Annotated in this window: 55 protein-coding genes and 2 tRNA genes (1 of these 57 only partly in view); 33 read left to right on the forward strand and 24 right to left on the reverse strand. The window is 66.5% G+C overall.

All coding sequences use genetic code 11. The features are described from left to right. Together VF651_11155 and VF651_11160 are read right to left on the reverse strand one after the other, a co-directional pair. Positions 1–2,865, reverse strand: a 2,865-nt coding sequence (locus tag VF651_11155; GenBank protein ID HEX7966258.1) for a hypothetical protein, incomplete at its 3' end; no start/stop codon positions are given. 300 nt (positions 2,866–3,165) lie between these two features. Next, positions 3,166–3,384, reverse strand: a complete 219-nt coding sequence (locus VF651_11160) for a hypothetical protein (protein ID HEX7966259.1) — start codon at positions 3,382–3,384, stop codon at positions 3,166–3,168. 178 nt (positions 3,385–3,562) lie between these two features. Here VF651_11160 and VF651_11165 point away from each other — a divergent pair, with 178 nt between their 5' ends. The 3 genes from VF651_11165 to VF651_11175 all read left to right on the forward strand — a co-directional run bounded on the left by VF651_11165 (position 3,563) and on the right by VF651_11175 (position 5,489). Further along, positions 3,563–3,832 (forward strand): hypothetical protein, encoded by a 270-nt coding sequence (locus VF651_11165; protein ID HEX7966260.1) that lies wholly within the window; start codon positions 3,563–3,565, stop codon positions 3,830–3,832. A 108-nt stretch (positions 3,833–3,940) separates the two neighbouring features. Then, positions 3,941–4,831: an acyl-ACP desaturase gene (locus tag VF651_11170; protein HEX7966261.1), complete on the forward strand. Its 891-nt coding sequence runs from the start codon at positions 3,941–3,943 to the stop codon at positions 4,829–4,831. Between the two features lie 67 nt (positions 4,832–4,898). After that, complete coding sequence (locus VF651_11175; GenBank protein HEX7966262.1) at positions 4,899–5,489, forward strand: hypothetical protein; 591 nt, start codon at positions 4,899–4,901, stop codon at positions 5,487–5,489. 338 nt (positions 5,490–5,827) lie between these two features. Here VF651_11175 and VF651_11180 read toward each other — a convergent pair. The 9 genes from VF651_11180 to VF651_11220 all read right to left on the reverse strand — a co-directional run bounded on the left by VF651_11180 (position 5,828) and on the right by VF651_11220 (position 12,982). After that, positions 5,828–5,904, reverse strand: a tRNA-Met gene (locus tag VF651_11180). A 75-nt stretch (positions 5,905–5,979) separates the two neighbouring features. Beyond that, a complete protein-coding gene (gene ychF, locus VF651_11185) occupies positions 5,980–7,071 on the reverse strand; it encodes a redox-regulated ATPase YchF (protein ID HEX7966263.1) in 1,092 nt (363 codons plus the stop codon). Positions 7,072–7,097: 26 nt separating this feature from the next. Further along, complete coding sequence (gene pth, locus VF651_11190; protein ID HEX7966264.1) at positions 7,098–7,730, reverse strand: aminoacyl-tRNA hydrolase; 633 nt, start codon at positions 7,728–7,730, stop codon at positions 7,098–7,100. Positions 7,731–7,787: 57 nt separating this feature from the next. Beyond that, the gene (locus VF651_11195) at positions 7,788–8,537 is read right to left on the reverse strand and encodes a 50S ribosomal protein L25/general stress protein Ctc (protein ID HEX7966265.1); all 750 of its coding nucleotides are present in this window, start codon (positions 8,535–8,537) and stop codon (positions 7,788–7,790) included. Positions 8,538–8,752: 215 nt separating this feature from the next. Further along, positions 8,753–9,691: a ribose-phosphate diphosphokinase gene (locus tag VF651_11200; GenBank protein HEX7966266.1), complete on the reverse strand. Its 939-nt coding sequence runs from the start codon at positions 9,689–9,691 to the stop codon at positions 8,753–8,755. A gap of 75 nt (positions 9,692–9,766) precedes the next feature. Further along, positions 9,767–9,841, reverse strand: a tRNA-Gln gene (locus VF651_11205). A 5-nt stretch (positions 9,842–9,846) separates the two neighbouring features. Next, positions 9,847–10,692 carry a 4-(cytidine 5'-diphospho)-2-C-methyl-D-erythritol kinase gene (ispE, locus tag VF651_11210; GenBank protein ID HEX7966267.1) on the reverse strand — a complete coding sequence of 282 codons (846 nt, stop codon included), beginning with the start codon at positions 10,690–10,692 and terminating at the stop codon, positions 9,847–9,849. Then, entirely contained in the window at positions 10,689–11,306 is a 618-nt protein-coding gene (gene lolB / locus VF651_11215) for a lipoprotein insertase outer membrane protein LolB (GenBank protein HEX7966268.1), read from the reverse strand. Before lolB ends, ispE begins: the two co-directional genes overlap by 4 nt. Continuing rightward, entirely contained in the window at positions 11,303–12,982 is a 1,680-nt protein-coding gene (locus tag VF651_11220) for a tetratricopeptide repeat protein (GenBank protein ID HEX7966269.1), read from the reverse strand. The genes lolB and VF651_11220 overlap by 4 nt, the downstream gene beginning before the upstream one ends. 116 nt (positions 12,983–13,098) lie before the next feature. Here VF651_11220 and hemA point away from each other — a divergent pair, with 116 nt between their 5' ends. Beyond that, positions 13,099–14,376, forward strand: a complete 1,278-nt coding sequence (gene hemA / locus VF651_11225) for a glutamyl-tRNA reductase (protein HEX7966270.1) — start codon at positions 13,099–13,101, stop codon at positions 14,374–14,376. A 30-nt stretch (positions 14,377–14,406) separates the two neighbouring features. Beyond that, positions 14,407–15,492 carry a peptide chain release factor 1 gene (prfA, locus tag VF651_11230; GenBank protein ID HEX7966271.1) on the forward strand — a complete coding sequence of 362 codons (1,086 nt, stop codon included), beginning with the start codon at positions 14,407–14,409 and terminating at the stop codon, positions 15,490–15,492. Between the two features lie 2 nt (positions 15,493–15,494). Here the strand turns inward: prfA and VF651_11235 are convergent, their stop codons facing one another. The 5 genes from VF651_11235 to VF651_11255 all read right to left on the reverse strand — a co-directional run bounded on the left by VF651_11235 (position 15,495) and on the right by VF651_11255 (position 21,040). Next, positions 15,495–16,346 (reverse strand): hypothetical protein, encoded by an 852-nt coding sequence (locus VF651_11235; protein HEX7966272.1) that lies wholly within the window; start codon positions 16,344–16,346, stop codon positions 15,495–15,497. A gap of 8 nt (positions 16,347–16,354) precedes the next feature. After that, a complete protein-coding gene (locus VF651_11240) occupies positions 16,355–17,119 on the reverse strand; it encodes a hypothetical protein (protein ID HEX7966273.1) in 765 nt (254 codons plus the stop codon). Between the two features lie 50 nt (positions 17,120–17,169). Next, positions 17,170–17,817, reverse strand: a complete 648-nt coding sequence (locus VF651_11245; GenBank protein ID HEX7966274.1) for a 2OG-Fe(II) oxygenase — start codon at positions 17,815–17,817, stop codon at positions 17,170–17,172. Between the two features lie 664 nt (positions 17,818–18,481). Next, on the reverse strand, positions 18,482–19,651 hold the full coding sequence (locus VF651_11250; protein ID HEX7966275.1) for a cystathionine gamma-synthase: 1,170 nt from the start codon (positions 19,649–19,651) through the stop codon (positions 18,482–18,484). Positions 19,652–19,681: 30 nt separating this feature from the next. After that, on the reverse strand, positions 19,682–21,040 hold the full coding sequence (locus tag VF651_11255; protein HEX7966276.1) for a pyridoxal-phosphate dependent enzyme: 1,359 nt from the start codon (positions 21,038–21,040) through the stop codon (positions 19,682–19,684). 64 nt (positions 21,041–21,104) lie between these two features. On the opposite strand from VF651_11255, the gene prmC reads away from it, so the two are divergent. After that, positions 21,105–21,962 carry a peptide chain release factor N(5)-glutamine methyltransferase gene (gene prmC, locus VF651_11260; protein ID HEX7966277.1) on the forward strand — a complete coding sequence of 286 codons (858 nt, stop codon included), beginning with the start codon at positions 21,105–21,107 and terminating at the stop codon, positions 21,960–21,962. Beyond that, a complete protein-coding gene (locus tag VF651_11265) occupies positions 21,935–22,474 on the forward strand; it encodes a peptidylprolyl isomerase (protein ID HEX7966278.1) in 540 nt (179 codons plus the stop codon). The genes prmC and VF651_11265 overlap by 28 nt, the downstream gene beginning before the upstream one ends. A gap of 51 nt (positions 22,475–22,525) precedes the next feature. Here the strand turns inward: VF651_11265 and VF651_11270 are convergent, their stop codons facing one another. Beyond that, the gene (locus VF651_11270) at positions 22,526–23,164 is read right to left on the reverse strand and encodes a YchE family NAAT transporter (GenBank protein ID HEX7966279.1); all 639 of its coding nucleotides are present in this window, start codon (positions 23,162–23,164) and stop codon (positions 22,526–22,528) included. 88 nt (positions 23,165–23,252) lie between these two features. On the opposite strand from VF651_11270, the gene moeB reads away from it, so the two are divergent. Both moeB and VF651_11280 read left to right on the forward strand, forming a co-directional pair. Continuing rightward, a complete protein-coding gene (moeB, locus tag VF651_11275) occupies positions 23,253–24,002 on the forward strand; it encodes a molybdopterin-synthase adenylyltransferase MoeB (GenBank protein ID HEX7966280.1) in 750 nt (249 codons plus the stop codon). Then, positions 23,999–24,448: a YiiD C-terminal domain-containing protein gene (locus tag VF651_11280; protein ID HEX7966281.1), complete on the forward strand. Its 450-nt coding sequence runs from the start codon at positions 23,999–24,001 to the stop codon at positions 24,446–24,448. Before moeB ends, VF651_11280 begins: the two co-directional genes overlap by 4 nt. Here the strand turns inward: VF651_11280 and VF651_11285 are convergent. The 5 genes from VF651_11285 to gatC form a co-directional block, all read right to left on the reverse strand. Beyond that, a complete protein-coding gene (locus VF651_11285) occupies positions 24,445–27,267 on the reverse strand; it encodes a hypothetical protein (protein HEX7966282.1) in 2,823 nt (940 codons plus the stop codon). The genes VF651_11280 and VF651_11285 overlap by 4 nt on opposite strands. Positions 27,268–27,291: 24 nt before the next feature. Next, complete coding sequence (gene hslO, locus VF651_11290) at positions 27,292–28,164, reverse strand: Hsp33 family molecular chaperone HslO (protein HEX7966283.1); 873 nt, start codon at positions 28,162–28,164, stop codon at positions 27,292–27,294. Positions 28,165–28,249: 85 nt separating this feature from the next. Continuing rightward, complete coding sequence (gene gatB / locus VF651_11295; protein HEX7966284.1) at positions 28,250–29,683, reverse strand: Asp-tRNA(Asn)/Glu-tRNA(Gln) amidotransferase subunit GatB; 1,434 nt, start codon at positions 29,681–29,683, stop codon at positions 28,250–28,252. Positions 29,684–29,685: 2 nt separating this feature from the next. After that, the gene (gatA, locus tag VF651_11300) at positions 29,686–31,143 is read right to left on the reverse strand and encodes an Asp-tRNA(Asn)/Glu-tRNA(Gln) amidotransferase subunit GatA (protein ID HEX7966285.1); all 1,458 of its coding nucleotides are present in this window, start codon (positions 31,141–31,143) and stop codon (positions 29,686–29,688) included. Between the two features lie 180 nt (positions 31,144–31,323). Next, positions 31,324–31,614 carry an Asp-tRNA(Asn)/Glu-tRNA(Gln) amidotransferase subunit GatC gene (gene gatC / locus VF651_11305; protein HEX7966286.1) on the reverse strand — a complete coding sequence of 97 codons (291 nt, stop codon included), beginning with the start codon at positions 31,612–31,614 and terminating at the stop codon, positions 31,324–31,326. A 121-nt stretch (positions 31,615–31,735) separates the two neighbouring features. Here gatC and VF651_11310 point away from each other — a divergent pair, with 121 nt between their 5' ends. The 12 genes from VF651_11310 to lipA all read left to right on the forward strand — a co-directional run bounded on the left by VF651_11310 (position 31,736) and on the right by lipA (position 43,296). Then, the gene (locus tag VF651_11310) at positions 31,736–32,779 is read left to right on the forward strand and encodes a rod shape-determining protein (protein ID HEX7966287.1); all 1,044 of its coding nucleotides are present in this window, start codon (positions 31,736–31,738) and stop codon (positions 32,777–32,779) included. 153 nt (positions 32,780–32,932) lie between these two features. Then, positions 32,933–33,856, forward strand: coding sequence for a rod shape-determining protein MreC (mreC, locus tag VF651_11315; GenBank protein HEX7966288.1), 924 nt, complete (start codon positions 32,933–32,935; stop codon positions 33,854–33,856). Then, the gene (mreD, locus tag VF651_11320; GenBank protein ID HEX7966289.1) at positions 33,853–34,344 is read left to right on the forward strand and encodes a rod shape-determining protein MreD; all 492 of its coding nucleotides are present in this window, start codon (positions 33,853–33,855) and stop codon (positions 34,342–34,344) included. Before mreC ends, mreD begins: the two co-directional genes overlap by 4 nt. Positions 34,345–34,354: 10 nt before the next feature. Further along, positions 34,355–36,220, forward strand: a complete 1,866-nt coding sequence (mrdA, locus tag VF651_11325; GenBank protein HEX7966290.1) for a penicillin-binding protein 2 — start codon at positions 34,355–34,357, stop codon at positions 36,218–36,220. Then, positions 36,217–37,359, forward strand: coding sequence for a rod shape-determining protein RodA (gene rodA / locus VF651_11330; protein ID HEX7966291.1), 1,143 nt, complete (start codon positions 36,217–36,219; stop codon positions 37,357–37,359). The genes mrdA and rodA overlap by 4 nt, the downstream gene beginning before the upstream one ends. Then, positions 37,359–38,387, forward strand: coding sequence for a lytic murein transglycosylase B (gene mltB / locus VF651_11335; GenBank protein ID HEX7966292.1), 1,029 nt, complete (start codon positions 37,359–37,361; stop codon positions 38,385–38,387). The genes rodA and mltB overlap by 1 nt, the downstream gene beginning before the upstream one ends. Next, positions 38,374–39,282, forward strand: coding sequence for a septal ring lytic transglycosylase RlpA family protein (locus tag VF651_11340; protein ID HEX7966293.1), 909 nt, complete (start codon positions 38,374–38,376; stop codon positions 39,280–39,282). Before mltB ends, VF651_11340 begins: the two co-directional genes overlap by 14 nt. 108 nt (positions 39,283–39,390) lie before the next feature. Then, positions 39,391–40,533: a D-alanyl-D-alanine carboxypeptidase family protein gene (locus tag VF651_11345; GenBank protein HEX7966294.1), complete on the forward strand. Its 1,143-nt coding sequence runs from the start codon at positions 39,391–39,393 to the stop codon at positions 40,531–40,533. 1 nt (position 40,534) lies between these two features. Then, positions 40,535–41,398 carry a D-amino acid aminotransferase gene (locus VF651_11350; protein HEX7966295.1) on the forward strand — a complete coding sequence of 288 codons (864 nt, stop codon included), beginning with the start codon at positions 40,535–40,537 and terminating at the stop codon, positions 41,396–41,398. Next, positions 41,398–41,661, forward strand: coding sequence for a DUF493 domain-containing protein (locus VF651_11355; protein ID HEX7966296.1), 264 nt, complete (start codon positions 41,398–41,400; stop codon positions 41,659–41,661). The genes VF651_11350 and VF651_11355 overlap by 1 nt, the downstream gene beginning before the upstream one ends. Continuing rightward, complete coding sequence (gene lipB / locus VF651_11360) at positions 41,658–42,302, forward strand: lipoyl(octanoyl) transferase LipB (GenBank protein HEX7966297.1); 645 nt, start codon at positions 41,658–41,660, stop codon at positions 42,300–42,302. The genes VF651_11355 and lipB overlap by 4 nt, the downstream gene beginning before the upstream one ends. A 13-nt stretch (positions 42,303–42,315) precedes the next feature. Next, positions 42,316–43,296 carry a lipoyl synthase gene (gene lipA / locus VF651_11365; GenBank protein HEX7966298.1) on the forward strand — a complete coding sequence of 327 codons (981 nt, stop codon included), beginning with the start codon at positions 42,316–42,318 and terminating at the stop codon, positions 43,294–43,296. Between the two features lie 44 nt (positions 43,297–43,340). On the opposite strand, the gene VF651_11370 is transcribed toward lipA, so the two are convergent. Both VF651_11370 and VF651_11375 read right to left on the reverse strand, forming a co-directional pair. Further along, positions 43,341–43,997: a nucleotidyltransferase family protein gene (locus VF651_11370; protein HEX7966299.1), complete on the reverse strand. Its 657-nt coding sequence runs from the start codon at positions 43,995–43,997 to the stop codon at positions 43,341–43,343. Positions 43,998–44,169: 172 nt separating this feature from the next. Continuing rightward, positions 44,170–45,120 carry a phosphotransferase gene (locus VF651_11375; GenBank protein HEX7966300.1) on the reverse strand — a complete coding sequence of 317 codons (951 nt, stop codon included), beginning with the start codon at positions 45,118–45,120 and terminating at the stop codon, positions 44,170–44,172. Positions 45,121–45,249: 129 nt separating this feature from the next. Here VF651_11375 and lptD point away from each other — a divergent pair, with 129 nt between their 5' ends. The 12 genes in view from lptD to VF651_11435 are tightly spaced (at most 41 nt apart) and all read left to right on the forward strand, a layout consistent with a single transcriptional unit that may run on beyond the window. Beyond that, positions 45,250–47,712, forward strand: coding sequence for an LPS assembly protein LptD (gene lptD / locus VF651_11380; GenBank protein HEX7966301.1), 2,463 nt, complete (start codon positions 45,250–45,252; stop codon positions 47,710–47,712). Beyond that, entirely contained in the window at positions 47,709–49,094 is a 1,386-nt protein-coding gene (locus VF651_11385; protein ID HEX7966302.1) for a peptidylprolyl isomerase, read from the forward strand. Before lptD ends, VF651_11385 begins: the two co-directional genes overlap by 4 nt. Before the next feature lie 6 nt (positions 49,095–49,100). Next, positions 49,101–50,087 (forward strand): 4-hydroxythreonine-4-phosphate dehydrogenase PdxA, encoded by a 987-nt coding sequence (gene pdxA, locus VF651_11390; GenBank protein ID HEX7966303.1) that lies wholly within the window; start codon positions 49,101–49,103, stop codon positions 50,085–50,087. Further along, entirely contained in the window at positions 50,087–50,857 is a 771-nt protein-coding gene (gene rsmA / locus VF651_11395) for a 16S rRNA (adenine(1518)-N(6)/adenine(1519)-N(6))-dimethyltransferase RsmA (GenBank protein HEX7966304.1), read from the forward strand. The genes pdxA and rsmA overlap by 1 nt, the downstream gene beginning before the upstream one ends. Positions 50,858–50,898: 41 nt before the next feature. Next, complete coding sequence (locus tag VF651_11400) at positions 50,899–51,333, forward strand: universal stress protein (GenBank protein ID HEX7966305.1); 435 nt, start codon at positions 50,899–50,901, stop codon at positions 51,331–51,333. Between the two features lie 31 nt (positions 51,334–51,364). Continuing rightward, entirely contained in the window at positions 51,365–51,751 is a 387-nt protein-coding gene (apaG, locus tag VF651_11405; GenBank protein HEX7966306.1) for a Co2+/Mg2+ efflux protein ApaG, read from the forward strand. Continuing rightward, complete coding sequence (locus VF651_11410) at positions 51,751–52,593, forward strand: symmetrical bis(5'-nucleosyl)-tetraphosphatase (GenBank protein ID HEX7966307.1); 843 nt, start codon at positions 51,751–51,753, stop codon at positions 52,591–52,593. Before apaG ends, VF651_11410 begins: the two co-directional genes overlap by 1 nt. 15 nt (positions 52,594–52,608) lie before the next feature. After that, positions 52,609–53,418 (forward strand): SDR family oxidoreductase, encoded by an 810-nt coding sequence (locus VF651_11415; GenBank protein HEX7966308.1) that lies wholly within the window; start codon positions 52,609–52,611, stop codon positions 53,416–53,418. Position 53,419: 1 nt separating this feature from the next. Further along, a complete protein-coding gene (locus VF651_11420) occupies positions 53,420–54,862 on the forward strand; it encodes an aldehyde dehydrogenase (GenBank protein HEX7966309.1) in 1,443 nt (480 codons plus the stop codon). 9 nt (positions 54,863–54,871) lie between these two features. Further along, a complete protein-coding gene (locus tag VF651_11425) occupies positions 54,872–55,291 on the forward strand; it encodes a Rid family hydrolase (GenBank protein HEX7966310.1) in 420 nt (139 codons plus the stop codon). Between the two features lie 10 nt (positions 55,292–55,301). Continuing rightward, entirely contained in the window at positions 55,302–56,495 is a 1,194-nt protein-coding gene (locus VF651_11430; GenBank protein HEX7966311.1) for an acyltransferase, read from the forward strand. Positions 56,496–56,514: 19 nt separating this feature from the next. Next, positions 56,515–56,838 carry the 5' portion of a 3-hydroxyanthranilate 3,4-dioxygenase gene (locus VF651_11435; GenBank protein ID HEX7966312.1) on the forward strand. It continues 201 nt past the right edge of the window, so only the first 324 of its 525 coding nucleotides appear in the window; the start codon lies at positions 56,515–56,517; its stop codon lies beyond the right edge, outside the window.

Raw genomic sequence — 56,838 nt, forward strand, 5'->3', positions numbered from 1 at the left:
GAAGCCCTTGACCGTTGGAGTCCAGAAGCCCTCCGCGACGGTGTCGCCGAGGACATAGCCGATGGTGTTGGTGGGTGAATTGCTGTAGTACTCGAAGGTCTTGGTGTCGGCGCCGGAGTCCGCCACCTGGACCATGTTCACGGCGGTGAGCTGTACCGTGCCGTTCGGGTCGGTGAGGGTGAGGGTGGGTGCGGTACCGCCCGTTGCAGGATCGATGTCATAGCTGCCGAAAGGGTCGCTGATCACGGCCCGGATGTAGACGGTGGTGTTCGGCTCGAAGATGTTGTTGGGTGGCGTGTTGGTGCTGCTGTAGGCGGCGCTATACACGGTCACGCTATCCACGTTGATCACCGTGGAAGTCGCGAAGGTGATGGTGCTGTTGTTGGCGGCGGTCTTTTGGGCGACAAGCATGGTGCGGGTGCCGCTACCCGCGGAGGTATTATGCACCCGCAGCACCAGCGTATCACCCGCGGCAAAGCTGGTGGCCGCCACGTTCACTGTCAATGTGCGCAAGGTCAGCGTGGTGCTGTTGAAGTTGGCGGTGGAACCGCTGGTACCAAGGCTGGTGGTCCCGTTCTTCAGCAGTTCGACGAAGAAGGCGCGATTCGTGTTGCCGCCGCTGCGCGCCGTCATCAAAGCCACGGTCACGGTCCCGGCGCTCAAGGTGAATGCCCTCTGGAATGCCGGGGACAGGGTCCAGTCCAGCGTGCTGTTTTCGTTTACCGTGATGCCAGTGGTGTTGGCGGTCTGTGGCGTGCGGGTCAGCGTCTGGTTGTCGTACACATAAAGTATCTTGTTGCCCGAGGCCGGTACCGACGACTGTTGCACCACGATAGTGGTGGCCGTAGGCGTAGACGCTGCGGTGCCGCCGATCACGGTAGCGCTGTTGTCGATGTTGTCGCCCGGGGCCGCGCTGCCGCTGACCACCACGTCGAACACGATGTTAACCGTGCCGCTCGCGGGCACGCTGATGCCGGTGATATCGAGGTAGCCGGTGCCGTTGGAGCCGGTTCCGGTGCCGGTTGAGCCGTTGGTCGAGCCGCCCGGGATGCTGATGACGCTGTAGCTGGAGATGCCCGCCGGCATGTTGTCGGCGACTTCGATGTTGGTACCGGCGGCGGCGGCCGAGTCCTTCACCGAGATGGTGTATTCGATGGTGTCACCGGGCAACACGTCGCCGCCGTTCAGGTCCACCCAGGTCTTGGTGGAGGTGCTGTAGTTGGGCTTGCTGATGCTGGCATTGGTGACGGTGGAGGTGCTGCTGTCGTTGCCGGCGGTGCCGTCGGTGATGAAGGCGTTGGACACGGTGGCGGTGTTCACCACGTTGGCCGCCACGCTGCTGGAGAGCAGGGCACTCAGGGTGATCGTCGGGAAACTCGAACTGCTGGAGACCGAGGCGGTGGTGGTGCAGGTCACCACCTGGCCCACGGCGCCGCAGGTCCAGCCGGTACCGGTGGCGGAGATGTAGGTCAGGGTCGCCGGCAGCGTGTCGCTGACGGTGGTGGTCGTACCGCTCGGTACCGCCGAGGGACCGTTGTTGGTCACGGTGATCGTGTAGCTCACCGGCGCGCCGGCGGTGAAGGTGCCCACCGCAGTCTTGCTGATGGCCAGGTCAGCGGACGGATAGGTCACCGTGTCCGAGTCGGTGGCGCTGTTGTTGCCCGAGACGTTGTCGAAGTTGCCGCCACTCACACTCGCGGTATTGGCGATGGGGTTCGAGGCGAGGTTGCCCACCGTCACCGTCAGGCTGATGGTGGGATAGCTCGCGCCGCTGGCCAGGGAGTTGCTGCGGGTACAGGTGACGGTGCCGCTCACGTTGCCACAGGTCCAGCCGGTGCCGCTGGCGGAGGCGAAGGTCTCACCCGCCGGCAGCACGTCCGTGACGGTGGTGGTCCCGGCCGTGGCCGCCGGGCCATTGTTGGTCACGGTCAGTGTATAGGTGGTGTTGCTGCCGGCATTGATGCTGCTGACGCCATCGGTCTTGGTGATGGAGAGATCCGACACCGGCGTGTTGGCCACGCTCACGATCTGGGCCGAGAGGTACACCAGGTCGCCGCCCGCTTGGTAGTAGGTTGTGGCGCTGGTATTGCCGGCGGTCAGGTAGCTCCCGATGTTGAAGGTGTCCAGATCCACGCCATAGTAGATCTGGTCTGTCGCCGTGGTCCCTGTACAACTCAGGGTGTTGATAGTCGAGTTGTACTGGTTGTTGGCACCGTCGCAGGCATCGGTCAACACATTGCCGTTGAACTGCAGATCCTCGCCGGTGTTGAGGTCCGGGTCACCTTCCCAGGTGATCACTGAGAACTTGCCGTCGATGCCGGAGCTCGGGATCTGGAAGTTGTTCGGGTTGAGAGTGATGTTGCTGTTGCGGAAGGCCTGGAAGCCCTCGAACACGTTGATGACCCGGTTGTTCTCGCTGGGGTTGCTGTAGATCACCACCAGGCTCCATCCCGCCAGCACGGCGGCGTTGCCGCAGTAGGTGACCAAACCCTGGTCGGTGGTGGTGACGGTCAGGCCGCCGAAGGTATAGGTGCCATTGCCGGTGACGATGCCGGAGACGTCCGCCGCGCCGCTGAAGAAAGACAGGTTGTCGCCTCCACCCGCCGCGAAGGTATCCGTGTACTGGCGACCGGCGGCAGCATTCACGGTGTTGCCGTCCAGCGTCACGCTGTAGTCGGTGGTGCTGCCTGATCCTGCCCAATAGAGGTAGGCCGCCAGGACCGTGGATCCGGCTGGGATACCAGACACGGTTCCATTGCTGGTGGTACCCACCAGGCAGGGATTGCCCGTGTTGGACTGGGTGCGCAGGGTATTGCCCGTCACCACATAGTTGATGTTGCCGGCAAAGCTCGCGAAAAGATTCACGGTTGTACCGGCAGATGCCTGTTCAGAAGGCAGGCAACAGGCCAACAGTGCCGCGAGTGCTACTGCCGCATAGGCATGGATTCGATCAGTCCGAAAATATATCCGGCTACGAACGTAATGTTCTGTACATTTATGAACTGAGGGAATCTCGGGAAGGAGGGAGACTAATGCTCTGAGAAAGTGACGGAGCCTCATCGCTTATGGAAAATACCACAAACGGAACATGCGGCTTTACGTCAAATGAATTATCTTACCGACAGATATATCGGTATCCGGATGTATCGATGGGCGCAACAGATGTCAGCGCTTCTTCCGCGGCACCACCAGTAACAGAACCCCGGCCACGATGGCACCCACACCGGCCCATACCGGGACGCTCACATGCTCCTGCGTCTTCACATCGAACGCCACGGGGCCGATTTTTGCTTCGTGGGACTTCGGATAACTGAACCCGCCGTATACCAGCGCGAACAGCCCGCCCGCCACCAGCAATATCGCGATCACTCTCGATGCTTTCATTGGCGCTCCTGGCTCACTGCGTGATCCCGTGAATCGCACGACTTATCCATCGTACATCAGATGCGTGAGCCGTTGCGGATTGAACTGTGGAATAGCGCACGGAACAGGCAGCCCACGGCGCCTAACTTTATAAACGCATGCTGAACAGTGACTTATTGGAAACAAATGGTGAATCGTCATGAAGAACCTTTCCGCCTCCCTGCTCCTCTGCCTGGCGTCCGCGGGCGCCGTGGCGGCCCCGATCCCCACCCCCACGCCACCCTCATCCACGCACATGGCGCCGCCGGGCTCGACTCGCTGCCCACCGGGTGCCGCTACTCATTCGCTCACGCCGCATTCCGCCACCGCTCCGGCGGTGCCGCGCAATCCGGATGAGCGCATGACGCCGGAACAGCCGATGCAGCCGCGCCCGCCTCAGCAGGACGTGCCGCCGCCGCCCTGCGGCTGATTCGTCTGGATGCCTGCGGCGGTGACCCGCCGTGGTCTTCAGGGAACCGAGGAGGTTCCTGCAAGGTCATCGTGCGTCAGGGCTGTTATGGAAGACCGGAGAACCCACGTGCTCCCCGACCTAGTGTCGGCCACACCGCTTTCAGGCATCCGCCAGCGCTGGACGCTGGAGGACATCCCTTGGCACGAGGTGGACCATGAAGCGATAGAAGACGACGAGCTCCTCTTCTACCTTGTGGTCACCGCCTCCTTCATCGAGACCGCCACCGACACTTACGCACGCAATCTGGCGAGGCATTTCGACGGCGACCCTCAGGTCACTGCATGGCTCGAGCAGCGCTGGCAGCCGGAGGAGTTGCAGCATGGCCGGGCCCTGCGCTGCTACGTGCAGGTGGTCTGGCCTGGCCTCGACTGGCACGAGGTGTACCGGGGGTTCTTCACCGAATTCTCCGCCAAGTGCAGCAGCGACGGACTGGAAGCCACGCACTGCCTGGAAGCCGTCTCCCGCTGCATGGTGGAGATGGGCACCGCCAGCTACTACGCCACCCTGAGCCGCCTGAGCCCTGAACCGGTGCTGGAATTGCTCACCGGCCTCATCCGCGAGGACGAGGTCCGGCACTACAAGTACTTCTACCGGTTCTTCCGCCACTACCGGGAACGCGAGGGCATGGGCCGGCTGCGTATCCTAACCGCCATCCTGCGCCGGCTGCGCATGATGGACGTGGGCGACAGCAGCATCGCGCTCAAGCATGCCTATCTCGCGCGATACCCGCGTGCCAGCTTCGACCGCAAGGTGTACCGGGGCATTCAGGCACGCATCCGCGGCCTCATGCAGCGGGACTTCCCGCTGCACATGAGCATGAAGATGACTCTCAAACCCCTCGACCTCGGCCCGCGCACGCAACAGGCCGTCTTGTCGTCCCTGACCTTCTTGTCCCGGCGCTTCCTGCACAACCCGGCCGGAGGCACGTTGAGACACCTGAACACGGGCCTCTCCTAGCGCACCTTCCCCGGCATCCATGGGCCGTCGTAAACTGGCCGCCGGTGACCGGTAACAAGGGGATGATATGTCGGTATTTGAACGCTTGATGATGGGCGCGCTGGTGGTGGCAAGCCTGACAGCACCGGGCTGGGCCAGGGCTGACGCGGGTACGGGAGAGACTCATCCCGTGCTGGATTTCGGCCTGACCCGCGGTGGCGACAAGCTGCTGGATGCCCATTTCTTCGTGGGCGGCCGCGAGAGCATCCATGCCGGTGACGCATTCTACGGCGACTTCGGCATGATCCATGACCTGCAGGACTCGGACTGGAGCGTCAAGCTCACCGGGGGCTACGCCTTCGCCAGCATCGGCTCCTTCTGGAGCAGCCGCACCTTCAAGCGCTTCCCCGTGGAGGCGCTGATGATCTACAACACCGGCCGGCAGCATATCGGTTTCGGCGCGACCTACCACTTCAATCCCCAGCTGGACATGAACGGCCACGGCGACGACGTGCGCTACCACGGCGCGCCGGGCGTGATCCTGCAGTACCAGTACTGGATGTTCGGCGCCCGCTACACCTACGTCCGCTACAAGCCTCGCAACCTGCCGGGCTACCCGACCCTGGACGGCAGCAGCCTCGGCCTCTTCGTCAGCATCGAGTTCGGCAAGGACGATTAATCCGGACAGTCCTGTTCGATCACAGACCCCAGCACTCATGGTGCTGGGGTCTTTCTTTATGGCTAACAAAATCTTAAATGTGGGATGGCTACGGGTGGGCGCGAGGCATCGCCTCGCGCGGGCAGCCAGGATGGCTGCCCTGGACAGCTGGCCGGAGAGGGGTGAGCGTCGCAGACACGAACGCTCGCCAGGGACGGCGGGCCGGGCTTTTCGCGGAGCAGGAGGCGGAGCGAAAAGGGAGGCCGGCGACGGACCACCGACCAAATCAAATTGGGAATAATGCTGGAGGTCGGTGCCAGCTACTGGACCAACCCATGCATTTCTACTTCGTTGAGATATGGTGGCTACGGGTGGGCTCGAACCACCGACCTCAGCATTATGAGTGCCGCGCTCTAACCAGCTGAGCTACGTAGCCGTGTGACCTTCCGACGGGGCCGCAGATTCTCGGTTCTTTTCCCTTCCCAGTCAAGGACTAAGCGGATTCCCCGTGTCAGACATTGAATCTGAAGTGCATCACATCGCCCTCATGGACGACGTAGTCCTTCCCTTCCAGCCGCCACTTGCCCGCTTCCTTGGCGCCGGCCTCGCCCTTGTGGGTGATGAAATCCCCGTAGGCCACCACCTCGGCGCGGATGAAACCCTTCTCGAAATCGGTGTGGATCACGCCCGCCGCCTGGGGAGCGGTGGCGCCCTTGCGCACGGTCCAGGCCCGCACCTCCTTCTCGCCGGCGGTGAAGTAGGTCTCGAGCCCCAGCAGCTTGTAGGCCGCGCGGATCACGCGGTTGAGGCCAGGCTCCGTGAGTCCCATGTCCTTCAGGAAGTCCGCCTTGTCGGCGTCCTCCAGCTGGGCTATCTCCGCCTCCATGGCGGCGCAGACCGCCACGATCTCGCTGTTCTCCGAAGCGGCCAGGGCCTTCACCTTGTCCAGCAGCGGATTGTTCTCGAAACCGTGCTCGTCCACGTTCGCCACATAGAGGGTGGGCTTCAGGGTGATGAGGTTGAACTCCCGCACCATGGCCTTCTCCTCCGGGGAGAGCTTGAGGCCGCGGGCGGGCTTGGCCTGGTCGAGCTGTGCCTTCAGGGCCTCCAGCACCTTCTGCCTCGCGATGGCATCCTTGTCGCCGGACTTGGCGACCTTGGCGTTGCGTTCCACCCCGCGGCTCACGGCCTCGAGGTCCGCGAGCGCGAGCTCGGTGTTGATGGTCTCGATGTCCGAAAGCGGGTCCACCTTGCCGGACACGTGCACTACGTCGGCGTTCTCGAAGCAGCGCACCACGTGGGCGATGGCGTCGGTCTCGCGGATGTGGGACAGGAACTGGTTGCCTAGCCCCTCGCCCTTGGAGGCGCCGGCCACCAGGCCCGCGATGTCCACGAACTCCACCGCCGCCGGCACCAGCTTCTGCGGTTTCACGATGCCCGCGAGTTCGTCCAGGCGCGCGTCCGGTACCGCCACCACGCCCACGTTGGGGTCGATGGTGCAGAAGGGATAGTTCTCGGCCGCGATACCGGCCTTGGTGAGTGCGTTGAACAGGGTCGACTTGCCGACGTTAGGCAGGCCGACGATACCGCATTTGATGCCCATGGTTTCCTGGTATCTCTGATAGGGGGTCAGGCGCCGGCGGCGCCTTCACCTTCGGGTTTATTGCGCTTGTTGCGCGGGATCACCCCGCGGCTGTGCAGGGCCTGCGTGACCTTGTCGAACTGGCCGTCCAGGAGCTGCGGCATGGCCTCCACCGTGGCGCCGATGGCCTCCATGATGGCAGCCTCCTCCTCGCGCCCGGCCCGCTCCAGCACGTAGTCGATCACGTCGCGGGAGCCGTTTGGATGCGCGATGCCGAAGCGCGCCCGCATGTAGTTCTCGCCCAAGTGGGCGGTGATGTCCTTAAGGCCGTTGTGGCCGCCGGAACCGCCCCCCTTCTTCAGACGTACCGTGCCGAAGGGCAGGTCCAGGTCGTCATGGGCCACCAGTATTCCTTCCGGTGGCACCTTGAGGTAGGACGAGAGGGCCTTCACCGCCTGGCCGCTGCGGTTCATGAACGTGGTGGGCTTCAGGAGCCTGACATCATGCCCGCCGATGCTCACCCGGCATACGTCGCCGCTGAACTTACGCTCGGCGCTGAAGGTGCCGCCATGGGCGCGCGCCAGCGCATCCACGAACCACCAGCCGGCGTTGTGGCGGGTCATAACGTAATCGGCCCCGGGATTGCCGAGGCCGACCACGAGCTGTATGGGGACTGCCATGCAGGACAGGATGCAAGGCATGGGCGGCGCCCCCGCAGGGGCGCCGCCGCACGCCGTTTACTTCTTGCCCTTGTCGGCGGCAGGTGCCTTGGCGCCGGCAGCCGCCGGAGCCTTGGCATCGCCCGCCTTCGCCTCGCCGCCCGCCGCAGGAGCGGCAGCGCCTTCGGCCGGCGCCGCTGCGCCTTCCGCCGGAGCCGCGGCAGCCACGGGCTCTTCCTCCACCTCGACGCGCGGATGGTGGATGGAGACCACGGGCAGGTTGTGCTCTTCGCCGTAAGCGAGCTGCACGACGCGGACGCCCTCGGGGAGCTTGAGGTCAGACAGGTGCAGCGCCTTGTTGAGCTCGAGGGTGAGGATGTCCACTTCGATGAACTCGGGGAGGTAGCGCGGCAAGCACGCGATCTCCACCTCGATCATGTTGTGCGAGACCACGCCGCCCTGGGTCTTCACGCCCACGGCTTCCTTCTCGTTCTTGAAGTGCAGCGGCACGTGCACGCGGATCTCGATGTCGTCCTTAACGCGCAGGAAGTCCAGGTGCATGATGACCGGCTTGGCGGGATGCCGCTGCAGGTCCTTGATGATCGCCTGGTGCTCCTCGCTCCCCACCTTGATCTTGAGGATGTGGGAGTAGAACGCCTCGTGCGAGAGGCTGTTCTGCACCTCGTTGTGATTGAAGCTGAGCTGCACGGGACCTTCGCCGGCGCCGTACAGGATGCCCGGAACGCGGCCCAGACGACGCAGGCGGCGGCTCGCACCTTTCCCCTTGTCGGATCTGAGCTCAGCGTTCAGATTGAAGCTGATAGCCATTTCAAATACTCCATCTACAGTTACAAAATGCCGGACCCGCGACCAAGGCCGGCTGCCCATGTCCGAACCGCAAGGCCCGAACGAAAACGTGGTGCATGGATGCACCGCGCGCGAATCAAGCACGTCTGTGCTTGATTCGGCGGAGGCAAGTCCGGACATGTGCCGGACTTGCCGAGTCTGAAAAATCCATGGATGGATTTTTCAGACTTAAATCATCAATCCACGTACAGCGAGGAGACCGATTCCTCGTCGCTCACCCGGCGCATGGTCTCCGCCAGCAGCTCCGCGATGCTCAACTGGCGGATGCGCTTGCAGTTCTCGGCACCACCCCGCAGGGGGATGGTGTCCGTCACCACCAGCTCGTCCAGCACCGAGTTCTCGATGTTGGACACCGCCTTGCCCGACAGCACCGGATGGGTGATGTAGGCCAGCACCTTGGCGGCGCCCTGGTCCTTCAGGGCCTTGGCGGCGATGCAGAGCGTGCCCGCCGTGTCCACCAGGTCGTCGACGATGACGCAGGTCTTGCCCGCCACCTCGCCGATGATGTTCATCACCTGCGCCTCGTTCGGGCGCGGACGGCGCTTGTCGATGATCGCCAGGTCCGCGTCGTCGAGGCGCTTGGCCAGCGCCCGGGCGCGCACCACGCCGCCCACGTCCGGCGACACCACGATCAGGTCGTCGAACTTCTGCTTCCACACGTCGCCCAGCAGCACCGGGGACGCATATACGTTGTCCACAGGGATGTCGAAGAATCCCTGGATCTGGTCTGCGTGCAGGTCCACCGTGAGGACCCGGTTCACGCCGGCGGACACCATCAGGTTCGCCACCAGCTTGGCCGTGATCGGCACACGCGCCGCGCGCTGGCGCCGGTCCTGCCGCGCGTAGCCGAAGTACGGCACCACCGCGGTCACCCGCCCGGCGCTCGCACGCCTTAGGGCATCCGCCATCACCAGCAACTCCATCAGGTTGTCGTTGGTGGGCGGGCAGGTGGACTGCACGATGAAGACGTCGCGTCCGCGCACGTTCTCCATCAGCTCGATCGCGACCTCACCGTCGCTGAAGCGGTTGACCTGGGCCTTGCCGAGGGACAGCTGCAGGCGTGAGGCGATCTTGTGCGCCAGTTGCGGGTTCGCATTCCCCGCGAACACCATCATCTTGCCTGCGGCCACGGTGCCCCCTCGCGTATCGTCGTGGTCAACCTGTCTCAGCGCAAAATCAATTCAAAATCTTGGCTGGGGCGCCAGGATTCGAACCTGGGCGTGGCGGGATCAAAACCCGCTGCCTTACCGCTTGGCTACGCCCCAAGTGTTCAATCGCCAGCGAGCCGTTCCAGCAACGGCGAGCGGTTGCATCCCCGCGCGACGAAGCCGCGCCACTTGGAAGGCATCTCCGCCAGCACCCGCCGCGCGTCCGCTTCCCGCTCGAAGGCGGCGAACAGGCAGGCGCCGGAACCGGTGAGCCGGGCCTTGGCACGGGAACCGAGCCAATCCAGCGCTTCAGACACCTCGGGATAGCGGGAACGTACCACCGGCTCGAAGTCGTTCCGGGTTTCCCCGGAGCGAAGGGGCGCTATTTTGATTGGAGCGGAATTTCGTGTCAATTCAGGGGCCTGGAATATCTCCCGGGTGGATACCCGGCAGCCGGGATCCACCACCAGATACCAGGGTTCCGGCAGCTCCATAGGGGTCAGGACCTCCCCCACGCCCTCCGCCCAGGCCGCCTGTCCCCCTATGAAAACCGGCACATCCGCGCCCAATTCCAATCCCAGGGCCCGCAGGCGGGCGGGTCCCAGCCGGGTTTCCCAGAGCCGGTCCAGGACCATGAGCGTGGTGGCGGCATCGGAACTGCCACCCCCCAAGCCGGCCTCCAGTGGCAGCACTTTGCGCAACTTTATGGTCGCCCCCAGGGGACTGCCGCTACGCTCCTTGAGGAGCCGCGCGGCCTTCACGGTGAGATCCGATTCCTCCGGCACACCGGCGGGACCTTCGGGCCGCAGGATGCGTCCGTCCTCCCGCAGCTCGAACTCCAGGCTGTCGCCGTAGTCCAGGAACTGGAAGACCGTCTGCAGCAGGTGGTAACCGTCGGCGCGCCGGCCGGTGACGTGCAGGAACAGGTTCAGCTTGGCGGGCGCCGGCCAGGCGCGCGCCACGGTCATGGCGCCACCGCGGACAGCACCCAGTCGCTCACCACCATCTTGATGCGCACCTCGCCCCGCGTAAGGGTGAGGCGCGTCGGGAGGCTGTAACCGGATACGTCCGCGTATTCCTGGTACTCCACGTGCCAACCGGACTGGTCCAGGCTCATGAGCTCGCCGCGCGCGTCGCTCAGCTTGGAGAAACCGTCACGCGGGTCCGGCATGCCCAGCACCCAGTAGCGCAGGCTCAGCACCGGCAGCGGCTGGTGCAGCCGCGCTCCCAGGTCCGCCTCCGGGTCGCGGGTGATGAAATCGTCGCCGCGGGACGTACGCACGTGCAGCTCGTCCGCGCCGCCTTCGATGTGCACGGAGCCTGCCCCCAGGGGGCCGTGGAAATCGAGCGTAGTCATGCCGGCATGCTGGATCCAGTCGAGACCGCCGCTGCCGCTGTCACGGCCGTTCGCGAAACCCACCTTCCCGCTCAGGCTCCAGTCCTGGAGCGCCGCCAGCTGCGCACTGCGCTGCTGCCAGGCCGCCTCATCCGGTGCGCCCGCGGGCGCGCGGCCCGGCAGCGTGCCGCAAGCCGCGAGGATGAGCGTCGCGCCGAGCGACGCCGCACGGATGAGGTGCTTCATGGAGTGAAGCGGGAAGCGAGGGAACGCAACGCGGCGCTATCGGGGTCGGATTCGCGCGCCTTGACCCAGAGCGCGCGTGCGCCCTGCTCGTCGCCGGTGGCCAGCAGCACCTCGACGAGGTGCGCGGCGATCTCGGAATCGGCCTGGCCCGCGTAAGCCTTGCGCAGGTAATCGAGCGCCAGCCCGTCATGCCCCAGCCGGTGTTCTACCCAACCCATGCTGTCCAGGAAAGCGGGGTCGTCCGGCTGCAGCACCAGCGCGCGCTGGATGTAACCCTGGGCCTCCCGGTAACGGGTGGTGTGCAGGGTCAGGGTGTAACCCAGGGCGTTGAGCGCCTCTGCATCATCCGGGGCCTGCGCCAGGATCGAGGCGAGGTCATGCTCCGCCGCCGCGGCGTCGCCGTCCTGCTCCAGGACCAGGGCCCGCGCGTACAGCAAGTCCTGGTCGCCGGGCGCTACCTGCAATGCCGCGTCATAGACCGCGAGGGCCTGCTTAGATGCACCGCTGTCGCTGAACACCTGCCCTTCCGTGAGCCTCAGGTTCACCATGGAATCGGGATCGTTCGCCACCAGGCCGTCGAAGAACTCGCCGGCGGCCCCGGGTGCACCGCTCTTCACCAGCGCACGGCCGATGCCTGCCTGCGCCGCGAGCCAGCGCTCGCCTGCCTGCACCCGGTGGTACCAGTCGAGCGCCTCGGGGTATTGCTTCTCCGTCTCGGCCACGTTGCCGAGGAAATAACTCGCATCGTCGGTGCGCTTGCCGGACTTGAGCAGGCGCGTGAAGTAGCCCCGCGCCGCCGTGAGATCCTTCTCCTGCAGCGTCATGAGTCCCAGGGTGTAGAGCGCCTCGGCGTTGTTCGGATGCGCCGCGAGGACCGTCTCGAACTCCTGCCGCGCCTCGGCGCCGCGCTTGGCCTCCGCCAGCAGCGCACCGTAGGCTAGCGCCAGCGACACATCACCGGCAGCACGCACCCGCGCCCTTAGCATAGGCAGCGCCTCGCCGACGCGGTCCTGCGCCACCAGCGCACGGGTCAGGAGCACCAGTGGCTCGTCACCGTGGGGGTCCAGCGCAAGGGTCGCGCGTGCCTCGCGCTCCGCCAGGCCGTAATCCTTGTAGTTCATGGCGATATGCGCCAGCGCGTAGTGCGCGTCGGCGGACTTCGGCGCATGGGCGGCGATCGCCTGCAGCACCGGCAGGCCGTGGGCCGCGTCCGTCTCCTGCTCCAGGAGGTGTGCCGCGGTCATGTAACCGCTGTCAGAGCCCGACTCCACCAGCATCTCGAAGTCCCGCGCCGCCGCCTCTGCGTCGCCGCTGCGCGCCTCCACCACCGCCGCAAGGTGCACCGCATCGTTGCTCTGGGGGGCGAGCTTGCGCCAGCGCTGCGCCGCTTCCAGCGCCTGCCCGAGGCCGCCATCGCCATAGGCGAGCAGCGCGCTGTGCGACGCGAGCGTCGGGTCCTGGGAGAGCCTCGCCGCGGCCATGTACTGCTCCACCGCGTCCCGCCGCATACCGCGCTGCTGCGCCAGCTCGCCCATGAACACGCGGTAGGCGATCTCCTGGTCGATGTCCGTGAACGGCCGCGGCGCGCTCGCAGCCGCAGGTACCGGCCTGGGCGCGGCGGCACAGCCGGCGAGCGACAGCAGGCAGAGGCAGCAGATGAGGGCGCGCGGCGTCATGCGGGAAGGCGGTGGACTACGAGGCTTCGACTATATCCGATTCGCCCGCGCCGCGCCGTGCGGCTTGTCATGCCGGGGTATTTACCGGAAAATTCCCTGCCACCCCTGGGTCCCCCATGCCGTTCCTCACCCTCGGAATCAGCCATCTCACCGCTCCGGTCGCCGTCCGTGAGCGCCTGAGCTTCACGCCGGAGCAGATCCCGGCCAGCCTGCGCGCGCTGACCACCCTGCCGGGGGTACGGGAAGCGATCATCCTCTCCACCTGCAACCGCACCGAACTCTATGCCGATCTCGGCGAGGGCGATGGCGAGGCGCTGGCCGAGTGGCTGAGCCGCGAGCGCAGCGCCGAGGATCCCGGAGTACGCGAGCGCTTCTACCTCCACCGGGGCGATGCCGCGGTGCAGCATCTGTTCCGGGTCGCCTGCGGACTGGACTCGCAGATCCTGGGCGAGCCGCAGATCCTCGGCCAGATCAAGGATGCTTATGAGCTGGCACGCTCCGCCGAGGCCGGCGGCGCAGCGGGCCAGCGCCTGCACCGCCTGTTCCAGTTCGCCTTCGCGGTGGCCAAGCAGGTCCGCACCGACACCCACATCGGGGAGAACCCGGTGTCGGTGGCTTACGCCGCGGTGCGCCTGGCGCGCCAGGTGTTCTCCCGCTTCGAGTCTCTCACCGTGCTGCTGATCGGCGCCGGCGAGACCATCGAGCTCGCCGCCCGCCACCTGCACGAACAGGGGGTACGGCGCATGGTGATCGCGAACCGCACCGTGAGCCGCGCCCACGAGCTGGCCGCCCAGTTCAACGCCTATGCCATCGGCCTGGACGAGATCACGGCGCACCTGGGAGAGGCAGACATCGTGATCGCCTCCACCGGCAGCCCCGAGCCGATCCTGCACAAGCGCGACGTGCAAGCCGCCTTCCGCGGCCGCAAGCACCGGCCGCTGCTGATCGTGGACATCGCGGTACCGCGCGACGTGGCCTCGGACGTGGCCGGCATGGAGGACGTGTACCTCTTCACCATCGACGACCTGCACAAGGTGGTGGAGGAGAACCTGAAGTCGCGGCGCGTGGCGGCCCAGGAGGCGGAACTGATCGTGCAGTCCCAGGTGGCGCGCTTCAACGAACAGCTGCGCGGCCTGGATGCGGTGCCGGCGATCCGGGCCCTGCGTGAGCACGCCGCGGACATCCGCGACCAGACCCTGGAACAGGCACGCCAGCGCCTCGCCCACGGCGAGCCGCCGGAAGAGGTGTTGCGCTTCCTGGCGGATACCCTCAGCAACCGCCTGATGCACGCACCCACCGCGCAACTGCGCCAGGCCGCCCACGAGGGGCGCGAGCAGCTCATCCGCGACATCCACTCGCTGTTCGGCCTGGACCGCAAGGACGGCGACGCCTGAGCGGCGGCGCCACACCTATATAATCGCGCCGTGAAAGACTCCATCCGCCACAAGCTGGAACGCCTGGCCACCCGCCACGAGGAAGTGGCCGCGCTGCTGTCCCAGCCCGCCGCCGCCAACGATTCCAACCGTTTCCGGGAGCTGTCCCAGGAATATGCCCGCCTCGAGCCCCTGGCGCAGAAGTTCCGCGCCTTCCTCAAGGCAGAGGCGGACGTCATCGCCGCGGACGAGATGGGCAGGGACGATGACCCCGGCATGCGTTCCCTGGCCGAGGACGAGCGCAAGGCCGCCATGCTCCGCCTGGAAGCGCTGGAGCCGGAACTGCTCAAGCTGCTGCTGCCCAAGGATCCCCACGACGAGAGCAACATCTTCCTGGAGATCCGCGCCGGCACCGGCGGCGACGAAGCCGCCATCTTCGCCGGCGACCTCCTGCGCATGTACAGCCGCTACGCCGAGGAACAGGGGTGGAAGGTGGAGATCCTGAGCGAGAGCCCCGGCGAACACGGCGGCTACAAGGAAGTCATCACCCGGGTGGTAGGCCAGGGCGCCTACTCCCGCTTCAAGTTCGAGTCAGGCACCCATCGGGTGCAGCGGGTGCCCGAGACCGAGTCCCAGGGCCGCATCCACACCTCGGCGGTCACGGTCGCCATCCTGCCGGAGGTGGAGGAAGTGGAAGATATCGACATCAATCCCGCCGAGCTCAAGGTGGACACCTTCCGTGCCTCCGGCGCCGGCGGCCAGCACGTGAACAAGACCGACTCGGCCATCCGCATCACCCACCTGCCCTCCGGCATAGTGGTGGAATGCCAGGACGAGCGCTCCCAGCACAAGAACCGGGCCCGAGCCATGTCGCTGCTGAAGGCGCGCCTCCTCTCCGCCGAGCGGGAGAAGCAGCAGGCGGCCCAGGCCCAGTCCCGCAAGCTGCAGGTGGGCAGCGGCGACCGCTCGGAGCGCATCCGCACCTATAACTTCCCCCAGGGGCGCGTCACGGACCACCGCATCGAGCTCACGCTCTACAAGCTGGACGACGTGATGCAGGGCCACCTGGACGAGGTGATCCTGCCGCTCATGAACGAGTATCAGGCGGAAGAGCTCGCGGCCATGGCCGCGAACTGAGGCTAGGCAGGGCGCTTCAAGTCCCGGTACTGGGCGTAGCAGACCGCCAGCGTGTACCACCAGGCGAAGGCTCCCAGCGCCATCCCTCCCAGCCGCCAGCCATCGGTATGCGCCACGCCAGCCTGGCTCTCCAGCGTTCCCTGCAGGCTCTCCAGGTCCCCGACGCTCAGGCCTTCTTCCGCATGCTGCGATAGCAGGCCGAGATAGGAATGGGCCGCGCGCGCTATCTCTGGACCATTCTGCACGCACCAGGCCGCCAGCAACGCCAGCGCCGGCACGGAGATCACCAGCGTCACCTTGCCCCAATGGGTCTTGGCGAGGCGCGAACTCTCCCCGAGGGAAGCGAAGGGTCCGCGCCGCTCCAGCACTGCCGGGAAGATGAAGAGCGCCAGCGCCGTGCTAACCGCCGCCGTGGGCGCCAGCGGCAGCACGCAGAGCACCAGCCCAAACAGCGGCCCACCGACGAACAGGCCGATCATGAACACGGCGAAGGTCAGCACCAGACCGATGGCCACCACCAGTTCATAGACGATGTAGCCGATGAGCACCGACAGCATCGCACGTGCGGCATTCCAGCCGGGCTTGCCCACCATAGGCTCGCCGGCCAGCGCCGCGAGGCGGACCACCGCCACCGAATAGAGCGCCGCCTGGGCGGCGCCCACCAGCAGGCTCCGTGCCAGGTAGTCCGGGCGGCCGAGGAGCGAGAGGTCCATGGTGAGCAGGTTGCCGCCGGTACTGGCGAGAGGCAGGGCCTGCACCAGCTCCGCCGCCAGCACCCAAGGGAATACCGTGGGCAATCCGGCAAGGAATAGCCTTCCGCCCTCCGCCAGCACCTCGCGCATGCGGTGGCCCATCACGATGCTCAGCGCTGCTGCTTGCGCAGCTTCAGGTCGTGGTAGTAGAGGAACAGGATCGAGTAGATGAAAGGGCCGCATACGGCCAAGAACACCATGTTGAGCACCTCCTGCGCAAAGATGTCCCGCCCATGTACCGCATCGTGGGTGCCGGAACCGATGCCCAACATAGCCCCAAGCACGCTCTCCGCTATGAACAGTGGGAGATATATCAGCAGCACCATCCCCACGGTACGCCACCAATGTCCCCAGACCAGATGGTGACTGATGTTCAATGCCTCCATCGGGCGTTTTCCTTCCAGCACCACCACGTATTCGACGAACATCAGGCTGAATAACAGGATGAGCGCCGGTATGAACAGCAATATCATCCCAAGGCAGAGTGCAGACACGTATATGAAGAACGCCAGTACCATCCACGGCCAAAGCTTCAGCGCCCGGTTCCATTCGTCTTTCACCACGCCCTGCTGGCCACTTGCCGCGATGGCGAGGCGCTGCAACAGCACCGCCAGTGGAAAGAAACCCGCCAATGTCATGGCTAGCGCCGTCCAGCCGTATGGGCCTTGAAGCCTGCCGATGAAAACACTGGGATCCATCAGGTTGAAGGAAGTCTCATCGCTGGCACCCCATACCATGACCGCAGTGGGCAGGAGGCTGAGGAAAGCCAGGCAGGTGCTAAGCATGAACAGGCGGCGGAACGCCAGGCGGCCGAGGGCGATGCCCTGCACCACGATCTGGCCCATGTCCTGCGGCAGGCTGGCGAGTTCGAACATGGGAGACTCCGATGGCGATGGGCCAGTGTGCCTGAAGCGTCGCCGCGCCCTCAAGCCCGGCGGAACCAGCCGGTGAAGCTGAGGCGCGTACGCCGCGCCGGCAGCACCTCGTGGGGTACGCGCTCGCTGAGGAAACACGCCAGCGTGCCAGCCGCGGGCAACAGCTTCGCCGCGGGCGCCGCATCACCGGCGGCAGCATAGAGGCAGAGCTCGCCACCGTCCCCGGCCTCCCACGCATCATTGAGATAGAGCACCAGAGACACCACGCGCCGGTCGTCGTCGCGGAACCGGTCTACATGGCGTGCATAGGCCGCACCGGCGGGATAGACGGCGTAGTGCCCCTCGAAATCTCGCAGGCCGAGATAGGTGGCGGCATTGATCGCCTCGCGCAACGCGGTGAGTTCTTCGCGCTGCAGCGCCTCCGCCAGGGGCGCGGTGCCGGCATCCACCCACATCACCTCGTCGCCGCGGATCCCGGTGCGCCGCTCGCCTCCCTTGCCGATGCCGGCAGGGTGGAAGCCTCCCGCCGCGCGCAGGCTCTCTGCTTCCTGGCGTAGCGACGCGGCGCGTGCGGGTGACAGGAAGCCCAGGCAACACATCCAGTCGTGGGTAACGAAGCCGGCCGCCAGCCGTGTGATGGCGGCGGCGGTGCCGCCGACTTCATCAGCGCGAAAGCTCTGGGCGTGAAGCATGGGCATCGGCACTTATTGTCGAATGAATACGCGGAGAATCAGGCAGTTAGCATTGCAGTGGGGCTCAAGCGACGTATTAGAGAGCATGTAAGCCATTGATTCCTATGCACATACCAAAAAGTGTGGCGAGGCCTCTTCCCGTATCGCAGGAAATCTCTAGAATTTGGCGCCGATCGCCGGGTTTTTATAAAAATCGGCGAGTAGTATCATAAATTTACATCCATTTTCTGCACTGGTGGTGAACGAACATGAAGAAGTACGCCGTTGTCCTGACCGCTGCCGCTCTGGCCCTGTCGCTGTCCGCTTGCGGCAAGAGCGAAGCTCCTGCCACTCCGGCTGCCAGCACTGCCGCCCCGGCCCCGGCCGCCGGCACTGCCATGGCCGCCCCGGCTGGCACTGCTGCTCCCGCTGCGAGCACCCACTAAGTAATCGCGGCTACGCGCCGCAAGGTGCGTAGAGGATCCTTCTTAAACGAAGGATTCGGAGACCGAAAAAAGGCGAACTCTAACGAGTTCGCCTTTTTTTATTCCACCAGAAGCTGCTGCGCTCGGCAGGGCGTTGTTGCGCGTCGGCTCGCAATCGGTCGCGTACACCAAGAGTACGCTCCCTCTGCTCACCTAGCGCGCCTCGCTCTGCCTGCGCTCGTAACGCTTTTGGAAAAGCCGCGAAATCAAATTGCGGCTAAAGCATTTTCCAAATCTGCGCGCAGATCGCTGACATCTTCCACACCTACCGACAGGCGCACCAGCGAGTCGCTGATGCCGAGCTGCTTGCGCGTCTCCGCCGGCACCGAGGCGTGGGTCATGATGCCGGGATGATCCACCAGGCTCTCGACGCCCCCTAAGCTCTCTGCCAGAGTGAAGAGGTGGCAGCTCTCCAGGAAGCGCCGCGCCTCTGGCTCACCGCCCTTGAGGAAGATGGTGACGATGCCGCCGCCGCCCTGCATCTGCCGCTTGGCCAGCGCATGCTGCGGATGGCTCGGCAGTCCCGGGTAGGAGACACGCTCCACCTTGGGATGCTTCTCCAGCCAGCCCGCCAGCTCCTGGGCGTTCTCGCAGTGCCGCTGCATGCGCAGCGCCAGGGTCTTGAGGCCACGCAGGGCCAGGAAGCTGTCGAAAGGCCCGGCCACGGCGCCCACTGAGTTGTGCAGGAACGCGAGCTGCTCGGCGAGCTCGCCGTTGCCGCCCACCACCAGCATGCCGCCCACCATGTCCGAGTGGCCGTTCAGGAACTTAGTGGCGGAATGCATCACTACGTCGAAGCCGTGGTCCAGCGGACGCTGCACCGCCGGGGAGGCGAAGGTATTGTCGCAGACCGTGAGGATGCCGTGCTTGCGCGCGATCGCCGCCACCGCCGCGAGGTCCACCAGCTTGAGCAGCGGATTGGTGGGCGTCTCGACCCAGATGAGCTTGGTCTCGGGGCGGATCGCCGCCTCCAGTGCCTTGGGATCGCGCATGTCAGCGAAGCTGAACTTGAGCCCCGCCGAGCGCTTGCGCACCCGTTCGAAGAGGCGATAGGTGCCGCCGTAGAGGTCGTCCATGGCGACCACGTGGCTGCCCGAGTCCAAGAGGTCCAGCACCGTGGCGGTGGAAGCGAGGCCCGAGGCGAAGGCATAGCCGCGCGTGCCATTCTCCAGGTCCGCCACGCAGCGCTCATAGGCCATGCGCGTGGGGTTCTGGGTGCGCGAGTACTCATAGCCCTTGTGCTTGCCCGGGCTCTCCTGCGCATAGGTGGAGGTGGCGTAGATGGGCTGCATCACCGCACCGGTGGTGGGGTCCGGCGCCTGGCCGGCGTGGATGGTGCGGGTGGAGAAACCGTGGCGCGTGTCTTTGGTCTTCATGTTCACTCCGGGGAAGGGAGACCGCCTCTCTTATTGGAGGCGCAGTCGGTTCAAGAGGTCGCTGCGGGTGACGAGGCCGAGGAAGGTGTCGCCGTCCATGACGGCCACGGCGGTCTCCTTCTGCAGCAGCGCGAAGAGCGCAGCCGGCTTCTCACCAGCGGAGATGCGCGGGAAACCGGTGTTCACGGCGCCACGCACCTCCTGGGTGAAGCGGCGCCCGTCCCTCTGCACCGCATCGATGAGGCCGCTCTCGGTCACCGCGCCCAGGAACTGCTTGCCGTCGAGCACAGGCAGCTGGGAGATGCCGTTGTTGCGCATGCGGGTATGGGCAGTGGCGAGCGTGTCGCCGGGACCCACGTACACCGTGGCCCGCTCCCAGTAGGGGCGGCCCACGTAGTCGCCCAGGTCGCCGCGCTTGGGGCGCTCCATGAAGCCCTGCTCGATCATCCAGAAGTCGTTATAGAGCTTGGACAGGTACTTGTTGCCGGTGTCGGCCCCGATGGTGACCACGCGCTTAGGCGTCTTCTGCTCGCGGCAGTAACGCAGCGCGGCGCCGATCAGCACGCCGGAGGATGAACCCAGGAGCAGCCCCTCCTTGCGCAGCACCTCACGGGCCACGCTGAAGGCCTCGGCGTCGGGGATGGTGTAGGCGCGCTTCACCACCGAGAGGTCGCAGATGTCGGGGATGAAATCCTCGCCGATGCCCTCCACCAGCCAGCCGCCCTTCTCACCCAGCACGCCGGTCTTGAGGTAGTCCGCCAGCACCGAACCCTTGGGATCCGCCAGCACCATCTCCACGTGGGGCGCCACCTTCTTCAGGTAGTGGCCGATGCCGGTCAGGGTACCGCTGGAGCCGACGCCCACCACCACCGCGTCCAGCTCGTGGCCCATCTGCTCCCAGATCTCGGGGCCGGTGGTCTCCTCGTGGGCCTTGGGGTTGTCGGGGTTGCCGAACTGGTTCACGAAGAACGCACCCTGTTCCTCGGCGATGCGCTTGGCCATGTCCTGGTAATACTCCGGGTGGCCCTTGGCCACGTCGGAGCGGGTCAGCACCACCTGGGCGCCCATGGCGCGCAGGTTGAAGATCTTCTCCTGGCTCATCTTGTCGGGGATCACCAGGATGAGCGGGTAGCCCTTCTGCGCCGCCACCAGCGCGAGTCCGAGCCCGGTGTTGCCGGCAGTGGCCTCGACGATGGTCATGCCGGGCTTGAGCGCGCCGCTCTTCTCCGCCTCCTCGATCATGCTGCGGCCTATGCGGTCCTTGACCGAGCCGCCCGGGTTCATGAGCTCGAGCTTCAGGAACAGGCGGCAGGGCCCGGTGTCGAGGTGGGTGAGCTCCAGCATCGGCGTCTTGCCGACCATCTCGAGCACGTTGGAATAGACGCGCATGCGGTCTCCGGGGACCTGGCGGAGGAAGCGCCATTTTACGGGAGTGACTACAATAAGCCCACACATGCACACCCTCGCCGACCTGCTCAACGAGGCCGCGGCGCGTCTCGAGGATGCGAGCGACACGCCGCGCCTGGATGCGGAACTCCTCCTCGCCCATGCGCTGGGCCGCGGCCGCAGCCACCTGCGCGCGTATCCCGAAGCGCTGCCGAGCGCGGAACAGGCGCGGGTGTTCGGGCAGCTCCTCGCCGCGCGTGCGCGCGGCGAGCCCATCGCCTACCTCACAGGCAAGCGTGAGTTCTGGTCACTGGAGCTCGATGTCACGCCGGCGACCCTGATCCCCCGTCCCGAGACCGAACTCCTGGTGGAACAGGCGCTGGCGCGCATCCCGCCCGGCGTCGCGCTGGACATGCTCGACCTCGGCACCGGCAGCGGCGCCATCGCGATCGCCGTCGCCAAGGAGCGTCCGCGCTGCCGAGTCACCGCCACGGACTTCAGCGCCGAAGCCTTGCGTGTCGCCGCCGGCAGCGCTGTGCGGCTCGGGCTCACGGACCTGGAGTTCCTGCAGGGCGCCTGGTTCGTTCCGGTGGCGGGCCGGCGCTTCCACGTGGTGGTCTCGAACCCACCCTACGTCGCGGAAGGCGACCCGCACCTGGATGAAGGCGACCTGCGCTTCGAGCCCGTGACGGCCCTGAGCTCCGGCGAAGACGGCCTCAAGGACATCCGGCATATCGTCGCCGCGGCACCCGCACATCTGCACGCGGGCGGCGTGCTGCTGCTGGAGCATGGCCTCGACCAAGGTACGGCGGTACGCGGCCTGCTGGAAGCGGCGGGTTTCACGCACACGAGGACGTTCCAGGATCTGGCCGGCCGCGACCGTGTCAGCGGCGGAGATTGGGCAAATCCCGCGGCGACGGGCTAGAATCCGCCATCTTCAAACGGGAGCCTTCCATGATCGTCCTCTCCACCAACCTCGGCGACATCACCCTCGAGCTGGACGCGGCCAAGGCGCCGGTGACGGTGAAGAACTTCCTCGCCTACGTGGACGCGGGCTTCTATGACGGCACCATCTTCCACCGGGTGATACCGGACTTCATGGTGCAGTGCGGCGGCTTCACCCAGGACATGATGCAGAAGCCCACCAACCCGCCCATCAAGAACGAGGCGGACAACGGCCTCTCCAACGAACCCTATACCATCGCCATGGCGCGCACCTCGGACATCAACAGCGCCACCAGCCAGTTCTTCATCAACCTCGCGGACAACGTGTTCCTGGACCATGGCAAGCGCGACTTCGGCTACGCGGTGTTCGGCCGCGTGACCCAGGGGCAGGACGTGGTGGACAAGATCGCGGAAGTGCAGACCGGCAGCAAGGGCGGCCACCGGGACGTGCCGGTGACACCCGTGGTCATCACCAAGGTGCGCAAGACCTGAACGAGGCTTGTGCCCGATCACGATGGAGCCGGCGCAAGCCGGCTTCGTCTTTTATGAGACCAGGGCGGGGAAGAAGGCCTTGAGGCCGGCGAAGATGAACTCGATGCCGATGGCGGCCATGATGAGGCCCATGATTCGGGTCACGATGTTGATGCCGGTGCGGCTCAGGAGCCGCGAGATCAGCGGCGAGAGGCGGAACGCCGCCCACACGATGCCGGCGGTGACCATGATGCCGCCGAACAGGATCACGTATTGGCCGAACAGCGCCGGCTTGTGGCCGTAGAGGATCACGGTACTGATGGCGCCGGGACCGGCGGTGAGCGGGATGCCGATGGGCACCACCGCCACGTCCTCGCGCTCCACGGTCTCCTGCGCCTCCTCCTCGGTCTGGCGCGTGGCGTTCATCTTCGCCTGCAGCATGGACAGTGAGTTGTAGAGGATCAGGATGCCGCCGGCCACCTGGAACGAGGCCACGCTGATGCCGAAGAAATCCAGGATGCGCTCGCCGCAGAGCAGCGCCACGCCCAGCACCACGCCCACGGTCACCGCCGCCATGAACGCGGTGCGGTTGCGCTCCACGGCGGTCTGGTTATAGGTCAGGTTGATGAAGATCGGGATGACGCCGATGGGGTTGAGGATCGCGACCAGCCCCGCGAAGAACTTGAGGTATTCGACCCAGGCCGCCGCCATGCCATCCACCCTTTTCTTGTGGCCCCATCTTGAGGGTTCGGCACGGGCCGTTCAATAGCCGGCCGGCCGCGCGCGGTACAATCCGCCCATGGACGATGCCGACTGGAAGCTGCGCTACAGCCGCCACCTGGCGCTGCCGGAGTTCGGCGCGCCGGCGCAGCAGAAGCTCGCGGACGCGAGCGTGCTGCTGGTGGGCCTGGGGGGGCTGGGTTCCCCCGCCGCGCTCTACCTCGCGGCGGCGGGTGTCGGCCGGCTGCTGCTCAACGACTTCGACAAGGTGGACTTGAGCAACCTGCAGCGCCAGATCCTCTATAAGGAATCCGACGTCGGCCATCCCAAGACCCACGCCGCCGCCGCCGCCCTCTCGGACAGCCATCCCGGCTGCCGCATCGAGATGCTGGAAGGCCGGCTGGACGAGACGGCGCTGGCCGGGGCGGCCAGCCGGGCGGACCTGGTGCTGGACGGCAGCGACAACTTCGGCACCCGCTTCGCGGTGAACGCCGCCTGCTTCAGGGCCGGCAAGCCGCTGGTGTCGGGGGCGGCGATCCGCTACGAGGGCCAGATCACGGTGTTCGACCCGCGCGATCCCGCCAGTCCCTGCTACGCCTGCCTGTACCCGGAAGGCGGCGAGGAGCTTGAGAACTGCCGGCAGAACGGCGTGCTCGCCCCCCTCACCGGCATCATTGGCAGCCTGATGGCGGTGGAAGCGGTGAAGCTCCTCGCCGGCGTGGGCCGGCCGCTCACGGGCCGGCTGCTGCGCTACGACGCCCTGGACGCCGGGATCCGCCACGCCATCCTGAAGCGCGACCCCGCATGCCCGGTCTGCAGCCGCCGATGAACGAAGCAGCCGAGCTCGAGCGCTACATGCATGCGCATATCCCGCTGGTGGCGCAGATGCAGGTGAAAGTCGCGGGTTTCGATGCTGGGGGGCTGCGCCTCACCGCCCCGCTCGCCCCCAACATCAACCACGAGCGCACCGCCTTCGGCGGCAGCCTGGCGAGCCTCATGACGCTCGCCTGCTGGGGTTACCTGTGGTTGTCGCTGCGGGGGGAGATGCCGCTGCACATCGTGGTGAACGAGGCCAAGGTCAGCTACCTCAAGCCTGTGAACGGCACGCTGGACGCGCTCTGCCCGCCGCCGGACGCGGCGGCACTGGAGAAGTTCCGGCAGCTCCTGGCGCGTCGCGGCAAGTCGCGCATCGAGCTCGCCGCGGAAGTGCGCCAGGACGGCGCGGTGGCGGCGCGCTACCTCGGGAGCTTCGCTGTCTACCGGGACAGCGTCTAGAACGGAACTTCGAGGGTCCCGTAGAGCTGGTTCTCGCCGCCCGCATCGAAGCCGTGGGCCGCGCCCACCACCAGCCGCACGTTCAGGATGTAGAAGATGCTGAGGTCCGAGACCCACTCGGTACCGGCGCTGCGCGAATAGCGCAGGGGACGGCTGCCCTGGTTCCAGGTGCCTCCGGCGTCGAAGTACACCCGCAGCGAGAAATCGTGCACGCCCACCGGCGGCAGGCGCAGGCCCGCCTCGGGGCGCATGATGGGGATGCGCAGGCCGACGCTGGCGAGCCGCATGCGCCGCCCGGTGAGCCCGCCGAGGTCGGTGGGGTAGCCGGGGAACGCGAAGTCGCGCCGGTCGAACAGCAGTTGCGCCGCGGGCGTTCCGAAGCCGGGGTCGAGGGTGCCGCCCAGGTTGAAGGGCTGGATGCCCTCGGTCCCGTAGCCTTCGAGGTAACGCAGCGTCACCACCGCCTCGTCTCCCGCGCGGATGAACTCGTTCCAGTCCAGGCGGTAAGCGCGGCCGGTGAAATCGCTGGGGAAGACATCGCTGCTCTCGGCCACAAAAGTCACGTCGCGACCGTCATCGGGGCTGATGGAGATGGGCCAGTTCTTGGTGCTGTTCCAGCGCAGGGCCACGCCCGCGGCGGAGTCGCGCGCCGGCAGCAGCGGCGCGCCGAGGTCGTAGCGGTCCTCCTCGGAGTCGCTGGCGGCGCCGACGCTGAAGGTGATGTCACGCTCCAGGCTCGGCCAGGGTTTCTGCCACAGGGCCTGCAGCCGGTCCTGGCGGCGGATGCGCACCAGGGTGCTGTTGTTGTCGGAGGTGTCCACGCTGTAGAGCCGCGCCGCCAGGAACTGCAGCCGGTCGGCATAGGCATATAGGAAGCTGCCGCCGGGGGAGCCGTGCTGCACCTCGTAGTTGAGGTCCGCCGCGTAGAAGTGCACGCCCAGGGCGTCCTGGCCGCTGGTGAGGGCGCCGACCGTCGTCATGTCCGGGCCGACGGTCAGCTCCGGCATCCAGTAGGCCGGCAGCAGGCTGGACCACGGCGAGTAATCACCCTGTTCCGCCTCCACGTGGGGTGCCGCCGGCAGCGCCGCATAGTGGCGCGGCTCCGGCGCGAGCGGCGCGGCGAAGGCATTGTCCGCCGGCAGGCGGTAGAGGTCGTAGCCTGCAGCGGTGTAGCCCAGGTAGTAGATCTCCCCGTCCTTGCCCATGCTGGGCTCGAAGGCGCCGGTGTCCACGCGCGTCAGCGTGGCGATGGCGCCGCCGGCACGCTGCACGCGGCGCAGGTTGTAGACGCCGTCCGCATCGGAGGTGAACAGCACCGCGCTGCCGTCCGGCGTGTAGCGCGGATCGGCCGCGTTGCCCACGCCTTCCGCCAGCACCTGCCACTGATGCGTGGCGAAGGAGAACTCCTCCAGGTCCCAGCGCCGGCCCGGACGCCAGACCGCCGCCGCCAGATGCTCGCCGTCCGGCGACCAGTCGATGCCTCCCAGGATCTCGCCAGCTTCGCCGGTCCATACCGTCTCGGGGTTTTGGCCCTGTGCGTCCAGCAGCACCAGGCTGCTCTTCCCGAGTTCCACGTGGACCGCGGCGATGCGCGCTCCATCCGGCGCCCAGGCGCCGTAGTGGTAGCGGCCGCAGCGGGTGAGGCGCTTCACGTCGCCGGAGTCCGGGTCCACGCGGTAGAGGTCGAAGTTCACGTAGTACTCGTGGCAGAACTCGGGACGCGCCACCAGGAGGCCCGCTTTCGCGCTCCAGTCGAGCCGTGCCGGCGCGAAGGTATCCGCCAGCTCGCGGCTACCCTGCCCCGGCGTCCACACCATGATGGCAGGCTGGCGGTGCCAGTCGTCCCGCACGTAGAACACGCGGCCGTCGTCTGCCGCCCGTGGCGAGGCGGTACCGAAGCCATGCTCGGTGAGGCGCTCCCCCTCCACTAGCGGCGCGCCTTTCGGGTACGGCGGCGCGCCGTAGCGCTCCTCGAGGTAACGGCTGAACTTCGGCCACACGTCCGGCACGTCATCGTCGTTAAGCGTCTCCTCGAAGTTGCTGCCGACCCGGAACGGGATGAGGTGATCGCTGTAGTTCTCCACCAATGCCGGGATGGATTGCTTGCCGTAGGCCTGATCCAGGAACTGGTAGAAGTCCACGCCGTAGAGATAGGGCAGCGTGCCGCCCGGCCACTCGGTGACGCCAGCCATGGTCACCTGGGACCAGGGACGCACACCCTGCTGCACCTCGGCGCGCATGTACATGGAGTAGAGGCTGCTCTGCCCGCGCCCGACACCGGCCGCGGCATCGGTCTCGTCGTATACCGCCAGGCCCTCCAGCAGCATCAGTGGCTGGAACGCGCCGGGGAACAGCAGCTCGTTGCGGCCGAAGATGTGGTGGCGCATGAACGCAGGTGCGCCCTCAGCCTTGTCGAGCTGCAGCACGTGGGTGTATTCGTGGGTGATGAGCAGCCGGAACCAGTCGTCGAAATCCTCGAGGGAATCGAGGTCGTCAGGCGGCGTCACATAGAGTTCCACGTGGTCGCGGGGGAACGAGGTGGTGAGGCCGTTCGGCAGGTCCACATGGTCGGTGAGCACGAGCTGCACCCGCTCGCGCGGCTGCCAGCCGAACCGGGGATCCAGGAGCGTGGCGGTCTGCTCCGCCACGTCTAGCATGTGGGCTGCCAGCTTCTCCTCGCCGGTGTGGTAGACCAGGATGAAGCGCTGGCTCTCGAGGGTGCGCCAGTCGAGGCTGGGATCCAGTGCGGCGGCCGGCGGCGCGTACAGTGCCGCGAGCGAGAGGAGCATCAGAACCAGACCCGCGTGGACGCTTCTCATGGCCGTCTCCTGGTACTTTTCTTGTCAGTGTTTCGCGCTGCCGCCCGGTGGATGGAAGGGGCCGCTGAACAGGGACTCCACGTCCACCACGTCGAAACTGTAGCGCCGCCCGCAGAATTCGCAATCCACATCCACGCTGCCCTGCTCCTTGAGGATGGACAGCACCTCGTCGTGGCCGAGGCCCCGCAGGGTGTCCTCGATGCGCCCGCGGGAGCACTGGCAGCGGAACGCCACCGGCGCGCCCTCGAACAGGCGCACGTCATCCTCGTTGTAGAGGCGGTGCAGTATCTCCTGGGCCGACAGCCCTTCCAGCTCATCTTGCTTGAGGGTGTCGCTCAAAACTGTGACGTGCTGCCAGGCATCGGACTCGCCCTGGCGGTCCGGCATCATCTGCAGCAGCAGGCCCGAGGCGCTGCCGTCGCCGGCGGTCAGCCACAGGCGCGTGGCGAGCTGCTCGGAGCGCGCGAAGTAGCTCTCCAGGGAACTGGAGAGGGAGGTCCCCTCCAGGGGCACGATGCTCTGGTAGCGCTCGGCCTTGCCCCGTTGCTCGATGGTCATCACCAGGCGCCCGTCCCCCACCAGCTCTCGGAAACTCAAGGAGGCGAGCTCACCGCCCCAGCGGGCGAGGCCGCGCAGGTTGAGGTCACTGGTGCACTGCACCACGAGGAGGTGCACCGGACCCGCGCCCTGGATCTGCAGGGTGATGTTGCCGTCGAACTTGAGGGTGGCGGAGAGCAGCACCGCGGCGGCCATGGCCTCGCCCAGCAGGCCGCGCACCGGCGCGGGATAGTCCTGGCGCTCCAGCGCCGCGCGCCAGCTCGCATCCAGGTGCACGTGCCGGCCCTGCACCGGCAGCGTCTCGAAGATGAAGCGTCTCAGGGTGTCGTGCTCGCTCATGTCCATCCGTAGTCTCGGGAAGCGGGGAACATCCCGATGTATGGGCAGGGGCGGCCTCGTTCAAGAGGCCGTCTCTTGCTCGGTCTCAGCCCTTGAGTTTCTTCAACAGTAGCTCGTTGACCTGGGCCGGATTGCCCTTGCCCTTGGTGGCCTTCATGACCTGGCCGACGAAGAAGGCGAACAGCTTGTCCTTGCCGGAACGGTACTCGGCGAGCTGGCCCGGATTCGCGGCCATCACCTCGTCGATGACCTTCTCGATGGCGCCGCTGTCGGTGATCTGCTTCAGGCCCTTCTTGGCGATGATCGCATCCGCGTCGCCCTCGCCGGCCCACATCGCCTCGAACACCTCCTTGGCGATCTTGCCGGAGATGGTGTTGTCGTGGATGCGCTTCAGCATCCCCGCCAGCATGGCGGCGCTCACCGGGCTGTCCGCGATCTCCTTGCCATCCTTGTTGAGGGCGGCGGAGAACTCGCCCATCACCCAGTTGGCGGCGAGCTTGCCCTCGCCGTTCGCCTTCACCACGTCCTCGTAGTAGGCCGCGAGCTCGCGGCTGGCGGTGAGCAGGCCCGCGTCGTAGGCGGAGAGGCCGTAGGACCCCATGAAGCGCTGCTTCTTGGCGTCCGGCAGCTCCGGCAGCGTGCCCCTCACCTCGGCGATGAACGCGGGCGGGATATCGAGCGGCAACAGGTCCGGGTCGGGGAAATACCGGTAGTCGTTCGCCTCTTCCTTGGCGCGCATGGAGCGGGTCTCGTCCCGGTCCGAGTCGTACAGGCGGGTCTCCTGCACCACCTTGCCGCCGCCCTCGATCACCTCGATCTGGCGCTGCACCTCGTGCAGGATCGCCTTCTCCACGAAGCGGAAGGAATTGATGTTCTTGAGCTCGGCACGGGTGCCGAACTTGGGCGAGCCCTTCGGGCGCACCGAGACGTTGGCATCGCAGCGGAACGAGCCTTCCTGCATGTTGCCGTCGCAGATCTCGAGGTAGCGCACCAGGCTGTGCAGCTTCTTGAGGTAGGCCACCGCCTCCCTGGCGGAACGCAGATCCGGTTCCGAGACGATCTCGAGGAGCGGCGTACCGGCGCGGTTCAGGTCCACCGCGGTGGCGGCGCCGAAGCCCTCGTGCAGGGACTTGCCGGCGTCCTCCTCCAGGTGCGCGCGGGTGATGCCGATGCGCTTCACCGTGCCGTCATCCAGCTCGATGTCGAGGTGGCCCTTCGCCACCACCGGCAGCTCGTACTGGCTGATCTGGTAGCCCTTGGGCAGGTCCGGGTAGAAGTAGTTCTTGCGGGCGAACACCGAATGCTCGGCCACGGTGGCGCCGATGGCGAGGCCGAGCTTGACCGCCATGCGTACCGCCTCCTTGTTCAGCACCGGCAGCACACCAGGGTAGGCGAGGTCCACGAGGTTGGCCTGGCTGTTGGGCAGCGCGCCGAACTCGGTGGAAGCGGCGGAGAACAGCTTGCTCTTAGTGAGCAGCTGGGTGTGGACCTCAAGGCCGATTACTGTTTCCCATTCCATGTTCAGTTCTCGTAATTCTTAGGCAGACGCAGGTGCCAGTCGGTCTCCCGCTGGTACTGGTGCGCGGCCGCGAGCATGCGGCCCTCGTCGAAGTAGTTGCCGATGATCTGCAGGCCGACGGGCAGGCCGTCCACGAAGCCGGCGGGGATGGACAGGCCAGGCAGGCCCGCCAGGTTCACGCCGTTGGCGTAGATGTCGTTCAGGTACATGGTGATCGGGTCATCGGTCTTCTCGCCGAGCTTGAAGGCGGTGCCAGGAGCGGTCGGCCCCATGATCACGTCCACCTGCTTGAAGGCTTCCAGGAAATCCTGGCGGATCAGGCTGCGGGTCTTCTGGGCCTTGAGGTAGTAGGCGTCGTAGTAGCCGGCTGAGAGCACGTAGGTGCCGGTCATGATGCGGCGCTTCACCTCGGCACCGAAGCCCTCGCCGCGGCTGCGCATGTAGAGGTCGGTGAGGTCCATCGGATCGGTGCAGCGGTGGCCATAGCGCACGCCGTCGAAGCGAGCCAGGTTCGAGGAGCATTCCGCCGGCGCCACGACGTAATAGGTGGGCACCGAGAGCCAGAAGTTCGGCAGGCTCGCTTCCTGCACCGTGGCGCCGAGCTTCTTGTACACGCCGATGGCGTCCTGTACCGCCGCCGCGACCTTGGCATCCAAGCCCTTGTCGAAGAACTCCTTGGGCACGCCGATGCGCAGGCCCTTCACGGACTCTCCGAGTCCGGCCACGTAGTCCGGCACCGGCTTGTCGACGCTGGTGGAGTCGCGCTCGTCATGGCCCGCCATCACCCGCATGATCATGGCGGCGTCTTCCGCCGAGTAGGTGATGATGCCGGCCTGGTCCAGGCTCGAGGCGAAGGCCACGATGCCGTAGCGCGACACGCGTCCGTAGGTGGGCTTGATGCCGGTGGCGCCGACGAGCGCCGCCGGCTGGCGGATGGACCCGCCGGTGTCGGTGGCGGTGGCAGCCGGCGCGAGGCGCGCCGCCACGATGGCTGCGGAGCCGCCGGAGGAGCCGCCGGGCACGCGCGTCTCATCCCAGGGATTCTTCACCGGACCGTAGAAGCTGGTCTCGTTGGAGGAGCCCATGGCGAACTCGTCCATGTTGGCCTTGCCTAGCAGCACCGTGCCGGCCTTCTTGAGCCGCTCCACCACGGTCGCGTCGTAGGGCGAGACGAAGTTATCCAGCATCTTCGAGCCGCAGGTGGTGCGCACCCCCTCGGTGCAGAAGATGTCCTTGTGCACGATGGGCAGGCCTTCCAGCGGGCCACCCTGGCCCGCGGCGATGCGCTTGTCGGAGGCGCGCGCCTCGGCCAGGGCCGAGTCCTTGAGCACGCTGATGAAGGCGTTGAGCTTGGGGTTGAAGCGCTCGATGCGCTCCAGGAACGCGCGAGTCAGCTCTTCGCTCGAGACCTTCTTGGCCTTGAGGTCGCGCGCCAGTTCAGCCAATGATTTTTTGTGAATAGCCATTTTTTGATCTACCCAAAATTCACATAATGTTCATGAGCCCTTCCCAAAAGCGTTACGAGCGAAGGCAGGACTAAGCGCGCGAGGCGAGCAACCGGAGCGTACTCTTGGTGTACGTGAGGATTGCGAGCCGAAGCGCAACGACGCCATGCCGAGCGCAGTAGCTTTTGGAAGGGCTCATTCGACGACTTTCGGGACGAGGTACAGCCCGGCCTCCACCTGGGGGGCGTTCTGCTGGTAACGGTCCCGGTCCACCTGGGCGACGGCGGCATCCTCCCGCATGGGTTGGGTCAGGCCGACCAGGGGGTGGGCCATGGGCTGGACCGAGGCGGTATCGGCCTTCTCGAGCTGGGCCACGAACTCCAGGATGCTGGACAGGTTCTTGGCGTAGGCCGGGATGTCCTGCTCGGCTATGGCGAGCCGCGCGAGACGGGCGATGGCCTTCACGTCGTCCGGGGTCAGGGACATGGGCGCTCCGGGGAAAAACTTGCGGAAACAGTGAATTATCGCACAAAGCTGCTTGCCGCCGGAGCCCCCCAGTTGCTAAAGTAACGCGCCTGACCTGCCCGGAAATCCCCGAAGAAAAATCATGTTCAAGAGCCTGCGCGGATTCTTCTCCACCGACCTGTCCATCGACTTAGGCACGGCCAACACGCTCATCTACATGCGTGGCAAGGGCATCATCCTGAGCGAGCCCTCGGTGGTGGCGATCCGTGAGGAGCCGGGCCGCGGCAACAAGGTCATCGAAGCCTACGGTGCGGACGCCAAGCGCATGCTCGGCCGCACGCCCGGCAACATCGTGGCGATCCGCCCGATGAAGGACGGCGTGATCGCCGACTTCACCGTCACCGAACAGATGTTGAAGCACTTCATCAAGAAGGCGCACGGCAACCGCTACTTCCGCCCCACCCCGCGCGTGCTGGTGTGCGTGCCCTACGGCGCGACCCAGGTGGAGCGCCGTGCCATCAAGGAATCCGCGCAGGCCGCCGGCGCGCGCAAGGTCCACCTCATCGAGGAGCCCATGGCCGCCGCCATCGGCGCCGGCCTGCCGGTGCATGATGCGAAGGGTTCCATGGTGCTGGACATCGGCGGCGGCACCTCCGAGGTCGCCGTGATCTCCCTGAACGGCATCGTCTACGCCGCCTCCGCCCGCATCGGCGGCGACCGCTTCGACGAGGCCATCATCAACTACATCCGCCGCAACTACGGCATCCTGATCGGCGAGGCGACCGCCGAGCGCGTCAAGCACGAGATCGGCTGCGCCTATCCGGGCAAGGAACTGCTGGAGATGGACATCAAGGGCCGCAACCTCTCCGAGGGCGTGCCGCGCAGCTTCACCCTGAACAGCAACGAGGTGCTGGAGGCGCTGCAGGAGCCGCTGGCCGGCATCGTCGGGGCGGTCAAGCACGCCCTGGAGCAGACCCCGCCGGAACTGGGCTCGGACGTGGCCACCAACGGCATCGTGCTCACCGGCGGCGGCGCCCTGCTGCGCGACATCGACCGCCTGCTGCGTGAGGAGACCGGCCTGCCGGTCCTGATCGCGGACGATCCGCTGACCTGCGTGGCCCGCGGCGGCGGCAAGGTGCTGGAGCTCATCGACGAGCACGGCGCCGAGACCTTCGCCGTCGAATAAACCCCGCTCCGGATGCCCGCCCCTGTTGCGGGCAAGCCCCCCGGGCCGCAAACTAGCGCATACCAATATATGCGGCGGTTCCTGAGGTCCCGGTGCCCATCCCCTGCCCGCTGAACGCCCTCTGCCACCAGCCGCTCCCGGGAGCGCGCTGAGGTGGCCGTCTTCCGCCGCCAGCGCGCACCCCAGCTCTTCTCCAGCCGCCCCGCCAGCGCGCTACGCACCCTGTTCTGCATCGTGGCCGCCATCGTGCTGATGGCCTACGACCACCAGACCGGGCGCCTCAAGCAGATGCATGCCGCGCTCTCCACCCTCGTCTGGCCGGTGCAGGTGATCGTGGATGCGCCCAACTCGCTGCTGCGCTGGGCCGGCGAGAAACTCGCCACGCACACCGCGCTCGTCAACGAGAACGCCGCGCTCAAGAGCCAGCTCACCCAGGCCAGCGTGGCGCTGCAGCGGTTCGCCGCGTTGCAGCAGGATAACGAGCGCCTGCGCAGCCTGATGCAGGCCACCACACGCGTGAGCGGACGCATCAGCGTGGCGGTGGTCCTGTCCGCGGCGCTTGACCCCTTCCGCCACCGGGTGGTGATAGACAAGGGCACCCATGACGGCGTGTTCGAGGGCCAGACGGTGCTCGACGCCTACGGCATCGTCGGCCAGGTGACGCGCGCCGATCCCCTGGCCTCGGAGGTGACGCTCGTCAGCGATCCCGGCCAGGCGATCCAGGTGGAGGTGAACCGCACCGGCCTGCGCACGCTCGCCCGGGGCAGCGCCGACCTCACCCAGCTCACGCTCCCCTTCATCACCAACAGCGCCGACGTGAAGGAAGGCGACCTGGTGGTGAGCTCGGGACTGGGCGGGCGCTACCCGCCAGGCTACCCGGTCGGCGTCATCAGCCACTTCGAGCGCATCCCGGCCGAGCCCTTCGCGGACGTCACGGCCCGCACAGCGGCGGACCTGAGCCACGGCCACGAGGTGCTGCTGTACTGGCCCTCGCAACAGCCGCCGCCGTCAGAACTACCGCCTAAGCCGGCGCCTGCGGCGAAGACGCCGCCCAAGCCCGGACGGAGGGGAGCGTGAGGGAGTTCTCCTCGCCCCGCGGCCTTTGGTTCATCGCCGCGAGCTACCTCGCGGCCCTGGTGCTCACGGTGTGGCCGCTGCCCGACTGGGCCGAGATGTTCCGTCCTCTCTGGGTGCCGATGGTCACCATCTACTGGTGCCTGTGGCTGCCGGAACGAGTGGGCGTGATCACCGCGTTCATGGCGGGCCTGCTGGTGGATGCGCTCTCAGGCACGCTGCTCGGCGAGCATGCGCTGGCGCTGGTGCTGGTGGCCTGGGCCGCGCTCTGGCTGCACCTGCAGGTGCGCGTTTATCCATGGTGGCAGCAGTGCGTGGTGGTGGCGGCGATCCTGGTCCTGAACGGCCTCGCGCTGTTCTGGGTGGACGGCATGCTGGGCTATACCCAGGGCGCCGGGCTGCGCTGGATGCCGGTGCTGGTGAGCGCGGTGTTCTGGCCCTGGATCCTGCAGGTGATGGCGCGCCTGCACCAGCGCTACCAGGTGGGATGACCAGCAGCCCATGCCCCGCATCCGCATACGCAACGAATGGCTGGAGCAGCACCTGTTCCGGGTGCGCGCCCTCGTGGTCGGCCTCATCGCGCTGCTGCTGTTCATGGTGGTGCTGGGCCGGCTGGTCTACCTGCAGATGGTCAACTACAGCCACTTCGTCACCCTGTCGGAAGGCAACCGCCTGCGCGCGGAACCGGTGACGCCGCCGCGCGGCCTCATCTTCGACCGCAACGGCGTGCCGCTGGCGGAGAACCGGCCCAGCTACGAGCTGGATGTGGTGACCGAGCAGGTGCCGGACCTGAAGGCCACACTGGACGCGCTCGGCAAGGTGGTGGAACTCAGGCCCGGTGACCTCAAGCGCTTCAACGTACTGCTGAAGAGCAAGCACCCGTTCCAGCCGCTGCCGCTGCGCACCGAGCTCACGGACGAGGAGATCGGCCGCTTCGCCTCCCAGCGCCAGGATTTCCCCGGCGTCGACATCAAGGCCACGCTCTCGCGCTTCTACCCCCAGGGCGAGCTCACGGCGCACGTGGTGGGCTACGTGGGCCTCGTGAGCCCCGATGAGCTGCAGCACCTCGACCCGGAGCAGTACATCAGCACCTCCGAGGTGGGCAAGATCGGCGTGGAGTACGCCTACGAGAAGCAGCTGCACGGCTCGGTGGGCATACGTCAGATGGAAGTCACCGCCGAGGGCCGGCCCGTCAACAAAGGGCCCTACACGCCGCCGGTGCCGGGCAGCGACCTCTACCTCTCCATCGACGTGAAGCTGCAGGCGGTGGCGGAACATGCTCTCGGCGACAACAATGGCGCGGTGGTGGCGATCGACCCCAACACCGGCGAGATCCTGGCGCTGGTGAGCAAGCCGGAGTACGACCCCAACCTGTTCATCGGCGGCATCGAGAACGACGAGTACGACCTGCTGCAGAAAGACCCCTCGCAGCCGCTGTTCAACCGCGCGCTGCGCGGCCAGTACCCGCCGGGCTCCACCATCAAGCCGTTCCTGGGGCTCGCCGCGCTCAACTACAACGTAGTCAACCCGTTCGCCAACCTCATGTGCCCGGGCTACTTCTATCTGCCCAGCAACCCGAACCCCTACCGCGACTGGCGCAAGGGCGGCCACGGCGAGACCAACCTCACCAAGGCCATCGCCGAATCCTGCGACGTGTACTTCTATACGGTATCTCTGAAGCTCGGCGTGGACCGCGTGCACGACTTCCTGACCGGTTTCGGCCTCGGCCAGTCGCCGGGCGTGGACCTCGGAGGCGCGCTGCCGGGACTGATCCCCTCGCCGGAGTGGAAGCGCCGCGCCACGCGCCAGCCCTGGTACCAGGGCGACACGGTCAACATCGGCATCGGCCAAGGCTACATGCTGGCGACGCCGCTGCAGCTCGCCGAGGCCACCGCCGCCCTATCCGTGCACGGCCAGCGCTTCGCGCCGCACGTCCTGCACTCGGTGGGCGACCCCCTCTCCGGCGTGATCAGCGACACCGCGCCGCAGGCGCTGCCCCCGGTGGTGGTGAACACGCCCGGCGCCTGGGACCTCATCATCAAGGCCATGACCCAGGTGGTGAGCTACGGCACCGCGGTGCGCATCAGCTATGGCGCCAAGTACCCCATCGCCGGCAAGACCGGCACCGCACAGGTGCACGCCAAGCGCCTCGGCGTGTTCGGCGAGGAGGACCAGTCAGGCGTGCCCAAGGAACTGCGTGACCATGCGCTGTTCATCGCGTTCGCGCCGGCGCAGCAGCCGCGCATCGCGGTGGCGGTGCTGGTGGAGCACGGTGGCGGCGGCGGCGCGGTGGCCGCACCGGTGGCGCGCCAGGTGATGGACGCGTATCTTCTGAACCAGGGCACCGAGGCCCCGCCCAAGCCATGAGCCGCGACCTTCCGTCATCGTCGGGATACCAGTCCACCGGGGAACTCAGCCTCGGCGAGCAGCTGCTGCGCCGGCTCAACCTCGACGGGCCGCTGCTGACGGCGATCCTCATGGTCTGCGGCGCCGGTCTCGCCATCCTCTATGGCGCCAGCGGCCAGGACATCGACGTGGTCTACCGGCAGGCCGAGCGCTTCGCGCTGTCCTTCGGCGTGATGCTGCTGGTGGCGCAGATGTCACCGCAGTTCCTGCGCATCTGGACGCCCTGGCTGTTCGCGCTGGGGCTCATCCTGCTGGCCTGGACCCTGCACTCCGGCCATATCGGCCGCGGCGCGCAGCGCTGGCTCAGCCTCGGCGTGGTGCGCTTCCAGCCATCCGAGGTCATGAAGATCGCGGTGCCGATGATGGTGGGCTGGTACCTGCACGACAAGCCGCTGCCCCCCGACTGGCGGCAGCTGCCGATACTCGGTCTGATCGTGGCGGTCCCCATGGGGCTGATCGCGGTGCAACCGGACCTCGGCACCGCGCTGCTCATCATGAGCGCCGGCGCCTTCGGCATCTTCCTGTCCGGGCTGCGCTGGCGCGTGATCCTGATCATGTTCCTGATGCTGGCGGTGGCTGCGCCCATCCTCTGGCACTTCATGCACGCCTACCAGCGCGAGCGGGTGCTGACCTTCCTGAACCCGCAGCGCGACCCGCTGGGCGCGGGCTACCACATCATCCAGTCGGAGATCGCGATCGGCTCGGGCGGCGTGTTCGGCAAGGGCTGGCTGCACGGCACCCAGTCCCAGCTCGACTTCCTACCGGAGAGCTCCACCGACTTCATCTTCGCGGTGCTGGGCGAGGAGTTCGGGTTCATGGGCGCGCTCGGGCTCATCGCCCTTTACGCGTTCATCGTCGGCCGCTCGCTGGTGATCGCCATGCGCGCCCAGGACACCTTCTCGCGGCTCACCGCCGGCAGCCTCACCATGGCGTTCTTCACCTACGTCTTCATCAACAGCGGCATGGTCTCCGGCATCGTGCCGGTGGTGGGCGTGCCGCTGCCGCTCATCAGCTACGGCGGCACCTCGACCGTGACCCTGATGGCCGGATTCGGTATCCTCATGAGCATCCACTCGCACCGCAAGCTGGTGTCATCCTGATGAAGCAGCTCCGGCTCCCGCTCCTGTCCGCCCTCCTGCTGCTCTCAGCCTGCGCCCACGGCCCCGTCACCCCCGCCGCCCCTCCCCCGGCCCCCGCCGCCGGCAGCTACCTCGCGCGCCCGGAAGTGAAAGCCTTCGTGGACCAAGTGGTGCAGAAGGATGGCTTCGACCGGGCCTGGGTGGAGCGCGCCTTCGCAGGCGTGCAGCCGCGCCAGACCATCATCGCCGCCATCACGCGCCCCGCCGAGGCCAAACCGTGGTGGCAGTACCAGTCCATCTTCGTGACGGACGCCCGCATCGACGGCGGTGCCGCGTTCTGGGACCAGCATGCCCAGACCCTGCGCAAGGCCGAGGACCTCTACGGCGTGGCTTCCGACATCGTGGTCGCCATCGTCGGCGTGGAGAGCTTCTATGGCCGCCAGCACGGCGGCTATCCGGTGATGGATTCCCTCACCAACCTGTCCTTCGACTACCCGCAGCGCAGCCCCTTCTTCCAGGGCGAGCTGGAGCAGTTCCTGGTGATGTGCCGCGAGCAGCACTTCGACCCGCTCAAACCCATGGGCTCCTACGCCGGCGCCATGGGCGCGCCCCAGTTCATGCCCGACAGCTTCCGCCGCTTCGCGGTGGACTTCGACGGTGACGGCCAGCGCGACATCTGGGACAACTGGGCGGACATCATCGGCAGCGTCTCCTACTACTTCCAGCAGCACGGCTGGCGCGAGAACGAGCTCACGGTGGTGCCCGCCGCCCTGCCCAAGGACGTGCCGGCGCCGGAGTCCTCGGTCGCCACCACCGTCGGGGCGCTGCGCAAGGCCGGCCTCATCCTGAGCGAGGGCATCCCGGACGACGCCGAGGCGGTGCTGGTGGCGCTGCAGGAGCAGGACGAGGTGCGCTACTGGGTGGGCCTGCACAACTTCCGCGTCATCACCCAGTACAACAAGAGCCCGCTCTACGCCATGGCGGTGATCCAGCTCGCGAACGCCGTGTCCGAGCGCCGCGCCATCGAGGGCCACGATGCGCCGCCGTGACATAGGAGGCTTCCTCCTCCTGCTGACGGTCTTCGCGTGCGCGCAGTTCCCGGAGCAACCGCGGGACACGCGCCCCTGGGGAGCACCCAACGCACCCGATGCCGTGCCGGCCAAGCCGAGCGGCGACTATGGCCCCGACCACCCGGTGGACGTCTCCAAGGTACCGGACGCGGTGCCGGGCGACGACACGCCCAGCCGCTACGGCAACCCATCCACCTACACCGTGCTCGGCAAGACCTACACGCTCGTGCCCGCCTGCAAGGGCTACCACGACCGCGGCATCGCCTCCTGGTACGGCATGCAGTTCCACGGCGGACGCACCTCGGATGGCGAGACCTACGACATGTACGCCATGACCGCCGCCAACAAGGTGGTACCCATCCCCTGTTATGCCCGTGTCACCAACCTCAAGAACGGCAAGAGCGTGATCGTGAAGATCAACGACCGCGGCCCGTTCGTGGAGAACCGGCTCATCGATCTCTCCTACGCCGCCGCGTCCAAGCTCGACATGCTGGGCGCCGGCACCGCCATGGTGGACGTGCAGGCCATCGGATCCGGCGACCTGCCGCCGCCCTCCGTCACCGCGCCGGCGACCCCGGCGGTGGACGTGACCGCGCTGCCGCCCGCCGTCTCCACCGCTCCGGCCCCGGCTGCCGGGGCGCCGCAGATGTACCTGCAGGTGGGTGCTTTCGGCGAGCGCGCCAATGCCGATGCCGCGGTGGCCAAGCTCGGCACCGGCGGTGTGGACCATGCCTTCATCCTCCCCGTCAGCGACGGCGCCCGCACCCTCTACAAGGTCCGCGTCGGACCCCTGGCGGACGTGGCGGCGGTGGATGCGCTGACGTCCAAGCTCGCCGGCCTGGGTTTCCCCAACGCGCAGATCGTCATCCCCTGACGGGCATCACACTGCAGGCCCCCTGGCAAACGGGTAAAATCTGTCGCCGTGCGCCGTAATCGCGGTGCAGCATATGTCACACCGCCTGCCGCGCCACCGAGGTGTCCGTTGAGATCCAAGTTCCTGCTCGCTTGCCTCCTCGCCTGCATCAGCTTCTCCGCCGCCGCGCTGCCTATCCCGGCGCCGCCGCAGTTCCCCGCCAAGAGCTACCTGCTCATGGATGCGCATAGCGGGCAGGTGATTGCCGCGTCCAATGCCGACGAACACCGCGAGCCGGCGAGCCTCACCAAGCTCATGACCTCCTACGTGGTGTTCCATGCGCTGCGCGATGGCGTGCTGCACCTCGACGACACCGCCGCCGTGAGCGAGCGCGCCTGGAAGATGGGAGGCTCACGCATGTTCGCCAAGCTCGGCAGCCAAGTCAGCATCGACGACCTCCTGCAGGGCATGATCGTGCAGTCCGGCAACGACGCCACCGTGGCGCTGGCGGAGCGCGTGGGCGGCACCGAGGACGCGTTCGTGCAGATCATGAACCAGTACGCCGAGAAGCTCGGCATGCGCGACACCCACTTCATCGACGCCTCCGGCCTCACCGACGACAAGGACCACTACAGCACCGCCCGCGACCTGGCGCTGCTCTCGCGCGCCGTCATCACCGAGTTCCCGGAGTACCTGCACTACTTCTCCCAGAAGACCTTCCTCTGGAACAAGATCAGCCAGGGCAACCGCAACGACCTGCTCTACACCGACCCTTCCGTGGACGGCCTCAAGACCGGCGACACCGACGACGCCGGCTACTGCTTGATCGCCACCGCCACCCGCGGCGACCTGCGCCTGATCTCGGTGGTGATGGGCACCAAGACCCGTCCCGAACGCGCCCGCTACGCCGAGACGCTGCTCAACTACGGCTCCAACTTCTTCGAGACCCGCAAGCTCTACGCCGCCGGCACGCCCGTCTCCACCGTGAAGGTATGGAAGGGCGCGGAGCCGGAGGTGAGCACGGGCCTCGCGCGCGACATGTACGTGACCCTGCCCAAGGGGGCCTATGGCGCCATGCAGGCTACGGTGCAGTCCAGCGCCGGGCTCGTCGCCCCGGTGGCGGACCATGCCCAGGTGGGCATGCTGAACGTGACCGTGGACGGCCGGCTGCTCACCCAGGTGCCGGTCTACACCCTCAAGGCGGTGCCGGAGGGCAATATCTTCCGCCGCCTGTGGGACAGCGTGCGCCTCTGGTTCGCCAAGAAGAAGTGACATGGCGGCACCGCTGCCCACCGTCCACCTGAACGGACGACTGCTGCCCCTGCACGAAGCGCACATCTCGCCGCTGGACCGGGGCTTCCTGTTCGGCGACGGCGTGTACGAGGTGATCCCCGCCTACGCCGGCCGCCTGTTCCACCTGCCGGCACACCTGAAGCGCCTGCAGTACAGCCTGGACGGCATCCGCCTCGAGAACCCCCACGATGATGCCCGCTGGACCACGCTGCTGGAGGAGCTGGTGGCGCGTAACGGCGGCGGCGATATCGCCGTGTACCTGCAGGTCTCCCGCGGCGCAGATGCGGGGCGCGACCACAGCTTCCCCGGTGTGATCCCCGCCACGGTGTTCGCCATGTGCTCCCCGCTGGCGCCGCTCTCCGAGGAGCTCAAGACCCGGGGTGCCCGCGCCGTCACGCTGCCTGACATCCGCTGGCAGCGCTGCGACATCAAGTGCACATCGCTGCTCGGCAACGTGCTCCTGCGCCAGCAGGCAACCGAACGCGGCTGCCACGAGGGCATCCTGCTGCGGGATGGCCATGCCACCGAGGGTACCTCCAGCGGCCTGCTCATCGTCGAGGACGGCGTGCTGGTGACGCCGCCGGACGGTCCCGAGCTCCTGCCCAGCATCACTCGCGACGTGGTGCTGATGCTGGCCGAACGGATCCACATGCCGGTGCGGCGTGGACCCATCCCGGAGGCTGCCCTGCACCGCGCAGAGGAAGTCTGGTTCGTGAGCTCCATGCGGGAGGTCTATCCGGTCACCGAGATCGACGGCAAGCCCGCCGGCGGCGGCCAGCCCGGCGTCTACTGGCAGCGCATGTACGCGCTGTTCCAGGAGCACAAGAGCGAGCGGCGCGGCTGATGGAGCAGGGATCGCCACTCAAGTTCCCCGTCACCTTCCCGGTGAAGATCATGGGCAAGGACGAGCCCGGCTTCCACGACGCCGTGGCCGAGATCCTGGCGCGCCATGTGGCGCCCCTGAGCGAGCTACCGGTGAAGAAGCAGCCCAGCAAGGAAGGCCGCTTCGTATCCCTCACTGTCACCATCGAGGCCCAGAGCCGTGAACAGCTGGACGCCCTCTACCGGGACCTCTCGGCGCACCATCTGGTGCTGATGGCCCTATGAGGCCGCCCGTCATCAGGCACCTGGGCCAAGTGGACTATGTGCCCACCTGGCGCGCCATGGAGGAGTTCACCCTCGCCCGCGGCCCGGACACACCCGACGAGATCTGGTTCCTGGAGCACCCGCCGGTGTTCACCCTGGGACTCGCCGGCAAGATGGAGCACGTGCTCACCCCCGGCGACATCCCGGTGGTGCACATCGACCGCGGCGGCCAGGTCACCTACCACGGCCCGGGGCAGCTCGTGGTCTATCCGCTGCTGGACCTGAAGCGTATGAAGCTCGGAGTGCGTGCGCTGGTGGAGGCGCTGGAGAACAGCGTGATCGACACGCTGGAAGGCTACGGCATCCAGGCCCGCGGCCGGCGCGACGCACCCGGCGTGTACGTGGATGCCCGCAAGGTCTGCTCCATCGGCATCCGCGTGCGCCGCGGCTGCAGCTACCACGGCATCGCCTTCAACATCGCGATGGATCTGGAACCGTTCCGGCGCATCAATCCCTGCGGTTACGTGGGGCTGGAGATGACCCAGGTGAGCGCGCTGGGCGGCCCTGACAGCGTGCGACGCGTCGCAGAGGACCTCGCCCCAGCCCTGCTGGAGCGCCTGAGATATAATGGCGTCCCCCTGGCCGCCCGCGCGGGCGCCTGAACCCAAGGCCTCCATGTCAGATTCCTCCGCCAAACCGAAGCCCGGCCTCGAGCCCGGCGTGAAGCTGAGCGCCCAGGAGAAGATGGCGCGCATCCCTGTGAAGATCGAGCCCACGGTCACGCCGCTGCGCAAGCCTTCCTGGATCCGCGTGCAGAGCTGGGCGACGCCCGAGGTGGCGCGCCTCAAGAAGATCCTGCGGGACAACCGCCTGCACACCGTGTGCGAGGAGGCTTCCTGCCCAAACATCGGCGAGTGCTTCGGCAAGGGCACCGCCACCTTCATGATCATGGGCGACGTCTGCACGCGCCGCTGCACCTTCTGCGACGTGGGTCACGGCCGCCCCAAGCCCCTGGATACGGAGGAGCCCGTCAACCTCGCCAACACCATCAAGGCCATGGGTCTCAAATACGTGGTGGTGACCTCCGTGGACCGGGACGACCTGCGCGACGGCGGTGCCGGCCACTTCGTGTCCTGCATCCGCGAGATCCGCGCCCGCTCCCCCGAGACCCGCATCGAGGTGCTGGTGCCTGACTTCCGCGGCCGCATGGACGTGGCACTGGCGCTCATGCACGAGGCGCCGCCCGACGTGTTCAACCACAACCTCGAGACCGTGCCGCGCCTGTACCGCGAGGTGCGCCCGGGTTCCGACTACGCCCACTCCCTGATGCTACTGAAGCGGTTCAAAGAAGCCCATCCGGGCGTGCCCAGCAAGTCCGGCATCATGCTGGGCCTGGGCGAAGAGATGGACGAGGTGTTCGAGACGATGCAGCACCTGCGCGAGCACAACGTGAACATGCTCACCGTGGGCCAGTACCTGCAGCCCAGCAAGTTCCATCACCCGGTGGTGCGCTACGTGGCGCCGGACGAGTTCAAGGAGATCGAGCGGCGCGGACTCGAGATGGGCTTCGACCACGTGGCCAGCGGCGCGCTGGTGCGCTCCTCCTACCACGCCGACAAACAGGCGGAGGAAGTGCTGCACGAGCAGGCCTCATAGACCGACCAACCTCCAGGTGTTGAAAGCGGCCTGCGGGCCGCTTTTCATTTGTACCGGTCCAGTTCCTCTGGCCTGCCTATATCCGACCAAACACCGGTGTAAGCTTCACCGCCCAGGGCTTCCATGCGCATAGCTTCCTTGAAGAGCGGCAGCAGCGGGAACTTGCCGGCGCGGCAGTCCTTGAAGAACTCCGCCTTGTACACGCCGATGCCGCTGTAGGTGAGCCTGGGTTCGCCCTCGAGCCGCAGGTGCCCCGCGGGCGAGAGGTGGAAGTCCCCCGCCGGATGGTGGTTGGGGTTTGGCACCATCACGAGGTGCGCGAGAAAATCCGGCTTGAGACGGTGCTTCAGGTTCTCGAAGGGGAAATCCGTGAAGACGTCGCCGTTCACCAGCAGGAAGGGCTCACGGCCGAGCTGCGGCAGCATGTTGAAGATGCCGCCGCCGGTCTCAAGGGGTTCAGGCCCCTCGTAGGCGTAGTGGATGTGCACGCCGTAACGGCCGCCGTCTCCCAGCGCCGCCTGGACCTTGTCCGCCAGCCAGGAGATGTTGATGTGGATATGGGTGTAGCCCGCATCCCGCAGCCGTTCCAGGTGATGCACGATGAGCGGCTTCCCCTGAACTTCCAACAGGGGCTTGGGCGTGGTGTCTGTGAGAGGGCGGAGACGTTCGCCCCTTCCGGCAGCGAGGATCATGGCTTTCATGTGCTAACCATCCCTGGTGCGCCTTCCAGCCCCGCTCGCCGCGCTGCGCTTCCTGCGCCGCGCGCGAACCAGGGCAGGCGTCCTGCCTGCCCGCTTGCCGCGATGCGGCAAGCCCATGTCGGGTCGCTCGCCGGCGCGAAGCGATGCTTCGCGCAAATGCACGGCTTGCCCTTCAAAGCTCTACCACCTCTTCCGCCTTCTTCTCCAGGTGATCCAGGAGCCGCAGCAAGGGCGTGAACTCCTTATATAGGCTTCCCGTCTGGCGAAGGTAGCCCAGGAAGCGCGGGATGTCCTTCAGGTAGTGAGGCTTGCCGTCCCGGTAGCGGATGCGGGCGAAGATGCCCACCACCTTGAGGTGGCGTTGCATGCCCATCCAGTCGCAGGCGCGCTCGAACTCAGCCTGCTCCGGCACCGGCAGGCCAGCCGCGAGAGCCTTCTCCCGGTAGCGCCGGCGCCAGCCTTGTACCCGTTCTTCCGGCCAGGACAGGAAAGCATCCTTGAACAGCGACACCACGTCGTAGGTGAGGGGCCCGTACACCGCATCCTGGAAATCGAGCACCCCTGGGTTGGGCGTGCTCAGCATGAGGTTGCGCGGCATGTAGTCCCGGTGCACGTAGACCTGCGGCTGGGCCAGCGCCGAGTCCTCCAGCAGCCTGAAGGCATCCATCAGCGTCATCTGCTCCATGGAGGTCAACTCCAGCCGCAGGTGGCGCGTCACATACCAGTCGGGGTAAAGCATGAGCTCACGGTGCAAGAGCGCCCTGTCATAAGGCGGCAACAGCCCGGGATGGCTGGCCTGCTGCCAGCGGACCAGGGCCGTGAGGGCATCGTCGAACAGGGCATCCGCGTCGGCATCCCCGGCGTTGAACACATCGAGGTAGGTCTGCCGGCCAAGGTCGTCCAGCAGCAGGAAGCCCCGCTGCAGGTCCTGTGCCAGCACCTGGGGCGCGTGCACGCCGGCGTCCCTGAACAGGGCCGCGATGCGTACGAACGGCCGGCAATCCTCCTGGGGCGGCGGCGCGTCCATCACGATGTATGAACGGCCGCCGGTGGACGTGCGAAAATAGCGCCGGAAGCTGGCGTCCGCCGAGGCCGGTTCCAGGACCGGGTCCGGCACCCCCAGGGCGGCGGCGACCCAGGCCGTGAGTTGTTGCTGGCGATCCGGCTGCAAACCCCTACTCCACTGGTTTGAGGGCACCGTCAAAGTGTGCGATTGTACGCCGCGTCACGGCACGGTATCAGGAGCCCGCGGGTGAAGGCAGCTCGAGCGCCCCTCTTCTTCGCCGCGCTGCTCATGGCCGCCTCCGCTTCCGCCGACCCCGTGCCGGCGGCGAGCGCCACTCCGGCGCCCCCCGCGGCCACGACCCTGGCACCGCCCTCATCCACCTCCGCCGCGGTGCTCATGGCCCGCGCCTTCCGCCCCAAGCCCCAGAGCTGCGAGAGCCAGTCCCCCGGCATGGATCCAGTGCTGATGCCCGCGCTCCGGGACCAGCCCAACTGCATGCTCTCGCCGTTCGCCCGGGACAAGTGGGGGCGTTGCCCCGCGTTCCCGCCGGCGCCGGTGCTGCAGCTCGACCATGCGCTGCCGCCGAACCAGCAGCCTTCTTTCATCGTCGGCGACCAGATCGAGGCCGCCGAGAACGGCGCTTCGCTCATCAGCGGCAACGTGCAGCTGGACCAGGGCGACCGGCGGGTGACGTCCCAGAAGATGACCTATGACAGCGATACCGGCATCGCGCTGGTGAACGAGGGCGTGGGCTACGCCAGCCCGCGCATGATGCTCACCAGTCCCTCGGGCGTGTACGACACCGGCAAGGGCAACGGCAGCTTCAAGGACGCGGACTTCCTGATGCCGCAACGCAACGGCCACGGTACCGCCGCGCTGTTCAATTCCATCGATGACGCGCACAGCCAGCTGGTAGGCGCGACCTACACCACCTGCCCGGCCGGCAACGTCGACTGGATGCTGAGCGCGCCGGGCATGAACTTCGACACCAGCACCAATACTGGCGAAGCCTACGACGTCACCATCCGCTTCCTGGGCATGCCGATCTTCTGGACGCCGTACCTGAACTTCCCGCTCACCGACGACCGCAAGTCGGGGTTCCTCGGCGGCAACTTCAGCTTCGACGTCATCAACGGCGTGGAGCTGAACGCGCCGTACTACCTGAACCTGGCGGACAACTACGACGTGACACTGTTCCCCCGCATCATCACCAAGCGCGGCTTGGACATGGGCGCCGAAGCGCGCTGGCTCACCCAGTACAACCGGGGCATGATCTACGGCGACTACCTTCCCCACGACCAGGTGGCGGACCGCGAGCGCAGCCAGCTGGCGTTCAAGAACGACACCGACATCGACGAGTTCAACAACGTCAACGCCCTCTACAACTGGGTGTCCGACTACAAGTACTTCCACGAGCTCGGCAGCCAGCTCTCCACCAACTCCACCGTGACCCTTCCGCGGCACCTGCGCTACACCTACGACGACGAAGCGGACTGGCTGTTCATGAGCCAGTTCGAGGACTTCCAGGTGCTCAATCCGCACCTGCCGCCCGAGCGCTACACCTACCGGCGCCTGCCGCAGGTGGTGTTCGACTGGGGCAACAACCAGGACATCAGCGGCCCGCAGTACCGCCTGTACGGCGAGGCGGTGCGCTTCCAGCGCGATCAACGCATCGGCACCTGGCGCACTGACCTCAAGCCCTCCATGAGTCTGCCCATCAGCGGTGCCGCCGCTTATTTCACGCCCACCTTGGCCTGGCGCGTCACGGACTACGACCTCACCAGCGACACTTTCACGCCGTTCCACCAGCCGACCATCACGGTCGGCGACCGGCACTTGTCGCGCTCGCTGCCGATCTTCGACATCGACACCGGCCTGTTCTTCGACCGGGAGGGCGAGAGCTACACCCAGACCCTGGAGCCGCGCCTCTATTACCTGCGCGTGCCGTACCGGGACCAGAGCCAGATCCCGGTGTTCGACGCGCTGCAGCCGGAGTTCAGCTACCTGCAGCTGTTCAGCGACAACCGCTTCTACGGCGCCGACCGCCAAGGCGACGCGAACCAGGTGAGCTACGCACTCACCACCCGCTTCCTGGATTCGCTCACCGGCGCGCAGGTGCTCCAGGCGGACGTGGGCCAGATCCGCTATTTCAGCGACCGGCGCGTTCAGCTGGGTCCCGGCACCCCGCCCGCCACCGCCCTGTTCTCGGACGTGGTGGGCGACGTACTCTACGACTTCAACGAGATGTGGAGCGCGAGCTACAACCAGCTGTGGAACCCGGCCACTCGCCAGACCGACCTCGCGGCGGTACTGCTGCAGTACCACCCCGGCTACCACCAGGTGATCAACATCGGCTACCAGTTCCGCCGCCCCAACCTCAAGCAGACCGACTTCTCATTCGCCTGGCCGCTGGCCGGCGCCTGGAGCTGGGTGGGACGCTGGACCTATGACGTGGTCAACCACGTCAACCTGGAGGAGTTGTGGGGCTTCGAGTACGACAACTGCTGCTGGAACTTCCAGGTCGTGCACCGGCACTTCCTGATGCCGAACCAGTCCTATGACAACGTGTTCTTCTTCCAGCTCCAGCTCAAGGGCCTCGGCACTGCCGGCCGGCATCTCGATGCGCTGCTGCGGCGTGGTATCCTAGGGTACTCGGACAACGACTTCGATCAACCGCTCCAGCCGGAAGAGCTGCCAGGCACTCAATGAACCCCACGACGCACCGCCGCGCGCCGCGCGCCACGATTTCCCTGTCCGCCATCCTCATGCTCGCGCTGGCGGGCTGTGCCAGCGAGCCGCCGCCTCCGCCTGCCGCCGTGTCTGTCCCTGTGCACGACGCCCCCGCGGTGCCGAGCGCGCAAGCCCCGGGCACGCTGCTGGACGGCGTGGCCGCGGTGGTGAACGAGGACGTGATCCTGAAGAGCGAGCTGGACGTACAGGTGGCCCAGGCCGAGAAGCAGATCCTGGCTCACAATACCCCGCTGCCGGCGCACGATGTGCTGCAGAAGCAGGTGCTGGACCAGATGGTCGTCACCCGCATCGAGCTGCAGCAGGCGGCCACACGCGGCGTCACCGTGAGTGATGACTCGGTGAACCAGGCCTTGAGCCGCATCGCGGCCCGCGCCGGCGTCACCCTCGACAAGCTGCCGGACGAGCTCAGCAAGCAAGGCCTGCAGTACGACCAGTTCCGCAAGGACCTGCGCGACCAGATCGTGATCCAGAACCTCGAGCAGCAGATTCTGAGCGACCAGCTGCGCATCACCCAGCAGGACATCGACGACCAAATGCGCCTGGACCAGGGCAGCGGCGACACCGAGACCCAGTATCACGTGGCGCAGATCCTGGTGGCGACGCCGTTCAACCCCACCTCCGACGACGTGGCCGCGGCCCGCAAGAAGATCGACGTGGTGTACCAGAAGCTCAAGAGCGGCACCGACTTCGCGGCCGCCGCGGTCGCCTACTCCGAGGGCCAGAAGGCGCTCGATGGCGGCGACATCGGCTGGCGCAAGGCCTCGGAACTGCCCACCCTGTTCGCACCCCTGGTCAAGCAGATGAAACCCGGCGACTTCTCCGAGCCGGTGCAGAGCGCGAGCGGCTTCCACATCGTGAAGCTGCTCGAGGTGAAGAGCTCGGACCAGAAGGTGATGGTGACCCAGACCCATGCCCGCCACATCCTGGTGCGCACCAGCGCGATCCTGAACGAGGAGCAAGCCAAGGCGAAGATCGAGAACCTCTACCAGCAGCTCAAGGCCGGCGCCGACTTCGCCAAGCTCGCCGCCGCCAACTCCGACGACCCGGGCTCGGGCAAGCAGGGCGGCGACCTGGGTTGGCTGGATCCGGGCGCGACCGTGCCGCCGTTCCAGGCCGCCATGGACAAGCTGCAGCCCGGCGAGCTCAGCCCTCCGTTCCAGTCGCAGTTCGGCTGGCACGTGGTGGAGGTGCTGGGCCGGCGCGAGGCGGACCAGACCGACGCGAGCCGCCGTAACCGCGCCTACGAGGCGATCTTCGCGCGCAAGTCCGAGGAAGTGATCCAGCAGTGGCTGAGCGAGATCAAGGACACCGCCTTCATCGAGTACCACCTGGGCCAGTGAGGCTCCATGGACAGCGCCCTCCCCCGCATCGCACTCACCAGCGGTGAACCCGCGGGGATCGGGCCAGACATCTGCATCCGCTCCGCGCAGCAGGCTCATGCTGCGGACATCACCGTGCTCGGCGACCCGGACCTCATGAAGGCCCGCGCCGCGGCCTTAGGGCTTCCCCTCGACATCGAGATCGCCGCCCCGCGCGCGCCCTCGCCCCAGCAGGCGGGCCGCATGCGCGTGCTGCCGGTGAAGCTGCGTGCCCGTTGCACCGCCGGCAAGCCCGACCCCATCAATGCTCCCTACGTCATCGAGATGCTGGAGCGCGGCACCGATGCCTGCCTGCAGGGCGGTTTCGACGCGCTGGTCACGGCACCGGTGCAGAAGAGCACGATCAACGATGCCGGCATCCCCTTCACCGGGCACACCGAGTTCCTGGCGGCGCGCTGCCATGCGCCGCACGTGGTGATGGTGCTGGCTGCCGGCGCCCTGCGTGTCGCGCTCTCCACCACCCACCTGCCGCTGCGGAAAGTGCCCGATGCCATCACCCGCGAGGGCCTCACTGCGACCCTCGCCACCCTGCGCGCAGGCCTCAAGGCCCGCTTCGGCCTGGACGAACCGCACGTGCTGGTGCTGGGGCTGAACCCCCACGCCGGCGAGGGCGGCCACCTCGGCCGCGAGGAACTGGAAGTGATCCAACCCGTCTGCGAGGCGCTCAGGACACAGGGCATGCGCATCACCGGACCGGTCTCGGCCGACACCGCGTTCAACCCGGCACGGATGGGCGGCATCGACGTGGTGCTGGCCATGTACCACGACCAGGGCCTGCCGGTGCTGAAATATGCCGGCTTCGGCCACGCGGTGAACATCACCCTCGGGCTGCCCATCGTGCGCACCTCCGTGGACCATGGCACCGCCCTGGAGCTCGCCGGAACCGGCCTCGCCGAGCACGCGAGCCTGGAGGCGGCGCTGGAGACCGCCGCCGCCATGGTGCGGCACGGCTGATGCACCATATCCCGCGCAAGCGCTTCGGCCAGCACTTCCTCCACGACCCACGCATCATCGGGAAGATCCTCGCCGCCATCGCGCCCCAACCCGGCGAGCCGCTGGTGGAGATCGGGCCCGGCCTCGGCGCCATCACCCTGCCGCTGCTGGAGCGGACCGGTGCGCTCACCGCCGTGGAACTGGACCGGGATGTGATCCCGCACCTCGAGGCCGCGGCCCGCAGCAAAGGCAAGCTCACCATCGTGCAGGGAGACGCGCTGGAAGTGGACCTGGCCACGCTGGCGCCGGCCGGCGCGAAGCTGCGCCTCGTGGGCAACCTGCCCTACAACGTCTCCACCCCGCTGCTGTTCCGCTTCCTGGAACAGGCGGATTGCGTGAAGGACATGCACTTCATGCTGCAGAAGGAAGTGGTGCAGCGCATGGCGGCGAAACCCGGCGGCAAGGAGTATGGCCGCCTCACGGTGATGCTGGCGGCGCGCTGCAGGGTAGAGCCCTTGTTCAGCATCGGCCCGGGCGCGTTCCGTCCGCCACCCAAGGTGGACTCCGCCTTCGTCCGGCTCGTGCCCTATGCCGAGCCGCCCTTCCCGCTCCCGGATCCGGCGCGCTTCGCCAGGCTCGTGACCCAGGCCTTCAGCCACAGGCGCAAGACCCTGAAGAACGCGCTCGCGGGGCTGCTGGACGAGGCGGCGATCAGTTCCGCCGGCATCGACGCAAAGGCGCGCCCGGAGACCCTGTCAGCGGCAGATTACGCGCGCCTTAGCAGGCTCTAAAGCGCTCTATACTTGGTGCAGGCCAGCCGGGGAGCAAGCCGATGGATGCCTACAACCAGGTCCTGATCGCCGTGGATCTGAGCGAAGACAGCGCCAGGGTGGTGCAGCGCGGCATGGAGATCGCCCGCCGCTGTGGGGCAAAGGCCAGCCTCCTGCATGTGGTGGAGTTCATCCCCGTGGACCCCGCCGGCGAGGCGCTCTTGCCGCCCCCCGTTGACCTTGAAGGCGAGATGATAGGCGGTGCGCGCCGCCGCCTGGACGAACTCTGCACCAGACTCGGGCTCGCGGACCTGCCGCGCCGCCTCGAGGTGGGCATCATCAAGCTCGAGATCCTGAAGGCCGCGACCGAACTCGAGGCGGACCTCATCGTGCTCGGCAGCCACGAACGCCACGGCCTCGCGCTGCTCCTGGGCTCCACCGAAAAAGCCATCATGCACAAGGCCCCGTGTGATGTTTTGACTGTGCGCCTGCGGTGAATGAGCCGGTACATTCACGTAAAATAAGCGCATGACAGCCGTCCCCCTCCCGAACGACATCCGCGTGGACGTGGAGACCGCCTACGTGGCCGCCCAATCGGACCCGGAGCAGAACCGCTTCGTGTTCTCCTACACCATCACCATCCGCAACCAGGGCTCGGTGCCCGCCAAGCTGCTGACCCGCCACTGGGTGATCACCGACTCCAACGGCAAGGTGCAGGAAGTGCACGGCGAAGGCGTGGTGGGCGAGCAGCCCCATATCAAGCCCGGCGAGGGCTACCGCTACTCCAGCGGCGCGGCCCTGGAGACGCCGGTCGGTTCCATGCAGGGTGCCTACCAGATGATCAACGACCAGGGCGAGACCTTCGACGCGCCCATCGCTCCCTTCCGGCTGGCGGTGCCGGGCATGCTGCACTGATGGCGACCTTCGCCATCGGTGACATCCAGGGTTGCCACGACGAGCTCCAGCGGCTGCTGGAGCGCATCAACTTCGATCCCGCCGAGGACCAGCTGTGGTTCACCGGCGACCTGGTCAACCGCGGTCCCCAGTCCCTCGAGACCCTGCGCTTCGTGAAGAGCCTGGGCCGCCACGCGGTCACCGTGCTGGGCAACCATGACCTGCACCTCCTGGCGGTGGCCGCCGGCACCGCGCCCAAACGCAAGAGCGACACCCTGGATGCGGTGCTGGCCGCGCCTGACCGGGAGGAACTCCTGGACTGGCTGCGCCACAGGCCGCTGCTGCATCACGATCCTGAACTGGGCTACACGCTGCTCCATGCCGGCCTCCCGCCACAGTGGGACCTGGCCCAGGCCCAGGCCTGCGCACGGGAATTGGAGATGGTGCTGCAAGGGCCCGGCTGCCTGGAGTTCTTACGCCACATGTACGGCGACCGGCCGGACCGCTGGTCCGCGGAGCTGGCTGGCATGGACCGGCTGCGCTTCATCGTCAACTGCTTCACGCGCCTGCGCTTCATCGGACCCGAGGGGGAGTTGGAGCTCAAGACCAAGGGCGCCCCCGGGACCCATCCCCATGGGTTCCAGGCCTGGTACGAGGCGCCAGGCCGCGCGAGCTCCGGCCTGCACCTCCTGTTCGGCCATTGGTCAACCGTGGGCGAGGTCCAGGATGCCCACAACGCCCTCGGCCTCGACACGGGCTGCGTCTGGGGTGGCCAGCTCACCGCCCTCAGGCTGGACGGTGACGGCAGCGGCGGCTGGTACTGCGTGGACTGCCAGAAAGCTCAGGAACCGGGGTCCGACTGATATCATTGGCGGTCTATGACCACCAATAAGACCCTCGATAGCCTCCGATTGGACGGCAAATGGGCCCTGGTGTGCGGTGCCAGCAAGGGGATAGGCGCCGCCGCGGCGCGGGCCCTGGCCGAGCTCGGCGCCGATGTGACCCTGGTAGCGCGCACCGAGGAGAGCCTCAAGGAGAGCTTCCAGCAGCTCCCGGCCACCGGCACCCAGCGCCATGGCTATTTCACCGCCGACTTCGACGACCCCGCCGGCCTCAAGGCCGCCCTCGAGGCCTGGCTCAAGCGCACCCCCAAGGTGCACATCCTGGTCAACAACACCGGTGGACCGCCGGGCGGCCCGATCCAGTCCGCCAAGCCCGAGGAATTCCTGGCCGCGTTCAACCGCCACCTCATCGGCGGACAGACCCTGGTGCAGGCGCTGCTGCCGGCCATGCGCGCCGCCGGGTACGGCCGCATCATCAATGTCATCTCCACCTCCGTGAAGGAGCCCATCAAGGGGCTGGGTGTCTCCAACACCGTACGCGGCGCGGTGGCGAGCTGGGCCAAGACCCTGGCCGGCGAGCTCGGCAAGGACGGCATCACGGTCAACAACGTGCTGCCGGGGTTCACCCGCACAGGCCGCATGCAGAGCCTGTTCCAGTCCCGCGCCGAGAAGGAGCAGCGCAGCGTGGCGGAGGTCGAAGCGGAGGCCCGCGCGCTCATCCCGCTGGGGCGCATCGCCGACCCCGAGGAAGTGGCCGCCGCCATCGCCTTCCTGGCCTCTCCCGCCGCGTCCTATATAACGGGCGTTAGCCTGCCGGTGGACGGCGGGCGCATCCAGAGCCTCTAGCATGGTGGAGCTCAAGAACTACATCGGCGGCAGACTGCAGCCGGCCCACTCCGGCGGCTGGCTCGACTGCCATGAGCCCGCCACGGCGAAGGTATACGCGCACATCCCCGACTCAGACGCGAAGGATGTGGATGCTGCAGTGGCCGCCGCAGCTGCCGCTTTCCCCGCCTGGTCCGGCATGCCCGCCGCCGAGCGCAGCCGCTGGCTCCTGAAGCTCGCAGAGCTGATCGAAAGAGACCTGGAGAAACTGGCGCGCGCCGAGAGCGTGGACAACGGCAAGCCGGTGGACCTGGCCCGCAGCCTGGACATCCCCCGCGCCGTCTCCAACCTGCGCTTCTTCGCCGCCGCCGCCAGTCAGTTCGGCAGCGAGTCCCATGCCATGGAGGAAGGCGCCATCAACTACACCTTGCGCTCACCGCTCGGCGTGGTGGGCTGCATCTCCCCCTGGAACCTGCCGCTGTACCTGTTCACCTGGAAGATCGCGCCGGCGCTGGCCGCCGGCAACTGCGTGGTGGGCAAGCCTTCCGAGGTGACGCCCATGACGGCGTACCTGTTCAGCGAACTCTGCGCCGAGGCGGGCCTGCCGCCGGGCGTGCTCAACGTGGTGCATGGCCTGGGCACCAAGGCCGGCAGCGCCATCGTGGACCACCCGGGCGTGAAGGCCGTGTCCTTCACCGGCGGCACCAAGACCGGAGCCGACATCGCAGCCCGTGCGGCCCCCAAGTTCAAGAAGCTGTCGCTGGAGCTCGGCGGCAAGAACCCGGTGCTGGTGTTCGCCGACTGCGACTTCGAGCTGGCGCTCAGGGAATCCCTGCGGGCCGCCTTCGCCAACCAGGGCGAGATCTGCTTCTGCGGCTCGCGCATCTACATCGAGCGCAGCCTGTATCCCAAGTTCCGCGACGCCTTCGTGGAGCGTGCAAAAGCCTTGCGCCAGGGTGACCCCCTGGAAGCGGGCGTGCAACAGGGCGCGCTGGTCTCGGAGGCTCATCTGCAGAAAGTGCTGGGCTACGTCGAGCTCGCGAAGCAGGAAGGCGGCAAGGTCCTCTGCGGCGGCAAGCGCGCCGAGTTCTCCGGCCGCTGCGTCGGGGGCTGGTTCCTGGAACCCACGGTCATCGAGGGCTTGGGACCCGGTTGCCGTGTGAACCAGGAGGAGATCTTCGGCCCCGTGGTCACCCTCTCGCCCTTCGACACCGAGGCGGAGGCGCTCACGCTCGCCAATGGCACGCCTTACGGCCTCACCGCCACGCTGCTGAGTTCCGACGTGGGCCGCTGCCATCGGCTGGCGTCGAAGCTCGAAGCCGGCCTCATCTGGATCAACTGCTGGATGCTGAGGGACTTGCGGGTTCCCATGGGTGGCGTGAAGCAGTCCGGCGTCGGCCGCGAGGGCGGTTTCGAGGCCATGCGCTTCTTCACCGAACCGCGCAACGTCACGGTCAAGTACTGAGGAGCGGGGATGAGCGAGAAGATCCATTCCTCAAAGGCGCCGGAACCGGTGGGTCTCTATCCCCATGCGCGGCGCGTGGGCGATCTCTTGTTCCTCTCCGGCGTCGGCCCGCGCAAGCGCGGCAGCAAGGATATCCCGGGCGTGACCCTGGATGCGCAGGGCAAGGTGGTCGCCTATGACATCGAGGTACAGTGCCGCTCGGTGTTCGACAACGTGCGCTGGATCCTGGAGGACGCGGGGTCCGGCTGGGATAGGCTGGTGGACGTGACGGTGTTCCTGACGGACATGCAGCGGGACTTCCAGGCCTACAACAGGCTCTACGCTGAGTACTTCAAGGACAACCAGCCCTGCCGCACCACCGTCCAGGTGACGGCGCTGCCCACGCCCATCGCCATCGAACTCAAGTGCATCGCGACAGTCGTCCGCTGATGTCATACATATGACCACCACACATACAAACCCAGACCACAAAGGCACGGAATTCTTCGCATCCCTTGAAGGGATGCGTGGCATCGCCGCCATCGGCGTGGTGCTTTATCACGTCTTCTGGGGATGGCATCTCCGCTACAACAGCCTAATCCACCACGGTGCGCTGTTCGTGGATTTCTTCTTCATCATTTCCGGATTTGTCATTTGCCACATCTATGCTACCCGGCTCCGGGACTCCGGCGACCTAGGTAAATTCTTACTGCTTCGCACCATGCGGCTCTATCCGTTGCACCTGTTTACGCTGGTCGTGATAGCCGTGATCCTCGTCATGACCCAGTGGCTCGGATCCCAATGGCAGGTATTCTCCTACATCGACAATGACTCGCGGCTGCAAGGAACCCTGCAAGATTTCCTGCTCAACCTGACATTGTTGCATGGGATACTCCAGCACGATGATTTCACATTCAATCGTCCAAGTTGGAGCATCAGTACGGAGTACTACACGTATTTCCTGTTTGCCTTGACAGCACTTGTGACAGCCGCCAGGCGATATTTGATGATAACTATCGCTCTGGCCATCGTCGGTATTGCCGGTATGCACCTTTGGCAGCGCGGCGGTTTGATAGTGGTGAATAACGACGACGCATGGCTAGTCAGCCCAGGCATGTTGAGGTGTGTCACTGGGTTCTTCATCGGTGTGCTGCTTCAATTCATCTGGCAAGTCATACATATCCGGGCCAGAGAAGCCATGGACAACTGGCGGTCCCACCTTGTTGAAGCAGCGAGCATCGCCTTTGTCATTTTTTCGATGTGCCGCTTCAACAAAGATAGGATGCAGTTCATAACCTTATTGTCTTTTGCAGTTCTGGTGCTGGTTTTTTCACTAAGCCGCGGATGGGCCACCAAAATCCTCGAAAGTGGCGTATTCCATAAACTCGGGCAGTGGTCGTATTCAATCTATTTGACCCATTTCGTCATTCTGATCATATTCGCGGGCATCCTCAAAATGACTTTCCACAAACCAAACCTTCATCATGTGATGTCTGCTTGGAAGATGGATATCGTAACGGTGATTTTCGTGGGTACGGTTTTATTGGTCTCCAGCTTAACTTATAGGTTCATTGAGATTCCGCCTCGTGCATGGGCAAAATCCCGCATCATGCGCAAACGTGCGGCGGCAGCCCAATCCAGCATCATCGCATAGGCTCAACTGGAGTCTCTTTATGTGGGATCTGAGTCCAATCAACTTCAAGCGCTGGGTCGAGGAGAACCGCGACCTCCTGAAACCTCCGGTGGGCAACAAGCGCATCTACACCGACAGCGGTTTCGTGGTGCAGGTGGTGGGCGGCCCCAACTCCCGCAAGGACTTCCATGACGACCCGGGCGAGGAATTCTTCTACCAGATCGAAGGCGACATGCTGCTGAAGACCATGCAGGACGGCAAGCCGAAGGATATCCCCATCCGCGAGGGCGAGATCCTGCTGATACCGCCCCACCTCCTGCATTCGCCCCAGCGTTTCGCGGACACCGTGGGCCTCGTTATCGAG

It is taken from the genome of Gammaproteobacteria bacterium (assembly GCA_036383255.1).
Lineage (GTDB): Bacteria > Pseudomonadota > Gammaproteobacteria > Natronospirales > REEB76 > DASUBN01.

Coding starts and splice junctions, on each gene's coding strand:
- VF651_11160 (HEX7966259.1), bottom strand. CDS start 3,384: ATGAAAGCATCGAGAGTGATCGCGATATTGCTGGTGGCGGGCGGGCTG.
- VF651_11165 (HEX7966260.1), top strand. CDS start 3,563: ATGAAGAACCTTTCCGCCTCCCTGCTCCTCTGCCTGGCGTCCGCGGGC.
- VF651_11175 (HEX7966262.1), top strand. CDS start 4,899: ATGTCGGTATTTGAACGCTTGATGATGGGCGCGCTGGTGGTGGCAAGC.
- ychF (HEX7966263.1), bottom strand. CDS start 7,071: ATGGGCATCAAATGCGGTATCGTCGGCCTGCCTAACGTCGGCAAGTCG.
- pth (HEX7966264.1), bottom strand. CDS start 7,730: ATGGCAGTCCCCATACAGCTCGTGGTCGGCCTCGGCAATCCCGGGGCC.
- VF651_11195 (HEX7966265.1), bottom strand. CDS start 8,537: ATGGCTATCAGCTTCAATCTGAACGCTGAGCTCAGATCCGACAAGGGG.
- VF651_11200 (HEX7966266.1), bottom strand. CDS start 9,691: ATGATGGTGTTCGCGGGGAATGCGAACCCGCAACTGGCGCACAAGATC.
- ispE (HEX7966267.1), bottom strand. CDS start 10,692: ATGACCGTGGCGCGCGCCTGGCCGGCGCCCGCCAAGCTGAACCTGTTC.
- lolB (HEX7966268.1), bottom strand. CDS start 11,306: ATGAAGCACCTCATCCGTGCGGCGTCGCTCGGCGCGACGCTCATCCTC.
- VF651_11220 (HEX7966269.1), bottom strand. CDS start 12,982: ATGACGCCGCGCGCCCTCATCTGCTGCCTCTGCCTGCTGTCGCTCGCC.
- hemA (HEX7966270.1), top strand. CDS start 13,099: ATGCCGTTCCTCACCCTCGGAATCAGCCATCTCACCGCTCCGGTCGCC.
- VF651_11235 (HEX7966272.1), bottom strand. CDS start 16,346: ATGGGCCACCGCATGCGCGAGGTGCTGGCGGAGGGCGGAAGGCTATTC.
- VF651_11240 (HEX7966273.1), bottom strand. CDS start 17,119: ATGTTCGAACTCGCCAGCCTGCCGCAGGACATGGGCCAGATCGTGGTG.
- VF651_11245 (HEX7966274.1), bottom strand. CDS start 17,817: ATGCCCATGCTTCACGCCCAGAGCTTTCGCGCTGATGAAGTCGGCGGC.
- VF651_11250 (HEX7966275.1), bottom strand. CDS start 19,651: ATGAAGACCAAAGACACGCGCCACGGTTTCTCCACCCGCACCATCCAC.
- VF651_11255 (HEX7966276.1), bottom strand. CDS start 21,040: ATGCGCGTCTATTCCAACGTGCTCGAGATGGTCGGCAAGACGCCGATG.
- prmC (HEX7966277.1), top strand. CDS start 21,105: ATGCACACCCTCGCCGACCTGCTCAACGAGGCCGCGGCGCGTCTCGAG.
- VF651_11270 (HEX7966279.1), bottom strand. CDS start 23,164: ATGGCGGCGGCCTGGGTCGAATACCTCAAGTTCTTCGCGGGGCTGGTC.
- moeB (HEX7966280.1), top strand. CDS start 23,253: ATGGACGATGCCGACTGGAAGCTGCGCTACAGCCGCCACCTGGCGCTG.
- VF651_11280 (HEX7966281.1), top strand. CDS start 23,999: ATGAACGAAGCAGCCGAGCTCGAGCGCTACATGCATGCGCATATCCCG.
- VF651_11285 (HEX7966282.1), bottom strand. CDS start 27,267: ATGAGAAGCGTCCACGCGGGTCTGGTTCTGATGCTCCTCTCGCTCGCG.
- hslO (HEX7966283.1), bottom strand. CDS start 28,164: ATGAGCGAGCACGACACCCTGAGACGCTTCATCTTCGAGACGCTGCCG.
- gatB (HEX7966284.1), bottom strand. CDS start 29,683: ATGGAATGGGAAACAGTAATCGGCCTTGAGGTCCACACCCAGCTGCTC.
- gatC (HEX7966286.1), bottom strand. CDS start 31,614: ATGTCCCTGACCCCGGACGACGTGAAGGCCATCGCCCGTCTCGCGCGG.
- VF651_11310 (HEX7966287.1), top strand. CDS start 31,736: ATGTTCAAGAGCCTGCGCGGATTCTTCTCCACCGACCTGTCCATCGAC.
- mrdA (HEX7966290.1), top strand. CDS start 34,355: ATGCCCCGCATCCGCATACGCAACGAATGGCTGGAGCAGCACCTGTTC.
- rodA (HEX7966291.1), top strand. CDS start 36,217: ATGAGCCGCGACCTTCCGTCATCGTCGGGATACCAGTCCACCGGGGAA.
- mltB (HEX7966292.1), top strand. CDS start 37,359: ATGAAGCAGCTCCGGCTCCCGCTCCTGTCCGCCCTCCTGCTGCTCTCA.
- VF651_11340 (HEX7966293.1), top strand. CDS start 38,374: ATGCGCCGCCGTGACATAGGAGGCTTCCTCCTCCTGCTGACGGTCTTC.
- VF651_11350 (HEX7966295.1), top strand. CDS start 40,535: ATGGCGGCACCGCTGCCCACCGTCCACCTGAACGGACGACTGCTGCCC.
- VF651_11355 (HEX7966296.1), top strand. CDS start 41,398: ATGGAGCAGGGATCGCCACTCAAGTTCCCCGTCACCTTCCCGGTGAAG.
- lipB (HEX7966297.1), top strand. CDS start 41,658: ATGAGGCCGCCCGTCATCAGGCACCTGGGCCAAGTGGACTATGTGCCC.
- lipA (HEX7966298.1), top strand. CDS start 42,316: ATGTCAGATTCCTCCGCCAAACCGAAGCCCGGCCTCGAGCCCGGCGTG.
- VF651_11370 (HEX7966299.1), bottom strand. CDS start 43,997: ATGAAAGCCATGATCCTCGCTGCCGGAAGGGGCGAACGTCTCCGCCCT.
- VF651_11385 (HEX7966302.1), top strand. CDS start 47,709: ATGAACCCCACGACGCACCGCCGCGCGCCGCGCGCCACGATTTCCCTG.
- pdxA (HEX7966303.1), top strand. CDS start 49,101: ATGGACAGCGCCCTCCCCCGCATCGCACTCACCAGCGGTGAACCCGCG.
- rsmA (HEX7966304.1), top strand. CDS start 50,087: ATGCACCATATCCCGCGCAAGCGCTTCGGCCAGCACTTCCTCCACGAC.
- VF651_11400 (HEX7966305.1), top strand. CDS start 50,899: ATGGATGCCTACAACCAGGTCCTGATCGCCGTGGATCTGAGCGAAGAC.
- apaG (HEX7966306.1), top strand. CDS start 51,365: ATGACAGCCGTCCCCCTCCCGAACGACATCCGCGTGGACGTGGAGACC.
- VF651_11410 (HEX7966307.1), top strand. CDS start 51,751: ATGGCGACCTTCGCCATCGGTGACATCCAGGGTTGCCACGACGAGCTC.
- VF651_11415 (HEX7966308.1), top strand. CDS start 52,609: ATGACCACCAATAAGACCCTCGATAGCCTCCGATTGGACGGCAAATGG.
- VF651_11420 (HEX7966309.1), top strand. CDS start 53,420: ATGGTGGAGCTCAAGAACTACATCGGCGGCAGACTGCAGCCGGCCCAC.
- VF651_11425 (HEX7966310.1), top strand. CDS start 54,872: ATGAGCGAGAAGATCCATTCCTCAAAGGCGCCGGAACCGGTGGGTCTC.
- VF651_11430 (HEX7966311.1), top strand. CDS start 55,302: ATGACCACCACACATACAAACCCAGACCACAAAGGCACGGAATTCTTC.